At 66.4% G+C, this 56895-nt stretch carries 51 protein-coding genes and 1 pseudogene (2 of these 52 cut by a window edge); 41 read left to right on the top strand and 11 right to left on the bottom strand.

What is annotated here, in order from left to right; all coding sequences use genetic code 11:
* The 3 genes from ACW9UR_RS14175 to ACW9UR_RS14165 form a co-directional block, all read right to left on the bottom strand.
* Window positions 1-214, bottom strand: the beginning of a protein-coding gene (locus ACW9UR_RS14175; RefSeq protein WP_458917648.1) for a DUF302 domain-containing protein. Its footprint begins 230 nt before the window's first position; 214 of the gene's 444 nt are visible here — the first part of the coding sequence; its start codon is at window positions 212-214; its stop codon lies off the left edge, out of view.
* A 158-nt stretch (window positions 215-372) separates the two neighbouring features.
* Complete coding sequence (locus tag ACW9UR_RS14170; protein ID WP_458917647.1) at window positions 373-3501, bottom strand: efflux RND transporter permease subunit; 3129 nt, start codon at window positions 3499-3501, stop codon at window positions 373-375.
* Window positions 3502-3519: 18 nt separating this feature from the next.
* Window positions 3520-4707 (bottom strand): efflux RND transporter periplasmic adaptor subunit, encoded by a 1188-nt coding sequence (locus ACW9UR_RS14165; RefSeq protein ID WP_458917646.1) that lies wholly within the window; start codon window positions 4705-4707, stop codon window positions 3520-3522.
* Between the two features lie 160 nt (window positions 4708-4867).
* On the opposite strand from ACW9UR_RS14165, the gene ACW9UR_RS14160 reads away from it, so the two are divergent.
* Window positions 4868-5557, top strand: a complete 690-nt coding sequence (locus ACW9UR_RS14160) for a TetR/AcrR family transcriptional regulator (protein ID WP_458917645.1) — start codon at window positions 4868-4870, stop codon at window positions 5555-5557.
* A gap of 119 nt (window positions 5558-5676) precedes the next feature.
* Here the strand turns inward: ACW9UR_RS14160 and ACW9UR_RS14155 are convergent, their stop codons facing one another.
* From ACW9UR_RS14155 to iolG, 3 genes are all read right to left on the bottom strand, one after another.
* Window positions 5677-6684 carry an AraC family transcriptional regulator gene (locus ACW9UR_RS14155; protein ID WP_458917644.1) on the bottom strand — a complete coding sequence of 336 codons (1008 nt, stop codon included), beginning with the start codon at window positions 6682-6684 and terminating at the stop codon, window positions 5677-5679.
* 84 nt (window positions 6685-6768) lie between these two features.
* Entirely contained in the window at window positions 6769-7542 is a 774-nt protein-coding gene (locus ACW9UR_RS14150) for a TIM barrel protein (protein WP_458917643.1), read from the bottom strand.
* Window positions 7543-7545: 3 nt separating this feature from the next.
* Window positions 7546-8547, bottom strand: a complete 1002-nt coding sequence (gene iolG / locus ACW9UR_RS14145) for an inositol 2-dehydrogenase (protein WP_458917642.1) — start codon at window positions 8545-8547, stop codon at window positions 7546-7548.
* Between the two features lie 106 nt (window positions 8548-8653).
* Between iolG and ACW9UR_RS14140 the strand changes: the two genes are divergently transcribed.
* The 8 genes from ACW9UR_RS14140 to iolB all read left to right on the top strand — a co-directional run bounded on the left by ACW9UR_RS14140 (window position 8654) and on the right by iolB (window position 18040).
* Window positions 8654-9496, top strand: coding sequence for a MurR/RpiR family transcriptional regulator (locus tag ACW9UR_RS14140; RefSeq protein WP_458917640.1), 843 nt, complete (start codon window positions 8654-8656; stop codon window positions 9494-9496).
* A 131-nt stretch (window positions 9497-9627) separates the two neighbouring features.
* Window positions 9628-10548: a sugar ABC transporter substrate-binding protein gene (locus ACW9UR_RS14135; protein ID WP_458917639.1), complete on the top strand. Its 921-nt coding sequence runs from the start codon at window positions 9628-9630 to the stop codon at window positions 10546-10548.
* Between the two features lie 90 nt (window positions 10549-10638).
* Window positions 10639-11748: an ABC transporter permease gene (locus ACW9UR_RS14130; RefSeq protein ID WP_458917638.1), complete on the top strand. Its 1110-nt coding sequence runs from the start codon at window positions 10639-10641 to the stop codon at window positions 11746-11748.
* Window position 11749: 1 nt separating this feature from the next.
* A complete protein-coding gene (locus ACW9UR_RS14125) occupies window positions 11750-12568 on the top strand; it encodes an ATP-binding cassette domain-containing protein (RefSeq protein ID WP_458917637.1) in 819 nt (272 codons plus the stop codon).
* Window positions 12568-14481, top strand: coding sequence for a bifunctional 5-dehydro-2-deoxygluconokinase/5-dehydro-2-deoxyphosphogluconate aldolase (locus ACW9UR_RS14120; RefSeq protein ID WP_458917636.1), 1914 nt, complete (start codon window positions 12568-12570; stop codon window positions 14479-14481). The genes ACW9UR_RS14125 and ACW9UR_RS14120 overlap by 1 nt, the downstream gene beginning before the upstream one ends.
* Window positions 14478-16304 (top strand): 3D-(3,5/4)-trihydroxycyclohexane-1,2-dione acylhydrolase (decyclizing), encoded by a 1827-nt coding sequence (gene iolD, locus ACW9UR_RS14115; RefSeq protein ID WP_458917635.1) that lies wholly within the window; start codon window positions 14478-14480, stop codon window positions 16302-16304. Before ACW9UR_RS14120 ends, iolD begins: the two co-directional genes overlap by 4 nt.
* Before the next feature lie 11 nt (window positions 16305-16315).
* The gene (gene iolE, locus ACW9UR_RS14110) at window positions 16316-17221 is read left to right on the top strand and encodes a myo-inosose-2 dehydratase (RefSeq protein WP_458917634.1); all 906 of its coding nucleotides are present in this window, start codon (window positions 16316-16318) and stop codon (window positions 17219-17221) included.
* Window positions 17222-17233: 12 nt separating this feature from the next.
* Complete coding sequence (iolB, locus tag ACW9UR_RS14105) at window positions 17234-18040, top strand: 5-deoxy-glucuronate isomerase (RefSeq protein WP_458917633.1); 807 nt, start codon at window positions 17234-17236, stop codon at window positions 18038-18040.
* 458 nt (window positions 18041-18498) lie between these two features.
* Here iolB and ACW9UR_RS14100 read toward each other — a convergent pair whose 3' ends face one another.
* Window positions 18499-19875 carry an aminotransferase-like domain-containing protein gene (locus ACW9UR_RS14100; RefSeq protein WP_458917631.1) on the bottom strand — a complete coding sequence of 459 codons (1377 nt, stop codon included), beginning with the start codon at window positions 19873-19875 and terminating at the stop codon, window positions 18499-18501.
* 255 nt (window positions 19876-20130) lie between these two features.
* Here ACW9UR_RS14100 and ACW9UR_RS14095 point away from each other — a divergent pair, with 255 nt between their 5' ends.
* The 8 genes from ACW9UR_RS14095 to ACW9UR_RS14060 all read left to right on the top strand — a co-directional run bounded on the left by ACW9UR_RS14095 (window position 20131) and on the right by ACW9UR_RS14060 (window position 26641).
* On the top strand, window positions 20131-20613 hold the full coding sequence (locus ACW9UR_RS14095; protein WP_458917630.1) for an MSMEG_0572/Sll0783 family nitrogen starvation response protein: 483 nt from the start codon (window positions 20131-20133) through the stop codon (window positions 20611-20613).
* 75 nt (window positions 20614-20688) lie between these two features.
* Entirely contained in the window at window positions 20689-21687 is a 999-nt protein-coding gene (locus ACW9UR_RS14090) for a Nit6803 family nitrilase (protein WP_458917629.1), read from the top strand.
* Window positions 21680-22792, top strand: a complete 1113-nt coding sequence (locus ACW9UR_RS14085; protein ID WP_458917628.1) for an MSMEG_0568 family radical SAM protein — start codon at window positions 21680-21682, stop codon at window positions 22790-22792. Before ACW9UR_RS14090 ends, ACW9UR_RS14085 begins: the two co-directional genes overlap by 8 nt.
* Complete coding sequence (locus ACW9UR_RS14080; protein WP_458917627.1) at window positions 22789-23331, top strand: MSMEG_0567/Sll0786 family nitrogen starvation N-acetyltransferase; 543 nt, start codon at window positions 22789-22791, stop codon at window positions 23329-23331. The genes ACW9UR_RS14085 and ACW9UR_RS14080 overlap by 4 nt, the downstream gene beginning before the upstream one ends.
* Window positions 23328-24299, top strand: a complete 972-nt coding sequence (locus ACW9UR_RS14075) for a sll0787 family AIR synthase-like protein (RefSeq protein WP_458917626.1) — start codon at window positions 23328-23330, stop codon at window positions 24297-24299. Before ACW9UR_RS14080 ends, ACW9UR_RS14075 begins: the two co-directional genes overlap by 4 nt.
* A complete protein-coding gene (locus ACW9UR_RS14070) occupies window positions 24292-24579 on the top strand; it encodes an MSMEG_0570 family nitrogen starvation response protein (protein WP_458917625.1) in 288 nt (95 codons plus the stop codon). Before ACW9UR_RS14075 ends, ACW9UR_RS14070 begins: the two co-directional genes overlap by 8 nt.
* Window positions 24580-24590: 11 nt before the next feature.
* Entirely contained in the window at window positions 24591-25868 is a 1278-nt protein-coding gene (locus tag ACW9UR_RS14065) for an MSMEG_0569 family flavin-dependent oxidoreductase (RefSeq protein WP_458917624.1), read from the top strand.
* The gene (locus ACW9UR_RS14060; RefSeq protein WP_458917623.1) at window positions 25865-26641 is read left to right on the top strand and encodes a Pnap_2097 family protein; all 777 of its coding nucleotides are present in this window, start codon (window positions 25865-25867) and stop codon (window positions 26639-26641) included. Before ACW9UR_RS14065 ends, ACW9UR_RS14060 begins: the two co-directional genes overlap by 4 nt.
* 211 nt (window positions 26642-26852) lie before the next feature.
* Here ACW9UR_RS14060 and ACW9UR_RS14055 read toward each other — a convergent pair whose 3' ends face one another.
* Window positions 26853-27614, bottom strand: coding sequence for a hypothetical protein (locus ACW9UR_RS14055; protein ID WP_458917622.1), 762 nt, complete (start codon window positions 27612-27614; stop codon window positions 26853-26855).
* A 209-nt stretch (window positions 27615-27823) separates the two neighbouring features.
* Here ACW9UR_RS14055 and ACW9UR_RS14050 point away from each other — a divergent pair, with 209 nt between their 5' ends.
* From ACW9UR_RS14050 to cysG, 9 genes are all read left to right on the top strand, one after another.
* Complete coding sequence (locus ACW9UR_RS14050) at window positions 27824-28408, top strand: ANTAR domain-containing response regulator (protein WP_458917621.1); 585 nt, start codon at window positions 27824-27826, stop codon at window positions 28406-28408.
* The gene (locus ACW9UR_RS14045) at window positions 28405-29586 is read left to right on the top strand and encodes an ABC transporter substrate-binding protein (protein ID WP_458917620.1); all 1182 of its coding nucleotides are present in this window, start codon (window positions 28405-28407) and stop codon (window positions 29584-29586) included. The genes ACW9UR_RS14050 and ACW9UR_RS14045 overlap by 4 nt, the downstream gene beginning before the upstream one ends.
* A gap of 262 nt (window positions 29587-29848) precedes the next feature.
* On the top strand, window positions 29849-31216 hold the full coding sequence (locus tag ACW9UR_RS14040; RefSeq protein ID WP_458917619.1) for a CmpA/NrtA family ABC transporter substrate-binding protein: 1368 nt from the start codon (window positions 29849-29851) through the stop codon (window positions 31214-31216).
* A gap of 74 nt (window positions 31217-31290) precedes the next feature.
* On the top strand, window positions 31291-32373 hold the full coding sequence (locus ACW9UR_RS14035) for an ABC transporter permease (RefSeq protein ID WP_458917617.1): 1083 nt from the start codon (window positions 31291-31293) through the stop codon (window positions 32371-32373).
* 7 nt (window positions 32374-32380) lie between these two features.
* Entirely contained in the window at window positions 32381-34060 is a 1680-nt protein-coding gene (locus tag ACW9UR_RS14030) for an ABC transporter ATP-binding protein (protein ID WP_458917616.1), read from the top strand.
* Window position 34061: 1 nt separating this feature from the next.
* A complete protein-coding gene (nirB, locus tag ACW9UR_RS14025; RefSeq protein WP_458917797.1) occupies window positions 34062-36494 on the top strand; it encodes a nitrite reductase large subunit NirB in 2433 nt (810 codons plus the stop codon).
* Complete coding sequence (gene nirD, locus ACW9UR_RS14020; RefSeq protein ID WP_458917615.1) at window positions 36491-36820, top strand: nitrite reductase small subunit NirD; 330 nt, start codon at window positions 36491-36493, stop codon at window positions 36818-36820. The genes nirB and nirD overlap by 4 nt, the downstream gene beginning before the upstream one ends.
* Window positions 36820-39450 (top strand): molybdopterin-dependent oxidoreductase, encoded by a 2631-nt coding sequence (locus ACW9UR_RS14015; RefSeq protein WP_458917796.1) that lies wholly within the window; start codon window positions 36820-36822, stop codon window positions 39448-39450. The genes nirD and ACW9UR_RS14015 overlap by 1 nt, the downstream gene beginning before the upstream one ends.
* A gap of 12 nt (window positions 39451-39462) precedes the next feature.
* Complete coding sequence (cysG, locus tag ACW9UR_RS14010) at window positions 39463-40845, top strand: siroheme synthase CysG (protein WP_458917614.1); 1383 nt, start codon at window positions 39463-39465, stop codon at window positions 40843-40845.
* An 87-nt stretch (window positions 40846-40932) separates the two neighbouring features.
* On the opposite strand, the gene ACW9UR_RS14005 is transcribed toward cysG, so the two are convergent.
* On the bottom strand, window positions 40933-41652 hold the full coding sequence (locus ACW9UR_RS14005) for a response regulator (RefSeq protein ID WP_458917613.1): 720 nt from the start codon (window positions 41650-41652) through the stop codon (window positions 40933-40935).
* Window positions 41649-43883, bottom strand: coding sequence for a PAS-domain containing protein (locus ACW9UR_RS14000; RefSeq protein ID WP_458917612.1), 2235 nt, complete (start codon window positions 43881-43883; stop codon window positions 41649-41651). The genes ACW9UR_RS14005 and ACW9UR_RS14000 overlap by 4 nt, the downstream gene beginning before the upstream one ends.
* A 280-nt stretch (window positions 43884-44163) precedes the next feature.
* On the opposite strand from ACW9UR_RS14000, the gene ACW9UR_RS13995 reads away from it, so the two are divergent.
* From ACW9UR_RS13995 to ACW9UR_RS13945, 11 genes and pseudogenes are all read left to right on the top strand, one after another.
* On the top strand, window positions 44164-44295 hold the full coding sequence (locus ACW9UR_RS13995; protein WP_458917611.1) for a hypothetical protein: 132 nt from the start codon (window positions 44164-44166) through the stop codon (window positions 44293-44295).
* 11 nt (window positions 44296-44306) lie between these two features.
* Window positions 44307-45341 (top strand): annotated as a pseudogene (cysK, locus tag ACW9UR_RS13990) (cysteine synthase A); the annotation flags it as partial.
* A 66-nt stretch (window positions 45342-45407) separates the two neighbouring features.
* Window positions 45408-45773 (top strand): glutaredoxin, encoded by a 366-nt coding sequence (locus ACW9UR_RS13985; RefSeq protein WP_458917795.1) that lies wholly within the window; start codon window positions 45408-45410, stop codon window positions 45771-45773.
* A gap of 228 nt (window positions 45774-46001) precedes the next feature.
* Window positions 46002-46133, top strand: coding sequence for a hypothetical protein (locus ACW9UR_RS13980; RefSeq protein ID WP_458917610.1), 132 nt, complete (start codon window positions 46002-46004; stop codon window positions 46131-46133).
* 47 nt (window positions 46134-46180) lie between these two features.
* Window positions 46181-46759, top strand: coding sequence for an OsmC family protein (locus tag ACW9UR_RS13975; protein WP_458917608.1), 579 nt, complete (start codon window positions 46181-46183; stop codon window positions 46757-46759).
* Window positions 46760-46817: 58 nt separating this feature from the next.
* A complete protein-coding gene (locus tag ACW9UR_RS13970; protein ID WP_458917607.1) occupies window positions 46818-46952 on the top strand; it encodes a hypothetical protein in 135 nt (44 codons plus the stop codon).
* 26 nt (window positions 46953-46978) lie between these two features.
* Entirely contained in the window at window positions 46979-48220 is a 1242-nt protein-coding gene (locus tag ACW9UR_RS13965; RefSeq protein ID WP_458917606.1) for a flavin-containing monooxygenase, read from the top strand.
* Between the two features lie 15 nt (window positions 48221-48235).
* The gene (locus ACW9UR_RS13960; RefSeq protein ID WP_458917605.1) at window positions 48236-49390 is read left to right on the top strand and encodes an NAD(P)/FAD-dependent oxidoreductase; all 1155 of its coding nucleotides are present in this window, start codon (window positions 48236-48238) and stop codon (window positions 49388-49390) included.
* A gap of 181 nt (window positions 49391-49571) precedes the next feature.
* On the top strand, window positions 49572-49931 hold the full coding sequence (locus tag ACW9UR_RS13955) for a group I truncated hemoglobin (protein WP_458917604.1): 360 nt from the start codon (window positions 49572-49574) through the stop codon (window positions 49929-49931).
* A gap of 2 nt (window positions 49932-49933) precedes the next feature.
* Entirely contained in the window at window positions 49934-50983 is a 1050-nt protein-coding gene (locus ACW9UR_RS13950; RefSeq protein ID WP_458917603.1) for an adenylate/guanylate cyclase domain-containing protein, read from the top strand.
* A 2-nt stretch (window positions 50984-50985) separates the two neighbouring features.
* Window positions 50986-52434, top strand: a complete 1449-nt coding sequence (locus ACW9UR_RS13945; protein ID WP_458917794.1) for a sensor histidine kinase — start codon at window positions 50986-50988, stop codon at window positions 52432-52434.
* 20 nt (window positions 52435-52454) lie between these two features.
* Here the strand turns inward: ACW9UR_RS13945 and ACW9UR_RS13940 are convergent, their stop codons facing one another.
* Complete coding sequence (locus ACW9UR_RS13940) at window positions 52455-53471, bottom strand: LacI family DNA-binding transcriptional regulator (RefSeq protein ID WP_458917602.1); 1017 nt, start codon at window positions 53469-53471, stop codon at window positions 52455-52457.
* 144 nt (window positions 53472-53615) lie between these two features.
* On the opposite strand from ACW9UR_RS13940, the gene ACW9UR_RS13935 reads away from it, so the two are divergent.
* From ACW9UR_RS13935 to ACW9UR_RS13920, 4 genes are all read left to right on the top strand, one after another.
* Complete coding sequence (locus tag ACW9UR_RS13935; protein WP_458917601.1) at window positions 53616-53822, top strand: hypothetical protein; 207 nt, start codon at window positions 53616-53618, stop codon at window positions 53820-53822.
* On the top strand, window positions 53815-54966 hold the full coding sequence (locus ACW9UR_RS13930; RefSeq protein ID WP_458917600.1) for a TRAP transporter substrate-binding protein: 1152 nt from the start codon (window positions 53815-53817) through the stop codon (window positions 54964-54966). The genes ACW9UR_RS13935 and ACW9UR_RS13930 overlap by 8 nt, the downstream gene beginning before the upstream one ends.
* A gap of 143 nt (window positions 54967-55109) precedes the next feature.
* Complete coding sequence (locus ACW9UR_RS13925) at window positions 55110-55559, top strand: TRAP transporter small permease (RefSeq protein ID WP_458917793.1); 450 nt, start codon at window positions 55110-55112, stop codon at window positions 55557-55559.
* Between the two features lie 9 nt (window positions 55560-55568).
* Window positions 55569-56895 carry the 5' portion of a TRAP transporter large permease gene (locus tag ACW9UR_RS13920; protein ID WP_458917599.1) on the top strand. Its footprint extends 5 nt past the window's final position, so the window shows 1327 of its 1332 coding nt (coding positions 1-1327); the start codon lies at window positions 55569-55571; its stop codon lies off the right edge, out of view.

Genomic DNA, 56895 nt, shown 5'->3' with positions numbered 1-56895 from the left:
CCAGCACCGCGTCCTGCAGGTCCATATTCACCTTGGTCGCGCCCTCGGAATGACCGACGCGGACGAAGAAGGTTGCGCCCGCGTTCTCGACCGCGGCCACAAGCCGGTCGGCGGTCTCGGACACGCTGCCGGTGGCCTCGACGTCGATGTATTCGGCCAGCGCCGGGGCGGCGGACAGGGCCAGGGCGGCAAGCGCGGTGGTGATGGATTTCATCTGAAGTCTCCCCAGGTTGATTCCCGCGGATGGTAGGGCACCGGGCGCGGCGATATCGTCACGACAGCGTGAGAGCTTGTGCCCGGCGAAAGGCTGCGCAAACGAAAAGCGCCCCCGCAGGTCTCGGCGGGGGCGCTTTCTGGTCGGTTATGCGCGGATCACTCCGCCGGCGTGGCCTCGGCCTTTGGCTCCATAGCCTTGCGGCCGCCGAACAGGCGCACGACGACGAGGTAGAACAACGGCACCATCAGCACGCCGATGATCGTCGCCGACAGCGTTCCACCCAGCACGCCCGAGCCGATCGCCGTACGTCCGCCCGAACCCGCCCCGGTGCTCAGCACCAGCGGCAGCACGCCCAGCGAGAACGCCATCGAGGTCATGATGATCGGGCGGAAGCGCTGTTTCGCCGCCGTCCGGACCGCCTCGTACAGGTTGTCCCCGGCCTCCTGCCGCTCGCGTGCGAACTCGACGATTAGGATCGCGTTCTTCGACGTCAGGCCGACCACCGTCAGCAGCGCAACCTGGAAGAACACGCCGTTGTCGAACCCGCCCAGCCAGGCCGCCCCCAGGGCGCCGATGACGCCGATGGGCATCGCCAGCAACACCGCGAACGGGATGATCCAGCTTTCGTAGAGCGCGGCCAGCGACAGGAACACCGCCGCCAGCGACAGCGCATAGAGCAGCGGCGCCTGGCTGCCGGATTCGCGCTCCTCCAGCGAGAGGCCGGTCCATGCCACCTCGAAGCCCGGCGGAAGCTGTGCCGCCAGCCGCTCGATCTCGGCCATCGCATCCCCTGAGCTGACGCCGGGTGCGGGCGAGCCCTGGATCTGCATGGCCGGCACGCCGTTGTAGCGGTTCAGACCTTGCGGGCCCTGCGCCCAGTCGCCGGTCGAGAAGTTCGAGAACGGCACCAGCCCGCCCGACGAGTTGCGCACCCGCCATTGCGAGATGTCCGACGGCCCGGCACGGCTGTCAGGCGCGCCCTGAACGTAAACGCGCTTGATCCGGCCCTGGTCGACGAAGTCGTTCACGTAGCGGCCCGCCCAGGCGACGGTCAGCAGGTTGCCGACGTCCGTCGCGCTCAGCCCCATCGCGCCGGCCTTGCGCCAGTCGATGTCGAGGTTGTACTGCGCCGCGTCCTCAAGCCCGTTGGGCCGGGCCGAGGCGATCAGCGGGCTTTGCGCCGCCATGCCAAGCAGCTGGTTGCGCGCCTCGAGCAGTTGCTCGTGGCTCTGGCCGCTGCGGGCCTGCAGGTAGAAGTCGAAGCCCGAGACGTTGCCCAATTCGATCACCGCAGGCGGCACGATCGGGAACACCATCGCGTCGCGGATCTGGCTGAACGTGCCGAAGGCCCGGCCCGCGATCGCCTGCACCGACTGGTCGGGGCGCGTGCGCTCCTCCCAGTCCTTCAGCCGGACGAAGGCGAGGCCCATGTTCTGGCCCTGGCCCGCGAAGCTGAAACCGACGACGCCGAAGATCGACTCGACGTTCTCGCCCTCGGTCTCGAGGAAGTGCTGCTCGACCTGCTCCAGCACGTCCTGCGTGCGTTCGGCGGTGGCGCCTGTGGGCGCTTGGATCAGCGTCATCAGGATGCCCTGGTCCTCGTCCGGCAGGAAGCCGGTCGGGGTCTTCACGAACATCCAGCCCATGGCCAGCGCCATCATCAGGTAGAGGATCCCCAGCCGCACCGGGCGTTTGATGACCCAGCCCACGGTGCCCGCATAGCCACCCAGAACACCGTCGAAACCGCGGTTGAACAGGCCGAAAAAGCCGCGCTCCTTCTTGGGCGAATGCTTCAGCAACGAGGCCGTCAGGGCAGGGGTCAGCGTCAGCGCGACGATCACCGACAGTGTCATTGCCGAGACGATGGTGATCGAGAACTGCTGGTAGATCACCCCGGTCGAGCCGCCGAAAAAGGCCATCGGCACGAACACCGCCGACAGCACAAGGGCGATGCCGACCAGCGCGCCGGTGATCTGCCCCATGCTCTTGCGTGTCGCCTCGCGCGGCGAAAGACCGTCCTCCTCCATCACGCGCTCGACGTTCTCGACCACGACGATCGCATCGTCCACCAGCAGACCGATCGCCAGCACCATCGCCAGCATGGTCAGCGTGTTGATGGTGAAGCCGAACAGCGCCATGACGCCGAAAGTGCCCAGCAGCACGACCGGAACGGCCAGCGTCGGGATCAGCGTGGCGCGCAGGCTCTGCAGGAACAGGAACATCACCAGGAACACCAGCACGATGGCCTCGATCAGGGTCTTGATGACCTCCTCGATCGAGATCTCGACGAAGGGCGTGGTGTCATAGGGGATCTCGTAGCTGACGCCGTCCGGAAAGAACTGCTCGAACTCGTGCAGCCGCTCCTTGACCAGCTCCGCCGTGTCGAGCGCGTTCGCGCCCGGCGCCAGGCTGATCGCCATCCCAGAGGCACTGTCCCCGTTGTAGCGCGTCAGGAACTGGTAGTTCTCGGCGCCGATCTCGACCTCGGCCACGTCATCCAGCAGCACGAGGCCGCCGTCGGTGTCGGCACGCAGCACGATCTGCCGGAAATCCTCGGGCGTGCTCAGCAGCGACTGCGCGGTGATCGTGGCGTTCAGCTGCTGGCCCTCGGGCGCGGGACGCGAGCCGAACGAGCCGGCCGAGATCTGCGCGTTTTCCTCGGAAACCGCGGCCACCACATCCGACGGCGTCAGCTCATAGGCAGCCAGTTTCGCCGGATCCAGCCAGATCCGCATGGCGTATTCCGAGCCGAAGACCTGTACGCTGCCGACGCCCTCGGTGCGGCTCAGATCGTCGACCATGTTCGACAGCATGTAGTCGGCCAGGTCCACGTTTGTCATCGCCGGATCGTCCGAGACCAGCGCGATCACCATCAGGAACCCGGCCGAGGATTTCTGCACCGTCACACCCTGGCGCGTCACCGGCTCGGGCAGCAGCGGGGTCGCCTGCGCCAGCTTGTTCTGCACCTGCACCTGGGCAATGTCCGGGTCGGTACCGGTCTCGAAGGTCAGCGTCACGCTGGCCGTGCCTGACGAGGTCGAGCTGGAGCTGATGTACCGCAGCCCGTCTAGCCCGGTCATCTGCTGCTCGATGATCTGGGTCACGGTGTTCGATACCGTTTCCGCGGACGCGCCGGGATAGTTCGCCGAGACGCTGACCGAGGGCGGGGCGATCTCGGGATATTGTGCGACCGGAAGCGTCAGGATCGAGAGCGCACCGATCCCCATGATGAAGATCGAGATGACCCAGGCGAAGACCGGGCGGTCGATGAAGAAACGTGCCATTCAACCTGCTCCAGGCGTTCAGTCGACGACAGGGGCGGTCGAGCCCCCCTCGATCGCTGCGAGATCCGACGGGGCGCGTTCCTCGGGCATGACTGTCGCCCCCGGAGACGCTTTCTGTAGTCCCTCGACCACGACCCGTGCGCCGGGCTCCAGTCCGCCGGTGACGATCCACCGGTTGCCACGGTCGCTGGCGATCTCCAGCTGTTTCGCCTCGACGACATTGTCGGCGTTCACCACCATTGCCACCGGGCGGCCCCGGCGATCACGACTGACGCCCTCCTGCGGGACCATGTAGGCGTCGTCGATCGTGCCCGTGGGCATGTCGACCTGCACGTACATGCCGGGCAGAAGCAGCTTGTCGGGGTTCTCGAAATCCAGCCGCAGCGTGATCACGCCGGTCTGCTCGTCGACATTGTGCTCGGCCGCTATCAGCGTGCCGGTACGCTCGTAGGTCGAGCCGTCCGCCAGGATCAGCTTCACCTCGCGGCTGGCGCCTTCCAGCGCGGCATCGGTCTGCCCGCGCCGCCAAGCCAGCATGTCGGCGGCGGACTGGGTGACGTCCACGTGCACGGTGTCGATGCTGCGGATCACGGCAAGCGGTTCGGCCTGGCTGGCGGTGACCAGCGCGCCCTGGGTGGTCTGCGACAGGCCGATGTCCCCGCTCAGCGGGGCGCGGATCGTGGTCCGGTCCAGGTCGATCTGCGCCGACTGAAGTTGGGCACGGGCGACCTGCAGCCCGGCCGCTGCGGCATCGCGCGCTGCGACGGCACTGTCCACGACCTGCTGGCTGGTCACGTTGCGCTGCTTCAGTTCCTCGACCCGCTCGGCCTCGCGCTGGGTGTTGATATAGGTCGCCTCGGCCTGCGCCACGGCGGCCTCGGCCTGTGCCAGCGCGGCCTCGTAGGTGGCGGCATCGATCCGGTAGAGAATGTCGCCTTCGCGGACTTCACCGCCCTCTCGGAACAGCCGCTCGTTGATCAGCCCCGAGACCTGCGGGCGCACCTCGGCCACCGCCGAGGCAACGACGCGGCCCGGCAGACGCGAGGTCAGGGTCACCGTCTCGGGCTGCACGGTCACGACCGTCACCGCCGGGGGCGGGGGCGCGCCGCCGCCCTGCTGGGCGTTGACCGCTCCCGCCGAAAGCGCGGCGAGCATCACGGAAGCGAGGGCGACGGCGGCACTGGCCGTCCGGCCGAAATATGTCATGGTGTATTCCCGAGATCCTGATCGCTTGCAGCCGCCCGAGCGGCGGCTTAAGAAAACTCCAGCGTTCCATATTTGACCGGATCGCTGCGGCGCAACATGCCGCGCTTCACGCCTGCGTCATTACCGCTGGGTAAACTGAAACAATCACGAGGTCGCGTTCGTGAAATCCAGACCTGCCGATCCGGGCGACGACACAACCCTCACCGGCACGACGGGCTGCTGCACAGGTCCCGCGCGCCGTGGCCGTCCTGTTGCCATCGACCCCGAAACCCGGCGCAGGCTGGTCTTCGACGCAATGGACGCGGTCTTTGCCGACGCTGGCGAGAAGGCACTGACAATGGACCTGATCGCCCGGCAGGCGGGCATGTCCAAGCGTACGATCTACACGCTCTTCGGCGATCGCGAGAGCCTGTTCGCCGCCTATCTCGAACAGGATCTCGATAGTTTCCTGCCGCCACTACCGCCCGAGGCGCTGGACCTGCCGCTTGAAGACAGGCTCGGCGCGTTGCTGCGCCCGCAGATCGATTTCGGGGCGTGCCGCCTGCCGCTCGCGATCCTGCGGGTGCTGGTGCAGATGACCCCGGAGCGTCCGGGTCTCGCTCGCCGCGCGCTAGAGGCCGGGCACATGCGGATCGTGGACCGGATCCGGACCGAACTGGCCCGCGCCAACGCGCGGGGCGAGGCCCGGATCCGCGATCTCGACGCCGCCGCCGACCTGCTTTGCGACATGAGCTACCCGGCGCCGCTGATGGCAATCCTGGGTCCGGAGGCCACCCCCGATATCGAGGTCCGGAGGGCGCGGGTCGACCTTGCCGTGAAGGTGTTCATGGGCGGGCTCGACGCGCTGTGACCGAAGGCGATTTTCGGCGTTAGTTAAGTTTTAAGAATCTGAGCGATATCAGATTCAATGGCTTAAGGGGGTTTTCACGATGAAACGCCCGATTTTCACGCCCGTTTCAGCCTCGGCTTTCACGCTGAACTTCGCCGCTCGCGCCAGGCCGCCGGGGTCTGTCCGGTCCAGCGCCGGAACGCCCGCGTGAACGAGCTTTGTTCGGCGAAACCGGTCAGGAACGCGACCTCGGCAAGGCTCATCCCCGAGCGGCCCAGCAGCCCTTCGGCCAGACGCTTCCGCGCCTTCTCCAGAACCCGCGCATAGGACAGCCCGTCCTGCGCCAGTCGCCGGTTCAGGGTTCGCTCGCTCATGCCCATGCTGCGCGCCATCTCGGCGGCCTTTGGCGGCCCCTCGCTCAGCCGGTCCGAGATCCGTCGCAGCAGCACCTGTTCGATGGAACTGTCCTGCGCGACCGCGGCCATCTCCTGCTCGAGATGCGGCTCCAGGAATTGCGAGATCGCCGGATCGCCCAGCCGGTTCTGCCGCGCCAGGTCTGCCGACGCGATCAGGATGGCATCCATCCCGGCATCGAACACGGCGCGCCCGCCGAAGTAGTCCTCGTGCGCCGCGACCGAGCGCGGGGCAGGGTGCCGCAATCGGACTTCCCTCGCACTCAGTGGTCCGGTCGAGACCTCCCGCATGATCGCCATCGCGCTCGCCAGCGTCGCCTCGTTCGACAGCCGCAGCCCCAGCCGCCGGTCGCCGTCCCTGTGCAGCATGAAAAGCGCGCCCTCCGGGTGGTCCACCACCTCGTGACGGCTGACCGAGGTCAGCAGCCGCGCATAACGCTCCGCCCGTTCCAGCGAGCCGCGCAGCGTAGGTGCGGTCTTCCAGGCCAGTCCGAAGGCGCCGTAGTCGTCGCAGGCCATCGTCGCGCCGACCCGCAGCGGGAAGTCGGTTGCATCGTGCAAACCGGCGGCGATTTCCTCCAGCAGGGCGTAGTATTCCTCGTCCGGCACCATCCGTCGGACCTCGGGCGCATCATCTTCGGTCAACCCGACACGCGCGAGCAGCGCCGCGCGGTCCACGCCCGCCCCAGCCGCGTCGATCACCTTTCCGGCGAACAGCGCCGTGATCACTCCCATGCCCGGTCCCGAAGTCAGTTCCGGGGCGAGACTAGCGCCCAAAAGCCGTGCCCGCACCCGTTTTGGACGGGCACGGGCAGGGGATCACAGGGTGAACGCGCTGCGGAACGCGTCCAGCGCCGCCTCCGGCTCGCCCGAGGCGAAGGCCTCCATGCCGACCGGACCGTCATAGCCCATGCCGGACAGGGCCCGCGCGACGCCCGCGTAGTTGATCTCGCCGGTCCCCGGCTCGCAGCGGCCCGGCACGTCGGCGACCTGGATCTCGCCAATCCACGGCAGGCAGGCCTGGCACAGCTCGATCAGGTTCCCCTCGCCGATCTGCGCGTGATAGAGGTCGAGGTTCAGGCGCAGCTGCGGACGGTCGACCGAGGACACCAGCGCAAGAGTCTCTTGCGCGGTGGCGAAGGGAACGCCCGCGTGGTCGACCGGCAGGTTCAGGTTCTCCAGCGTGAATACCACGTCCAGTTCCTCGGCCAGGTCGCAGATCCGGTTCAGGGTATCCAGCGCCTTGACCCATTTCAGCGGCGTCGCCACCTCGGCCAGCACCGGACGGCCGCCGTCGCCCAGCCCGGTGCCGTGGAGGTTCAGCCGCGCGACGCCCAGCCGCTTTCCGACCAGCGCGGTCTCCCGCGCCGAGGCCAGCAGCATGTCCGCGCCCTCATCGTCCGCCAGCCGCCCCTGCAGGTAGCCGTTCATGATCGAGAAGGTCGCGCCAGAGGCCTCCAGCTTGGCCAGGTCGTGGTCCGGCCAGTTCCAGAGCCCAACCTGAAAGCCTATCTCGTTCAGCCTGGCGCAGCGCCACTCGATCGGTTTGTCCTGCCAGAGCATTTCCGCGCAGGCGGCGAGGGTGAACGCCATGGCTCAGGCACCCGTCATCGCGGAGGTTACCTCGACCGGGCGCCCCTCGGCCAGCGACCGGTTCGCGGCTTCGGCCAGGGCCAGGGCGTTTACGCCATCCTGGATCGTGGCGGGCACCGGCTTGCCCTCGACGCAAGCGTCGACGAAGGCCGACCATTCGATTGCGTAGGCGCGCATGTAACGCTCAAGGAAGAAGTAGACCGGCTTGGCCGAGGTGACGCCCGCGGTGGTCGATTTGACCACGGTGTTCTCAAGTTCGTTTTCGGCGGCCAGCGTGCCATCCGAGCCCAGCACCTCGACCCGCTGGTCGTAGCCATAGGGCGCACGGCGCGAGTTGCGGATCGTTGCGATCCGACCGTCGGCATAGGTCAGCACGACGACGGCGGTGTCCACGTCGCCGGCGGCGCCGATCTCGGGATCCACCAGGCAGGAGCCGTGCGCCATGACCGTCTTCGGCATGCCGAACAGGAACGAACACATGTCGAAATCGTGGATCATCATATCCCGGTAAAGCCCGCCCGAGACCTTGATGTAGCTGACCGGTGGCGGGGCAGGGTCGTAGGAGGTGACGGCCAGAAGCTCGCCCTTGCCGACCTCGCCCGCTTCGAGTGCGGCCTTCACCGCCGAGAAGTTCGGGTCGAACCGCCGGTTGAATCCCATCATCATCGGCTTGTCATGCGCCGCGGCGATCTCGCGGACCTTCAAGGCGCGCTCCAGCGACAGATCGATCGGCTTTTCGCAGAAGATCGCCTTGCCGGCCTTCACACCCGCTTCGATCAGGTCGGCGTGGGTGTTGGTCGACGAGGCGATAAGGATCGCGTCGATCGACGTGTCGGCCAGGATCTCGTCGGCGGAGCGGGCGGCGATGCCGTGTTCCTGCGCCAGCGCCTCGGCGGCCTCGGTCATCACGTCGGTGACGGCGACCAGTTCCGAGCGCGGGTCCATCTTGATCGAGGCGGCGTGGACCTTGCCGATGCGGCCGGCGCCGAAGAGAGCGACTTTCATGGCATTTCCTTCTCAGACTGCAGCGGCATGTTTGCCTGCGTTTGGAATTTTTATTCCATTCGGGTGATGATCGCTTATAGTGCTTCTGTCAAGACGGGAGGCGTGAATGGATGAGCGGGCTGTGGTGGACGTTGCGCCCGGAGATGCGCCCGGTAGCGTGTCGGAGCTACTGGAAAAACTGGACGGCATGGCGGCGACGCTGCCGAACCGACTGAAGCAGTGCGCCGAGTTCACGCGGCGGCACCTGCACCTGATAGCTGTCTCGACCGTATCGGACATGGCGAAGGCGAGCGGGGTCGCGCCATCGGTCTATATGCGTTTCTGCCAGGCGCTCGGGTTTACTGGCTATTCCGAGATGCAGGCGCTGTTCCGTGCCCGCTTCGCAGAGTTCCGGCCTGACTATGACGAGCGGCTGGCGAATCTCCAGCAGGAGGGCGCGGTAGGGACCGGACGGCTGTTGGCAGACTTCGCCGAATCTGGCCATAAATCTTTGATGTCGCTTGCCAATACTGTGACCAATGACCGGCTCGACAGGATTGCGAGGGGGCTTGCCTCGGCGCGTGTCGTACATTTGGTGGGTCTGCGCCGCGCTTTCGCAGTGGTCAGCAATATGGCGTATCTCTTCGACAAGCTGGGGGTTCCGGCGAGCCTGCATTCCGGTTCCGGGATGCTTGTGTCCGGGGGATCCATCATGCCTGGCGACGTTGTGTTCGCGGTGACGTTCTCACCCTTCTCAGAGGAGACGATTCGCCTTGCCGGAAGCGCGGCGAAGCGCGGGGTGACGGTCTACGGGCTGACCGACTCGGGGAGTTGTCCGATGGCGGAGTACGCTACCGAAATGCTTATCGCGCGCGAGGACGAGGTTGGCGGTTTCCGTGCCCTCACTGGGGCGATCACGTTGACCACGACGCTTGCGGTGGCGGTGCGGGCGCTGCGTCAACAGAGTTGACAGCAGGGCACGATTCGACCTAAACGGAATAAAAATTCCATTACCCCGCAAAGCAAAGCGGGCGCGGGTCTCGGGTCACACCGGGTTTCAACAGGGGGACACAACCCCCGCCACGGTCAAAGGGAGGTACCATGACCAAACTCTTCAGAACTGCAGCCGTCGTTGCGGCCATCGGCTTTGCGGCTCCGGCCTTTGCGCAGAGCATCATCGTTGTCAGCCATGGCCAGGCGAACGATCCGTTCTGGTCGGTGGTGAAGAACGGTGTGGATGAGGCCGCCCAGCACACCGGGGCCGACGTGGACTACCGCGCGCCGGAAACCTTCGACATGGTGGCGATGAGCCAGCTGATCGACGCCGCCGTGAACCAGGAGCCGGACGGGCTGGTGGTTTCGATCCCCGACGCGGATGCGCTTGGCCCGTCAATCGAGCGCGCGGTCCAGGCCGGCATTCCTGTGATCTCGATGAACTCCGGCTCGGACGTTGCGGCTGAACTGGGCGCCGAGCTTCACGTCGGCCAGTCCGAGTTCGACGCCGGCAAGGCCGCCGGCGAGCAGCTTGCCGAAATGGGCGGCACCAACGCGCTGTGCGTGAACCAGGAAGTCGGCAACGTGGCTCTGGACCTGCGCTGCTCGGGTTTCGAGGAAGGCTTCGGCGGCACCGTGACCGTCCTGCCCACCTCGAACGATCCCAGCGAGATCGAATCCAAGGTCGCCGCCGCGCTGGCCTCGGACGAGAGTATCGACACGATCATGGCGCTGGGTGCGAGCACCGCCGGTGAGCCCTCGGTGGCGGCTGCCAACAACTCGGGCCGCGACATCCTGGTCGCGTCGTTCGACCTTTCGGCCAGCTTCCTCGAGTCCATCGTGGCAGGCGACGCCGCCTTCGCCATCGACCAGCAGCAGTTCCTGCAGGGCTACCTGCCGGTCGTGTTCCTCGCGATGAACGCGAAATACGGTCTGGTGCCGGGCGGCGACGTGCCCTCGGGCCCGAACCTGGTGACCCAGGAAAAGGCCGCGCAGGTGATCGACCTGTCGGCGCAGGGCATCCGCTAAGCCGCGACGCCTGACAAGACTGCCAGTGGGGGCCGTGGTGTGTGACCGCGCCACGGCCCCTTTGCATCCGAAGGTCTGGGGAGACTGAACATGACGGACACCACGCCACAATCTGTCGCAGATGAACGCCTCAAGGCGGAGAGCTTCGGCGCCCGCCTGATGAAACGCCCTGAGCTGGGGGCGATCGCCGGGGTCATTCTCGTCACGATCTTCTTTCTGATCACCGCCGATCCGGCGATGTTCACCCTGTCGGGGATCATCAACTTCATGACCCCCGCCGCCCAGCTGGGCATCCTGGCGATCGGCGCCGCGATGCTGATGATCGGCGGCGAGTTCGACCTTTCGATCGGGTCTATGGTCGCCTTTTCGGGCCTGTTCTTCGCCGCCGCGACCGTGACCTTCGGCATGCCCCTGATCATCGCGATCCCGGCGACCTTCGTGTTCGCGGGGCTCGTGGGGTCACTCAACGGGTTCATCGTGATCCGCTCGGGCCTGCCGTCCTTCATCGTGACACTTGCCTTCCTGTTTATCCTGCGCGGCCTGTCGCTGGTCGGACTGAAACTGGCGACCGGCGGCTCGACGCAGTTGCGCGGCGTGCGCGACGCGGTCGAAGGCGACTGGCTGGCGCCGTTCTTCTCGGGCGATGCATTCGGCGGGCTGTTCCGCTGGCTGGCCGAGGCCGGGCTGGTCGAGACCTTCAACAATGGCGCGCCAAAGGTTCCGGGCCTGCCAATCGAGATCATCTGGTTCGTCATCATCGCGCTTCTTGCGACCTGGGTGCTGCTGCGCACGCCGGTCGGCAACTGGATCTTCGCTTCGGGCGGGGACGCCAATGCGGCGGTCAACTCGGGCGTTCCGGTGCGGCGGGTCAAGATCTCGCTGTTCATGGTTACCGCCTGCTGCGCGGCACTGGTCGCGATCATCACGGTGATGGACGCGGGCTCGACCGACGCGCGCCGGGGTTTCCAGAAGGAATTCGAGGCGATCATCGCGGCCGTGATCGGGGGCTGCCTGCTGACCGGCGGCTACGGCTCGGCCATCGGCGCCTTCTTCGGCGCGATCATTTTCGGCATGGTCGTGATCGGCCTGACCTATACGGACTTCGACCAGGATTGGTTCCAGGTGTTCCTGGGCGGCATGCTGCTGATCGCGGTCCTGTTCAACAACGCCATTCGCAAACGCGTCACGGGGGAGCGCTGAGATGACCGAGGACACCAAGTTCCACCATGGCGATGCGCCCGAGACCGCGCCTATCGTCGAGATGAAGAACATCGAGAAGCACTTCGGCAACATCATCGCGTTGGCCGGCGTCAGCTTCGACGTGAAGCCGGGCGAGTGCCACTGCCTGCTGGGCGACAACGGCGCCGGCAAGTCGACCTTCATCAAGACCATGTCCGGCGTGCACAAGCCGACCAAGGGCGAGATCTATTTCGAGGGCAAGCCGATGTCCTTCGACAGCCCGCGCGACGCGATGGAGGCCGGGATCGCCACGGTGTTCCAGGACCTTGCGATGATCCCGCTGATGAGCGTGACCCGGAACTTCTTCATGGGACGCGAGCCGACCAAGGGCTCGGGGCCGTTCAAGCGGATGGACGTGGACCGGATGAACCAGACCACGATGGACGAGATGCGCAGCATGGGCATCAACCTGCGCGCGCCCGACCAGGCCGTCGGCACGCTGTCGGGCGGCGAGCGCCAGACCGTCGCCATCGCCCGCGCCGTGCATTTCGGCGCGAAGATCCTGATCCTGGACGAGCCGACCTCGGCGCTTGGCGTGCGGCAGACATCGAACGTGCTGGCCACCATCGACAAGGTGCGGAAGCAGGGCGTCGGCGTGGTGTTCATCAGCCATAACGTGCGCCATGCGCTGGCGGTGGGCGACCGGTTCACCGTGCTCAACCGGGGCAAGACCCTTGGCACGGCGAAGCGCGGCGAGATCACGCCGGAACAGCTTCAGGACCTGATGGCCGGTGGCCAGGAACTGGCGCAACTGGAAGGCTCGCTCGGGGGGACCGTGTGATGAGCAAGCCGCTCGACCTGATCACCATCGGCCGCAGTTCCGTTGACCTCTACGGTGCGCAGATCGGCGGCCGGCTCGAGGACATGGGCTCGTTCGACAAGTACATCGGCGGCAGCCCGACCAATATAGCCTGCGGGACCGCGCGGCTGGGGCTCAAGTCGGCGGTCATCACCGGTGTCGGCGACGAGCACATGGGCCGCTTCATCCGCGAGCAGCTGGAGCGGGAGGGCGTCGACACGCGCGGCGTCAAGACCGACCCCGAGCGGCTGACCGCGCTGGTCCTGCTGGGCATCCGCGACCAGGAGCAGTTTCCGCTGATCTTCTATCGCGAGAACTGCGCGGACATGGGCCTGACCGTCGAGGACGTCGATCCGGAGTTCATCCGGCAGGCGCGCGCCGTCGTCGCGACCGGCACCCATCTGAGCCACCCGCAGGTCGAGGCCGCGACGATCAAGGCGTTGGAGCTGGCCCGCGAGGCGGGGATGCAGACGGCGCTGGATATCGACTATCGCCCTAACCTCTGGGGCGTGGCGGGGCACGGCGAAGGCGAAAGCCGTTTCGTCGAAAGCGAGCGGGTGACCGCCAAGCTGCAATCGACGCTGCACCTGTTCGACCTGATCGTCGGCACCGAGGAGGAGTTCCACATCGCAGGCGGCTCGACCGATACGCTGGAGGCGCTGCGGGCGGTGCGCAAGGTCTCCGGCGCGACGCTGGTCTGCAAGCGGGGCGCAAAGGGGGCGGTGGCCTTCACCGGCGAGATCCCCGGCAGCCTCGACGATGGGCAGGCCGGCCCCGGTTTCCCGATCGAGGTGTTCAACGTGCTGGGTGCGGGCGACGGCTTCATGTCGGGCCTGCTGAAGGGCTGGCTCGACGGGGAGGACTGGCCGACAGCGTTGAAGTACGCCAACGCGTGCGGGGCCTTCGCTGTCAGCCGCCATGGCTGTACCCCGGCCTATCCCAGCTGGGAGGAACTGCAGTTCTTCTTCGACCGGGGCATCAAGCGCCCCGACCTGCGCAACGACCTCGAACTCGAGCAAGTGCATTGGGCGACCAACCGCAGCGGCGACTGGTCCACGATGCGGGTGTTCGCCTTCGATCATCGCATCCAGATGGAGGAGATGGACGGCGCGACGCCCGAAAAGATCGGCCGCTTCAAGGAGCTCTGCCTCGACGCCGCCCTGCAGGTGAAGGGGGACGACACGGGCTTTGGCATCCTCTGCGACGGGCGGCTGGGGCGCGACGCGCTCTACAAGGCCGAGGGGCAGGGGCTTTGGATCGGCCGGCCCGTGGAATGGCCCGGCTCGCGGCCTCTGACACTGGAGCCGCAGCTTGGTCCGGATTATGGCGGGCTGAACGAATGGCCGCGCGATCAGGTGGTGAAATGCCTGTGTTTCTGCCACCCGGACGACGATGCCGCGATGTGGGCCGCGCAGGAGCAGACGGTTCTGCGCCTGTTCCACGCCGCGCGCCGCAACGGGCTGGAATTCCTGCTGGAGGTCATCCCCTCGAAATGCGGGCCGGTGGGCGATGACACCACCGCGCGGGTGATCCAGCGGTTCTATGATCTGGGCGTCTATCCCGATTGGTGGAAGCTGGAGCCGTTCAGGACCGACACCGCCTGGCAACAGGCCGTTGATGCTATCGAGCGGAACGATCCGCGCACCCGCGGGATCGTGGTGCTGGGGCTCGACGCGCCGGAGGATGAACTGGCCGCCAGCTTCGCGCTTGCCGCCCGGCAGAGGCTTGTGAAAGGTTTCGCCGTGGGTCGGACGATCTTCGGCCAGGCTGCCCGCGACTGGATGGGCGGTGCTATTTCAGATCAGGAGGCCGTCAGCGTGATGGCCGGAAATTACACGCGGCTCTGCCGCATCTGGGACAAGGCCCGTGCCGGGGCCGGGGAGCAAGCCGCATGAGCAAGACGATCCGACTGACCGCAGCTCAGGCCATGGTGAAGTGGCTGTCGGTACAGATGAACGAAGACGGCGCGCGTTTCATCGACGGTGTCTGGGCGATCTTCGGGCACGGCAATGTTGCCGGTCTGGGCGAGGCCTTGCACGGGATCGGGGATGACCTGCCGACCTGGCGCGGGCAGAACGAGCAGACCATGGCGCACACAGCGATCGCCTTTGCCAAGGCGTCCAAGCGCCGGCGGGCGATGGCGGTCACGTCCTCGATCGGGCCGGGCGCGACCAACATGGTGACTGCCGCCGCGCTGGCGCATGTGAACCGGCTGCCGCTGCTGCTGATCCCGGGCGACGTGTTCGCGAACCGCGCGCCGGACCCGGTACTGCAGCAGATCGAGGATTTCGACGACGGCGTCGTGAGTGCCAACGACTGCTTCCGCCCGGTCTCGCGCTATTTCGACAGGATCTCTCGGCCTGAGCACCTTCTGACAGCGCTGCCGCGCGCCATGCAGACGATGACCGATCCGGCGAAATGCGGGCCGGTCACGCTGTCCTTCTGCCAGGACGTCCAGGCCGAGGCGCATGACTGGCCCGAGAGCTTTTTCGAGCCGAAGACCTGGCGCATCCGCCGCCCCGAGCCGGATCAGGCGGAACTGGCCGAGGTCGTCGCGGCCCTGAAGGCCGCCGAGCGACCGGCGATCGTCGCGGGCGGCGGGGTAATCTACTCGGGCGCCGAGCAGGTGCTGCTGGACTTCGCCAAGGCGCACAACATCCCGCTGGCCGAGACGCAGGCGGGCAAGGGCGCGGTGGCCTGGGACGAGGGGATCAACCTCGGCTCTCCGGGTGTGACAGGGGGCGATGCTGCCAACGCCGCGCTGGCCGAGGCCGACCTCGTGCTGGGCGTGGGGACGCGCTTCCAGGACTTCACCACTGGCTCGTGGACAGTGTTCGCTAACCCCGCGCGGCGGCTCGTGTCGATCAACGTGACGGGATATGACGCCGCCAAGCATGGCGCGCTGCCGCTGCTTTCGGACGCGAAGGTTGCGCTGGAAAAGATCGGTGCTGCGTTGGGCGATCAGCGCTGGCCGGACCGGGATGCTTCCCGCCGGACCGAGTGGTACGAGGCCACCGATGCGGTGATGGCCGCACCGAACAAGCCGGGACTGCCGACCGATGCGCAGGTGATCGGCGCGGTGCAGCGGCAGGCGACGCCGCAAACCGTTGTGATGTGTGCTGCCGGGACCATGCCGGGGGCACTGCACACGCTCTGGCGCGCTGCGCAGGGCGGGTATCACATGGAGTACGGCTTCTCGTGCATGGGCTACGAGCTGGCCGGGGCCATGGGTATCAAGCTGGCGCGCCCCGAGGCGGAGGTGGTCTGCTTCGTCGGCGACGGCAGCTACATGATGGCCAACTCGGAACTGGCGACCGCCGTTATGCGCCGGGTGCCGTTCACCGTGGTGTTGACCGACAACCGGGGCTACGGCTGCATCAACCGGCTGCAGAAGGGCACCGGTGGGGCAGAGTTCAACAACCTCTATGCCAGCGCCAATGTCGAGGCGCAGCCCGAGATCGATTTCGTGGCGCATGCCGCGTCGATGGGCGCGCACGCGGTCAAGGCGTCGGATATTGCCGACCTCGAAGCCAAGATCGGCGAGGCGCGGGGCAGGGGCGTTCCCTCGGTCATCGTGATCGACACCGACCCCTATCCGGGCACCGGCGCCGGCGGGCACTGGTGGGACGTGGCCGTTCCCGAGGTCTCGACCCGGGCGGAAGTTCAGGAAGCCCGCGAGAATTACGTCAAGCAGACCGCCTTGCAGCGCGTCGACTGAGGACAGACAGAATGAGTGTGAAGATCGGCATTTCGCCCATCTCCTGGCAGAACGACGACCTGCCGGATCTGACGGCCGCTTACACGATGGAACAGGCGCTGAGCGAGGCGCGCGAGATCGGTTATACCGGTGTCGAGCGCGGCCGCCGCATGCCTCATGAGACCGAGGCGCTGCGGGAGTACCTGAACAAGTACGACATCGCGCTCTGTGGTGGCTGGTGTTCGGGCAACCTGCTGGTGGATGATCTGGAGACCGAGAAGGCCTCGGTCCGGCAGCAGGTCGAGCAGTTCGCTGCGCTTGGCTCGCCCTGCATCGTCTACGCGGAGTGTTCCAACACCGTGCAGGGCGATATCGGCACCCCGGTAAACAACCGTCCCAAGCTCAGCCGGGACGAGGTGAAGGCCTATGGCCAGAAGCTGGGCGAGCTGGCGAAGTGGATGGCCGACAAGGGGCAGCCGCTGGCCTATCACCATCACATGGGCTCGTTCGTCGAGGACCAGGAGGATGTCGACTGGCTGATGGAGTTCACCCCGCCCGAAGTGCACCTGCTCTACGACACCGGGCACCTTTGGTTCGGCGGCGGCGACGTTCTGGGCACGCTGCGCAAATGGCGCGAGCGGGTGCTGCACGTCCACTTCAAGGACGTGCGCCCCGAAGTGATCCGCGACGTGCGCGAGAACGGCCGCAGCTTCCTCGACGCGGTGATCGCTGGTGCGTTCACGGTGCCGGGCGACGGTGCGATCGATTTCCAGGCGGTCACGGATGAGCTGAAGGCGATGGACTATGCCGGCTGGATCGTCGTCGAGGCCGAGCAGGACCCGGCCAAGGCGCCGCCCTACGAGTATTCGAAGAAGGGCTACGAGCACATCGTCGAGATCTGCGGGCGCTCGGGTCTGACCATCGACAGCACCACCTGACGGAGCGATTTCATGCCCGATCTTCTGAGAAAGCCCTTTGGCACCCGTGGAAAGGTCCACCAGATCACGCCCGAAAGCGCCGGTTGGCGCTATGTCGGCTTCTCGCTCTACCGGTTGCGGGCGGGCGATGCCGCCGCCGAAGTGACCGGCGACCGCGAGGTGATCCTGGTGATGGTCGAGGGCAAGGCCCGGATATCGGGTGCGGGGCAGGACTGGGGCGTTCTGGGCGAGCGCATGGACGTGTTCGAGAAGACCCCGCCACATTGCCTCTACCTGCCGAACGGCTCCGAGTGGAACGCCGCCGCCGAGACCGACTGCGTACTGGCCGTCTGCTCGGCCCCCGGCATGGGCGGGCACGAAGCGCGGCGGATCGGCCCCGACGGGATCAGCCTGACCACGCGCGGCAAGGGCACCAATACGCGCCACATCAACAACATCGCGATGGAGAACGAGGACTACGCCGACAGCCTGCTGGTGACCGAGGTGTTCACTCCGGCCGGGCACTGGTCCTCCTACCCGAGCCATCGTCATGACGAGGACGACTATCCGCGCATCACCTACCTCGAAGAGACCTATTACCATCGTCTGAACCCTGCCGACGGGTTCGGGGTGCAGCGGGTCTACACCGATGATGGCCAACTGGACGAGACCATGGCGGTCTCGGATGGGGACGTCGTTCTGGTGCCGCGAGGGCATCATCCCTGCGGCGCGCCCTATGGGTTCGAGATGTACTATCTGAACGTGATGGCCGGGCCGCTGCGGAAATGGCGCTTCGTGCCCGCGCCGCCGGTCGAGTGGATCATGAAACGCGACGCCTGACCCTGCCGGTCCGGGTGCCGCGCCGGTTCTTGCCGACCGGGGCTCAGTCGATCAGCGTCGAGGCGACGGCCAGGTAAAGGCCCTCGCCCGAGACGACATAGACCTCGTCCGGCCCGGTCGGAGCAAGCCACGGCGATGCCAATCGTTCGCGACCACCACGTCGCGCTGGTCGAAGCGGTACCCAACCGCATGCCGGTGAGTATGGCGATGAGAGTTTTGCGCGTTCGCATGCGTTATCGCGTGACCATGCGTGTGGGCGCGCCCTCGAATGTCGCCGCGGTCGCGGTCGGGTCCGGCGGAGACCGGTCCTGCCAGCGTGGCGGCGGCGCAGGTCGCCATGATGCCGTATGCAATCTACCTCATGATCGTCTCCCGCATTCCCGCGCGCTGCCTGTCGCCCTTTTCATTGGACGGGAGAGGCGCGGTTTTCCGCCGGTCGCCCGCGCCGGGACGCGGTCTCAGCCCATGTAGGTTTGAGGCTGCGCGGCGTTCGACATGAAGAACAGGCCCTTTGCCAGATCGTCGCGCGAAACGCGGCCTCCGAGGCAGATGCGCACGTATTCGTCGGGCTCGCCTTCGACGGTGAATGTGTCCGAGGGCATCACCCCAACGTGCCGGCCGGCCATGCGTGCGATGATGTCCGCGCGCCCCGAGCCCTTGGGCAACTTGAGCCACAGGTTGAAGGCGTGCTCGGCGCTGTCGTAGTCGAAACCCTCCAATGCCTCGGCGGCGATGCGTTGCCGCACGGCGGTCTCGGAGCGGATGAACCGGCGGATGCTGTCGGCTGTGCCATCCTCGATCCATTGCGTGACCATCGCCATCGGCAGCGGCGAGGGCATTACCGAGATGTCACGCAGCGCCTGGCCCAACTGGTAGGTCGCCTTGCCGTCGGGCGTGACGACATAGGCCAGCCGCAGCCCCGCGCCGATACATTTCGCCAACCCGCCGATGTGCCACGTCAGATCCGGGGCCGAGACCGCCAGCGGGGCGGGGGCCTTGGGCGGGATGAACCCGTAGGCGTCGTCCTCGATCAACGGTAGGCCGTGACGGTTCAAAACTTCCGAGATCTCCAGCCGCCGGTCTGTCGGTATGGTGATCGTCGTCGGGTTGTGCAGCGTCGGGTTCAGATACAGCGCCTTGGGGCCGTGGGCCTCGATTGCCGCCTCCAGCGCGTCGGGCAGGATACCGTGGCGGTCCATCGCGATACCCTTGAGCTGAACCCGCATCCGCCGCGCGATGGAGCGGATGCCGGGATAGGTGATCCGCTCGCACAGGATGGTGTCGCCTGGGCGCGTCAGGATCGACAGGATCGCGGTCATCGTCGGGTGGGCGCCGGGGGTGACGGCGATGCGCTCGAGCTTGGGGACCATGCCGCGCAAGCTGAGCCAGGTCGAGGCGGCGGTCTTGTCCTGGTCCGTGCCGATAGAGGACTGGTAGCGCAGCAGCGAGACCATGTTCGACGCGACATATGTCAGCCCGGCGCGCATCTTATCCAGAAGCTCGGGGTCGGTGGGCTCGGGCGGCATGTTCATCGACAGGTCTTCCGAGGCCGTGCGCTCAGGGTCCGGGGCCCCGGCCGAAACGCCCCGAGGCGCGTCGCTGACGAAGGTACCGCGCCCGACATGGCTGTCGACGAGGCCACGCGCCTTCGCCTCCGCATAAGCGCGCGAGACGGTGGTGAAGTCTATGTGCAACCGCTCGGCCAGCTGCCGCTGCGGGGGCAGGCGGTCGCCGGGGGCCAGTATCCCGGCGCGGATGTCCTCGGCCAAAGCGTCGGCGATGGCGATATAGCGGGGCTTGCCACCAGCGAGGCTGTTCGGTGTCCAGTTGGTCATGAGACAGCTGTAGCGCAGTTGGGTGGAAAATTGAAGTCGATTGTATGGATTGTGTTGGCGATCGGTTCGAGGATTGCGATTCTTAGCTCGTTGGCGAAGTTTCTGCCTTCCTGGTGAGCGAAACTGAAGAGAGTGGCGCGATATTGAGCACGGGTTGAGCGATCGCGAACTTTTATTGTATGCATATTGAACTTATGATTGATTGAATCAATTTGGCGGGGATATCCGGGAATCGACCGAAACAAGGAGATCCCCATGCCCGAGGTTACCAAGGAAGCACACAAGGACGGAGACTTCTTCGTCAACTACGAGGAAAAGGTCTTCGAGGACGTGAAGGCCGATGAGGGCGAGAAGGCGCTCGTCACCTTTCACACCGTCGCCTTCGAGGGCTCCATCGGGCTGGTGAACATCCTCAACGCCATCCGCCTGAACCGGAAGGGCTACGAGACGTCGATCCTGCTCTACGGTCCCGGCGTGACGCTGGGCATCCAGCGCGGCTTCCCAACGCTGGGCGACGAGGCCTTCCCCGGCCACCAGAACTTCGCCGTGAACCTGAAAAAGTTCATGGCCGAGGGCGGCAAGGTCTTTGCCTGCCGCTTCGCGCTCCAGGCGCTCTATGGTCACGGTGAGCCCTCGCTGCTGCCCGGCATCACCCCGATCGCGCCGCAGGACGTGTTGGACTGCATCCTTCTGCACAAGAAGGCCGATGCTGTGATCCTCGACACCTGGACGGTCTGAGTTCTCGACCGTCCCCGGCCGGCGCGGCCTTCTCCCAGTCGCGCCGGCCCCCTTCCGCAGCACGAGGACGACACCTTGAGCACCGATCACGAAGACACATTGCGCACCGACACGATCCGCACCGCCGCTGTGCAGATCGCCCCCGACCTTTCGGGCCGGGAGGGCACGATCGAGCGGGTGCTGAACGCCATCGCCGAGGCTGCGGACAAGGGCGCCGAGTTCATCGTCTTTCCCGAGACCTTCGTGCCCTACTACCCCTATTTCTCGTTCGTCCTGCCGCCGGTGCAACAGGGCAAGCCGCACCTCGAACTCTACCGCGAGGCTGTCGTGGTGCCTTCGGCCGAGACGCAGGCCGTCGCCGACGCCGCAGCCCGTCGCGGTGTGGTGATCGTGCTGGGCGTGAACGAGCGCGATCATGGCTCGCTCTACAACACGCAGCTGATCTTCGACGCCGACGGCAGCCTCGCGCTGAAGCGGCGCAAGATCACGCCCACCTACCATGAACGCATGGTTTGGGGGCAGGGCGACGGTTCCGGGCTGAAGGTCGCGCAAACCCGTGTCGGCCGCGTCGGCGCGCTGGCCTGCTGGGAGCATTACAACCCGCTGGCCCGCTATGCGCTGATGACGCAGCACGAGGAGATCCACGCAAGTCATTTCCCCGGCAGCCTTGTCGGTCCGATCTTCGGCGAGCAGATCGAGGTGACCATGCGCCATCACGCACTGGAATCCGGTTGCTTCGTCGTTAACGCCACGGGCTGGCTGACCGAGGAACAGATCGCATCGCTGCATCCCGATCCCAAGTTGCAACGCGCGATGCGTGACGGCTGCATGACCTGCATCATCAGCCCCGAGGGGCGGCACCTGGCCGACCCGATCACCGAGGGCGAGGGCATCCTCATCGCCGATCTGGACATGTCCCTGATCGCCAAGCGCAAGCGGATGATGGACAGCGTCGGCCACTACGCCCGCCCCGAGTTGCTGCATCTCGTTCACGACGACCGCGTCACGCAGCCCCGCGTGAGCGCCCCCGCACTCGAACCGCAGCTTGCCACCGAAGGAGACCCCGATGCCTGAGATGCCCGCCAGCGCGCTGATCAACGATCTCCAGACCCGCGGGATGCGGCTGGTGGACCCCAAGGCCGGGCACGAGTCCCGGCGCGGCGGAGCCGGGCCCTCGGACCACAAGGCTGTGACGATTGGCGGGCTGACGGTCATGGTGCCGGTCCACACTGCGCCCGCGTTCGACAGTCCCTACCTGGTGGAAAGCCCTGATGCCTCGGGCGATGCCCGCGTGCTGCGGGACGGGGCCGAGGTCGCCCGCGTGCGTTTCCCCGCGCGCCCGCGCTTCTACGAGCTTTCGACCGCCGAGGGCGTCCCCTACAGCAATATCGCGACGCTGCACTCGAAGGACGTTCTGGCGACGACGGTGCTGCAGACCTGCATCCGCTACGAGAGCCGCAAAAAGACCTGCCAGTTCTGTTCGATCGGGCAGAGCCTCGCTGCCGGTCGCACCATTGCCCACAAGACGCCCGAACAACTGGCCGAGGTCGCCCTGGCCGCCGTGCAGCTGGACGGGGTGAAGCACATGGTGCTGACCACCGGCACGCCCGCGGGCAAGGATCGGGGGGCGCAGGTGCTTTGCGACTCGGCCCGAGCGATCCGCGCCGCCGTGGATCTGCCGCTTCAGGGTCAGTGCGAGCCGCCGGAGGACGACATCTGGCACCAGCGCATGCGCGATGCCGGGATCGACGCGCTGGGCATGCATCTGGAAGCCGTGACCCCCGAGGTGCGCCAGCGCATCATGCCCGGCAAGGCGCAGGTCCCGCTGGAGAAGTATTTCTCGAGCTTCGAGGCGGCGGTGAAGGTCTTCGGGCGGGGGCAGGTCTCGACCTATATCCTTGCCGGGCTGGGCGACACGCGCGACGCGATCCTCGACATGGGCGCGCGGCTGACCGCGATGGGCGTCTATCCGTTCGTCGTGCCCTTCGTGCCGATCTCCGGCACGCCGCTGGAAAGCCATCCGGCGCCGAGTTCCGAGTTCATGGCCTCGATCCTCGCACCCCTGGGCGAAATGATCGCGCGCGCCGGGATCCGGTCCGAGGACATCAAGGCCGGGTGCGGGCGCTGCGGGGCATGCTCGGCGCTGTCCACCTACGAGAAACTGAAGGTGCCCGCATGATCCCGCTGGAGCCGCGAGCGTTCGCCTGTCCGGGCTACTATGTCCGCGCCGCCTCGCGCCCGTTCGAGGCCTTGGGTGCGCAGGACCTGCGGCATCGGGTCTTCGTGGGCGAGCAGCGCATCTTCCCCGAACACGACCGCGACGAGGTTGATCTGATCGCAACTCATCTGGTGGCTTTGTCCACGTATGCGCACGAGGCCGATCAGGTCGTCGGCACCGTTCGCATTCACGAAGAGCGGCCCGGCATCTGGTGGGGCTCGCGGCTGGCGGTGGACGAAGGCTTCCGCAATGTCGGCAGGCTGGGGGCCGAACTGATCCGGCTGGCGGTCAGCACCGCCAACGCGCGCGGCTGCGAGCGCTTCCTGGCGCATGTGCAGATGCAGAATGTGATCCTGTTCCGGCGTCTGCGCTGGCGGATACTGGACGAGATCTCGATCCACGGCACGCCCCATGCGCGGATGGAGGCGGACCTGAGCAACTACCCGCGCTGCGAGAACCCCGAGACCGGCTGGTATCATCGTGCGAGGGCGCGCGCATGACCGATCCGCGCGCCCTTGCCGAGGCTTTGGCCGCACATCCGTCGATCCGCTCGAAATGCGCGATTGCGGCGGCAACCAGCGCGCTTGGCCTGACCGCGCACGCTCAGGGGAGGCCCGGCGATGACGCGGCGATCCTACCGCGCGCGGGGGGGGCAGACCTGCTGGCGGGCGAGGGGTTCATTCCCGGTTTCGTTGCCGACGATCCGTGGTTCGCGGGTTGGTGCGGGGTGATGGTGAACCTGTCGGACATCGCGGCGATGGGGGGGCGCACGGTCGCGCTGATCGACCAGGTCTGGGCGCCGGAAGCCGAGATCGCCGCGCCGCTGCTTCAGGGGCTGAAGGATGCCGCCGAAGCCTACGACGTGCCGCTGGTGGGCGGGCACACCAACCTGAGTGCGCCCGACCTGTCGCTGGCGGTGTCGGTCCTCGGGCGGGCCAGCGCACCGGTGACAAGTTTCGACGCGCGCCCCGGTGACGTGCTTCTCGCCGCCATCGATCATCGGGGCGCATACCGCAACTTCGACAATTTCTGCGCTGCGCTGGAGGCGCCGCATGCAAGGCTGCGCGGCGATCTGGAGCTGCTGCCCGAGCTGGCCGAGGCGGGCTTGCTGCACGCGGCAAAGGACATCAGCCAGGGCGGCATCGTCGGCACCGCGCTGATGCTGGCGGAGTGCTCGGATGTCGGGATCGACCTGGACCTATCGGCGATCCAGCCGCCCGAGGGCGTACCGCTCGAGCGCTGGATGCGCAGCTTCCCCAGCTTCGGTTTCCTGATGGCAGCCGCGCCCGGTGACGCAGGCGATATCGCCGCCCGGTTCCATGCCCGCGACATCACCTGCGCCGTCATTGGCAAAGTGACCGAAGGCAGCGCGGTGCGTCTGACATCGGGCGTAGAGGCCGCGATCTTCTGGGACCATTCCCGCACCCGCTACCTTGGCCTGACGTCGAAGGATACTGCCCATGCCTGAGACCTACTGGACCGTCCGCTGGCCCGACGGGGCCGAGGAACGCTGCTATTCCCCGTCCTCGGTCGTCGCCGAGCTGTTCCAGCCCGGTACCACCTATCCGCTGCCGGATTTCCTGGCCCGGTCCCGCGTCGCGATGGAGCGCGCCTCGGACCGGGTCGCGGCGAAATACGGCTATGCCTGCACCTCGGCGATGGCGCAGCTCGACCGGATCGAGGCGCAGGCCGCACGGTTCGAAGGCCATGACGGCGCCGAGGTCACCTGCCTCGCCATCACCCGATGAAGGACACTGCCATGAGTTCGCAAATCTCGCACACCCAGGTCGTGATCGTCGGCGGCGGTCAGGCAGGCCTGTCGGTCGCCTGGCAACTGCGGCAGAAGGGCATCGAGCATGTCGTGCTTGAGCGGCACGAGAAATTCCACTCCTGGCGCGTGAACCGCTGGGACAGTTTCTGCCTGGTCACGCCGAACTGGCAGTGCCGCCTGCCAGGGTTTCACTACGACCGCGACTATGGCGGCAAAGATCCTGACGGGTTCATGCTGCGGGACGAGATCACCGATTACCTGGACGCCTTCGCCGCCAGCTTTGCGCCGGATATCCGCGAGCATGTCGAGGTTACGCGTGTTGTGCCCGACGCGGACGGCTACGTCGTGCAGACCTCTGACGGCAACTGGCGCTGCGCGCAGGTGGTGATTGCGACCGGCGGCTACGACACGCCGATCGAGCCGGGGTTCGCCAAGACCCTGTCGCCCGAGATTTTCCAGATGCACTCGGTCGACTACCGCAACCCTGACCAGTTCCCCGAGGGCGGCGTTCTGATCGTCGGAACCGGCCAATCCGGCGTGCAGCTCATGGAGGATTTCGTCCGTGCCGGGCGGCCTGTCTCGCTGGCCGTCGGACCTGCGCCGCGCAGTCCGCGCAAGTATCGTGGAAGGGACGCAACCGACTGGCTCTATGAGGCGGGGCATTACGATGTGACGATCCGCGAGCATCCGGACCCGCTGAAGGCGCTGACCCAGACCAACCATTATATGTCCGGCCGGGACGGCGGGAAGGAGATCGACCTGCGCCGCTTCCATGTGGATCATGGCGTAGAGCTGTACGGCTCCGTCGCGGATATGGACGGACAGACGATCCGCTTTCTGCCGGATCTGACCGAGAACCTTGATGCGGCTGATCGCAGCTACCTGGGCATCTGCAAGCAGATCGACGCCTATATCGCGCGCAACGGGATCGACGCGCCGCCCGCACCGCCGTTCGAGAAGGTCTGCGAGCCGAAGGTGGAGCGAACCGAGATCAATGCCGCCGAAGCCGGGATCACCGCGATCCTCTGGGCCATCGGCTTCCGCCCGGACTATTCCTGGATCGAGGCGGATGTGTTCGACGCGCGCGGCAAGCCGGTGTTCGACCGGGGCGTCACCGCGCAACCGGGGTTGCATTTCATCGGTCTCGGCTGGCTCAACACCTGGGGCTCCGGGCGGTTCCTGGGGATCGAGGAGGACAGTGCCTACCTCGCAGACCAGATCGAAGCACAGCTGGCCGACGTCCGCACCGAAGTCGCCGCCGAATGAGCCAGCTTGCCCTTGCCGACCTGCCACGGCGGATCGAGGCGACTGCCTCAGTCACCGCCGCAATGGCACAGCTGTCGCCGTTCGGCCTGTCCGAGCAATGGGTGCTGCGGGATGCCGGAGACCGGCATTGGTCGCTGATCGCCGAGGCGATGGGGCAGGGGCAGGCGGTTTTTACCGACGCGAGCGGGCAACCGATCTATGCCGCATTCTGCACGACCTCGCTGGAACTGGGGCCGGCCCGCCCGCAACTTGGCGAACGGATCGAGATCAGTGCAACGCTTCATGCAGTCTCGGCGGCCCGGATCGGCTCCAGTCACACGCTGCGCCGGGGCGGGCAGGTGGTCGCGCGGCTGCTGATGATCTCGACCTTCGTGGGGCGCGACGAGAGCGGTTCGAACCGGCGTATCGTGCGCCGCGCGCCGCTGCGCGCACCCGACCTGCCGTCAGCGCCGGAGCCCTTGGCCGCGCTGGATGCTCGCAGCCGAAAGGTTGCGCGAGCGCTGCGTTACCAGACGCACAAGTCCTTCGATGGCTGCGTCACTCCGGTTCCGTCGCTCGACTTCAATGCCGCCGGGCTGCTCTACTTCCCGACCTTCTCGCGGCTGGCAGAGACTGCGCGGCCCTCAAGCGGGAGCCTGCGCGGACGCGAGATCGTCTACATGGGCAATATCGATCCGGGCGACGGCATCTGCCTGCGGCAGGCGGATGGCGCGACGCTGATGACCCGGACCGACGGCGCGCCATTGGCGCTGGTCCGGACAGCGAAGGGCTGACCTCTTTGTGTTCAGCAGAGAATCTCGCTGCTGTACGCCGCGCTCTTCACTCGGCAGGTGCCAGGCAAGGATTGATTGGTTGCCGTCCATCCCGACCGAAGCCTGCGTGCGGGCGTAAACTATCCCGTTGGCGTGCCAGAACGGGCTTCTTCGCCGGAGCACTCGGCAGGCGACGCGTTGGGGTCGGAGGAGACGGCTCTTCGCCCGCTATTCAAGCATAATCTTCCTCAACGCTTTCAGCGAAGCGGTCTTCGATGTCTCTGTCCTTGAGAAGAGCGATGCGCTTGCGGTTGTCGAAGCTCTCCAGCGGAGAAGTGGTGCCGGCCGACTGGCTGTAACTATATCCGAAGTAGGCGATTTCGTAGGCGCACAGTCGCGACACGCGAGCCCAGGTTTCGTCATCGTACATTGTGTCAAGGTCCTTCGACCAAGCCGGTCTCAGTCCTTCCTTGTCCCGGATCGAGGTAACATCCAGCGGCTCGGGAAGGCCAAGGGTGACACCGAGTTGAGAAACTCCTTCGGCCAAGCCTTCATACTTGATAACGAGATCGCAAATGATTTCGCCGCGCCAGATGGGCGACCCCAGGCTCATCATGGGAAGGGGTTTGCGTATGAAAGACCGGAAGGCTTCGACTCCCCGCTGTTCATCCATCTCAAGGATGCTGGTTCGATTGATCCAAGTGAATAGTGAGAGCGCTCGGTGCCAAGGGTTCCGGGCAACGCAAAAGTAGGTGTAATCGTGCTTTACTGTCTCGGGATAGAGGCGCATCAGTGTAATTGCATCTGCGTGCGACAACTTCCTAATTCGTAAATTAGTCGGTAGCGAGGATCCGAGCCTCTTCAGTCCTCCGCCTCCGATTGGAGCTATGACGTCTCCATCGGAGAGGCTTGGATACAGTGCCAGTTCAACGCTGCTGCCCGCGACCTTCATCGCCTTCACGAATACGAACTTGCGTGAGTGAGCAATGATCATAAGGTCCTCCGGTATCGGCCAATCGCGTGATCTGCTATACGCTGACTTCGGAGTGCGCAATCCGGTCACAGCGTTTTCGTATTGCAAGTGCCTAGTGTTTGATCAGCCAGCCATGCGACAGCCATTCGGGTGAGCAATCTGTCCGCGATGCCTGACCCAGCTGCCAACTGTGCTGGAAGCCCGGTAGCTGAGAAGTCTTCAATCGCCCCGTGCCAAACAAGCTTTCGATAATCGTCGTCGAGCCGGACCGCGATCGCGCCATGATGATCGTGGACAGCCTCATGGAGGCCGGTGACAACGACATCCAGGTGATCTCGGAGGTGTCGAGCCTCGCGCGCCGGATCTCGGAGCGGGATCCGGATATCGTGCTCGTCGATGTCACCAGCCCGTCCCGTGACATTATCGAGGAACTGACCCTTGCCGCCGCGCCGCTGGATCGTCCGGTGGCGATGTTCGTGGACCGCAGTGAGGACAGCCTGACCGAGGCGGCGATCGAGGCAGGAGTTTCAGCCTATGTCGTCGACGACCTGCGCCCCGAGCGGATCCGCCCGATCGTCACCGCTGCCATCGCCCGGTTCAACATGTTCCGCCGGGTGCGGGACGAACTGGCCGAAACCAAGCGCGCGCTCGAGGAGCGCAAGGTCATCGACCGTGCCAAGGGCCTGCTGATGAAAGCGCGCGGGATCAGCGAGGACGACGCCTACGGGCTGCTTCGCAAGACCGCGATGGACCAGGGGCGCAAGATCTCCGAAGTCGCCCAGGCCCTGGTCACGGCGGCGGACCTGCTGTCATGAATGCCGCGCCGCTTTCCGTCGCTTTCATTCCGCTGGTCGATGCCGCGCCGCTGATCGTCGCGCACGAGATGGGTTTTGCCCGCGAGGAGGGGCTGGAACTGAACCTGCTCCGCGCCCCGTCCTGGTCCTCGGTGCGGGACATGCTGGCTTTCGGGCGGGCCGAGGCGGCGCATATGCTCTCGCCGGTACCGGTAGCAATGGCGCTGGGGATCGGCGGTGTGGCCTCGTCGATCTCGGCGCTGATGGTGACCTCGCTGAACGGCACGGTGGTCGGTGTCAGCGCGCGGCTCGAGGCGGAGTTGCGGGCGGCGGGGCATGGCTTCGGGTTCTCGGATGCTGCCGTGGCTGGGGCTGCGCTGGTCGCGGCGGCGCACGGGCGTCCCTTGCGTATCGGTGTGCCGTTTCCGTTCTCGATGCATGCCGAACTGCTGTACTACTGGCTTTCGGCTTCGGGGCTTCCGGCGCCCCAGACTGTCGAGATCCGCACGGTGCCGCCGCCGCTGATGGCCGATGCCATCGCCGCCGAAGAGATCGACGCCTTCTGCGTGGGCGAGCCTTGGGGCTCCAAGGCGGTCGAGATGGGGGCCGGGGCGTTGCTGCTGCCCGGTCGCGCCATCTGGTCCGCCGCACCCGAGAAGGTCCTGGCGGTCCGCGCCGATTGGGCCGCCGCCGAGCCGGAGTTGACGGGGCGGCTGATGCGCGCCGTCTGGCGGGCCTGCCGATGGCTGGGCGAGGGCGGGGCGCAAACTACGGCGGCCGAGATGCTGGCGCGCCCCGGATATTTGAACCTGTCCTCCGAGATCATTGACCGGGCGCTGACTGGGCGGCTGACGGTCTCGGCACGGGGAGAGGTGCGCGACTGCAAGGGCTTCGTTGAGTTCCATGCCGGTGCCGCGACCTATCCTTGGCGCAGCCAGGCGGCCTGGATCGCCACCCGGATGGCGGCGCGGCTGGGTCTTGATCGTGCAGCAGCGGTCGAGCAGGCGCGAGCGGTGTTCCGTACCGACCTTTACCGCCAGCACCTGCGGGATGTCGGTGCGGTGCTGCCCGGTGCGTCGGACAAACTGGAAGGCGGGATCCTGCCTGGAACCGCCGCACCGTCCGAGACAGGTCGGCTGATTCTGACCGAGAACCGGTTCTTCGATGGTCAGATTTTTGACCTGAGCGGGGCAATATGAGCGAAATTTGTGCATCGCACACGGATTTCGCGCTGCGCTGCCGAAAATATCGGCGCGCCACCTCGGAAATTCTTGCTTCGGTCCCGGCAGCTGCCGCAACCTGACCCTCGAGGGCAATGGCGCTCTCACCGAATTCACCCACGACAGGGCGATCCGAGCAAAGCCGCTCGACCATGTTTCGCGATCCACGCGAGGCACGGTCTGGCGGCTTTTTCTGTTTCCAGACGTCCGGTGTGGGCGTCGATCCGAGGGGAGTAACCCTATGAAGACTACTCTGACCAGCGCCATGCTCGGCGCGCTGATGGCTTCCAGCGCTTCCGCCGAGATGCTCGATCTCGAGAAGGACGAGCTGACCTTCGGCTTCATCAAGCTGACCGACATGGCGCCGCTCGCCGTCGCCTACGAGCAGGGCTATTTCCTGGACGAGGGCCTGTTCGTCACGCTGGAAGCGCAGGCGAACTGGAAGGTCCTGCTGGACGGCGTGATCGACGGCACGCTCGACGGCGCACACATGCTGGCCGGGCAGCCGCTGGCCGCGACCATCGGTTTCGGCACCGAGGCGCACATCGTCACGCCCTTCTCGATGGACCTGAACGGGAACGGGATCACCGTTTCGAACGAGATCTGGGAGCAGATGAAGGCTCACATCCCGACGATGGACGACGGCCGCCCGCAGCACCCGATCAGCGCCGAGGCCTTGGCCCCGGTGGTCGAGGACTACAAGGCGCAGGGCAAGCCGTTCAACATGGGCATGGTCTTCCCCGTTTCGACCCACAATTACGAGCTTCGCTACTGGCTGGCCGCCGGTGGGCTTGAGCCGGGCTATTACTCGACCGAGAACATCACCGGCCAGATCGGCGCTGATGTGCTGCTGTCGGTGACCCCGCCGCCGCAGATGCCCGCGACGCTCGAGGCCGGCACGATCTACGGCTATTGCGTGGGTGAGCCTTGGAACCAGCAGGCGGTGTTCAAGGGCATCGGCGTGCCGGTGATCACCGACTACGAGCTGTGGAAGAACAACCCCGAGAAGGTCTTCGGCATCACCGCCGAGTTCGCCGAAGAATATCCGAACACCACTACCGCCATCACCAAGGCGCTGATCCGCGCCGCGATCTGGCTGGACGAGAACGACAACGCCAACCGGATGGAGGCGGTCGAGATCCTCAGCCGTCCTGAATACGTGGGTGCAGATGCCGAGGTGATCGCCAACTCGATGACCGGCACCTTCGAATACGAGAAGGGCGATGTGCGTGACGTGCCCGACTTCAACGTATTCTTCCGCTACAACGCGACCTATCCGTTTTACTCGGACGCCATCTGGTACCTGACCCAGATGCGCCGCTGGGGCCAGATCCCCGAGGCGAAATCCGACGAGTGGTACCACGAGACCGCCAAGTCCGTGTACCGGCCGGATCTCTACCTTGCTGCTGCGCGGCACCTGGTCGACGAGGGCCTGGCGAACGAGGCCGACTTCCCCTGGGACAGCGACGGCTACAAGGCCGCCACCCCGGCCGAGGACGTGATCGACGGCATCCCCTACGACGGTCGCCAGCCGAATGCCTATCTCGACAGCCTGCCCATCGGGCTGAAGGGCGACCAGCGCGTCGTCGGCAGCGAAGTGCAGGGCTGAGGCCCCCTCCGGCGCCCTTGCCCCATGCGGGGCGCCGGTACCAGGCAGATCGAACAGACGCGAGAGATCCACCGATGACCGCAATCGACCCGAGCATGACCGACGCCGCCGCCCGCGAGGCCCGCCGCGCCGTCTGGTTCACCCGCATCAACAAGGCCGACCGCTGGTTCAGCGTGCTGGGCCTGTCCTGGATGACCCCGGCGCTGAAGGCCGCCGCCGGAGACAACCCCCGCGCCCAGATGCGCGAGGTCTGGCGGCTGCTGGGTGTGCCGCTGCTTGCCATCGCCGGTTTCCTGCTGCTCTGGGCAGTGCTGGCGCCGAAGGTGCAGACATCGCTGGGGGCAATCCCCGGCCCGGCCCAAGTCTGGGAGGAAGCTGTCAACCTGCACCAGGACGCCGCTGCCAAGGCCGAAAAGGAAGCGCTGTTCAACGAGCGCGTGGAGCAGCGGAACCAGCGCCTGATCGAGGCCGGCAAGGCCGATCAGGTCAAGGAGATCGCCTTTACAGGCGCGCCGTCCTACTACGATCAGATCTGGACCTCGATCGTCACCGTGTTCTTCGGGTTTGCCGTCGCCACCGTGGTCGCGGTTCCGCTTGGCATCGTGGCAGGGCTGTCGCCGACGGCGAACGCGGCGCTGAACCCGCTGATCCAGATATTCAAGCCGGTCTCGCCGCTGGCGTGGCTGCCGATCGTGACGATGGTGGTCTCGGCGGTCTACGCGACCAATGACGGGTTCTTCGCGAAAAGCTTCCTGACCTCGGCGATCACGGTGACGCTGTGCTCGCTCTGGCCGACGCTGATCAACACCGCGCTGGGCGTGGCCTCGATCGACAAGGACCTGGTGAACGTCTCGAAGGTCCTGAAGATGAACACCTGGACTAAGATCACCAAGTTGGTGCTGCCTTCGGCGCTGCCGCTGATCTTCACCGGCCTGCGGCTGAGCCTGGGTGTCGGCTGGATGGTCCTGATCGCTGCCGAGATGCTGGCGCAGAACCCAGGTCTAGGCAAGTTCGTCTGGGACGAGTTTCAGAACGGCTCGTCCAGCTCGCTGGCCAAGATCATGGTGGCGGTGTTCACCATCGGCATCATCGGCTTCCTGCTGGACCGGCTGATGTACGCGATCCAGGCCGCCTTCACCTTCACCAACAACCGCTGAGGGCATCATGGGTATCCTGACCTTCAAATCCGTCAGCAAGGGCTTCGGCGAGGGGCTCGACCGCGCCGAAGTGCTGAAAGGCATCGACCTCGATGTGGCTGAAGGCGAGTTCGTGGCGATCCTGGGCTTCTCGGGCACCGGCAAGTCCACGCTGATGAACCTGATGGCGGGGCTGGAACGCCCCGACCGCGGCGAGCTTCTGTTCCGCGGCAAGTCCATCAACGGGCCGGGGCCCGAGCGCGGCCTCGTGTTCCAGAGCTACAGCCTGATGCCGTGGCTGACGGTACGCGGCAACGTCATGCTGGCGGTCGACGCAGTGTTCCCGAAGCTGAGCAGAGCTGAGCGCGAGAAGAAGGCCGACCACTACATCGCGATGGTGGGACTGTCCCATGCGGCAGGCCGGCGTCCGGCGGAACTGTCGGGCGGAATGCGCCAGCGCGTCTCGGTCGCACGGGCGCTGGCGATGAACCCCGAGGTGCTGCTGCTGGACGAGCCGCTTTCGGCGCTCGACGCGCTGACGCGCGCGAACCTGGCCGACGAGATCCTCCAGATCTGGGAGGCCGACCGGAAGACCTGCGTGCTGATCACCAATGACGTGGACGAGGCGATCCTGCTGGCCGACCGTATCGTGCCGCTGAACCCGGACGGCACATTGGGCGAGGCGTTCAAGGTTTCGCTGCCGCGGCCCCGAGACCGTTCGGCGATGAACCATGACGAGGCGTTCAAGGCGCTGCGGGCGAAGGTCACCGGTTACCTGATGGATGTCGGGATCGAGGCCAAGATCGAGGGCACGCGGCAACTGCCGGATGTGACCCCGATCCATGGCGTGCCCGCAGCCGTCGCCCGCGCGCAGGACAGCGTGCTGGACGAGCGCTACCTGGAGTTCTCGCAGCTTCACAAGATCTACCCGACGCCGAACGGCCCGCTGACCGTGGTCGAGGATTTCGACCTGAAACTGAAGAAGGGCGAGTTCGTCTCGCTGATCGGCCATTCGGGGTGCGGCAAGTCCACCGTGCTGACGATGGCGGCGGGGCTGAACGAGATTTCGCAGGGGGGCATCATCCTCGACGGGCGAGAGGTCGTCGGCGCCGATCCCGAGCGGGCCGTGGTCTTCCAGTCGCCTTCGCTGTTTCCCTGGCTCAGCGCCAAGGAGAACGTCGCCGTAGGCGTCGACCGGGTCTATCCCAAGGCCAGCCAGGCTGAGCGGGAGGACGTGGTCGAATACTACCTCGAGCGTGTGGGCTTGGGCGATGCGATGGACCGCCCGGCGGCGGACCTGTCGAACGGCATGCGGCAGCGGGTGGGGATCGCTCGGGCCTTCGCGCTCAGCCCCAAGCTGCTGTTGTTGGACGAGCCCTTCGGGATGCTCGACAGCCTGACCCGCTGGGAGCTTCAGGAGGTTCTGATGGAGGTCTGGTCGCGCACCAAGGTGACCGCGATCTGCGTCACCCACGATGTCGACGAGGCGATCCTGCTGGCCGACCGCGTGGTGATGATGACCAACGGACCGCGCGCCACCATCGGCAAGATCACCGATGTGAACCTGCCGCGCCCGCGTACCCGCAAGGCGCTGCTGGAGCATCCGGACTACTACACCTATCGCCAGGAAGTGCTCGATTTCCTTGAAGAATACGAGCACGGCCACAAGCCGAAACCCAAGGCCCCTGCGGCCATAGCGGCGGAGTGATATCATGCAGAGATTGGTAATCGTCGGCGCCGGCATGGCCGCCGGTCGGCTGGTGGAGCATGTGACCGAAGCGGGCGGCTGGGACGTGACCCTGTTCAACGCCGAGCCGCGCGGCACTTACAACCGCATCATGCTTTCGCCGGTGCTGTCGGGCGAGAAAACCTACGACGAGATCGTCACCCACGACGCCGCGTTCTACGAGGCGCAGGGCGTGACCTGCCGCTTTGGTGAGCGGGTGACCGCCATCGACCGCGCGGCCAGGACCGTGACGGGCGAGGATGGCGCGCCGGTACCCTACGACAAGCTGGTGCTGGCGACGGGGTCGAACCCGTTCATCATCCCGCTGCCGGGGCATGACCTGGACGGCGTGATCGCCTATCGCGACCTTGAGGACACCGAGCGGATGATGGCGCTGGGCGAGGGCGCGCGCGCCGTGGTCATCGGCGGCGGCCTGCTGGGGCTCGAAGCAGCGGCTGGCATGCACGCCCGCGGCGTCGATGTGACCGTGGTGCACCTGATGGGCCACCTGATGGAGCGGCAGCTGGACGAGGCCGCCGGTTACCTGCTGCGCAAGGAGCTGGTGGGGCGGGGCATCAAGGTACTCTGTTCGTCGAACTCGAAGGAAATCAGAGGGAAAGACGGTAAAGTTCAGGCGCTGGTGCTAGAAAATGGCACCGAACTGCCCTGCGATCTGCTGGTCATGGCTGTAGGCATCCGCCCCTCGGTCGCGCTGGCGAAAGAGGCGGGGCTGGCCACTGGCAGGGGCATCCATGTCGATGACCAGATGGTGACCTCGGACGAGAACGTTCTGGCCATCGGCGAGTGCATCGAGCACGCGGGCCAGATCTTCGGCCTTGTCGCGCCGCTATACGATCAGGCCAAGGTCGCCGCCGCCACGCTGGCAGGCGAGGCCGCCGCCTTCGTCAACCGCGAGACCGCGACCAAGCTGAAGGTCACGGGCTGCGACCTGTTCTCGGCCGGCGATTTCGCGGAAGGCGAGGACCGCGAGGACATCGTCTTCCGCGACCCGGCGCGCGGCGTCTACAAGCGGCTGGTGTTGCGGGACAACCGACTGATCGGCGCGGTGATGTACGGCGACACAGCCGACGGCGGCTGGTTCCATGGCCTGATCAAGGACGGCACCGATGTTGCCGAGATGCGCGACACGCTCATCTTCGGACCTGCCTTCCAGGGAGGAGCCGCCCTGGACCCTATGGCGGCCGTTGCAGCCTTACCGGCTGACGCAGAAATCTGCGGCTGCAACGGCGTGTGCAAGGGTCGGATCACTCAGGCGATCGGGGGCGGAGCGGAGACGCTGGACGACGTGCGGGCGCAGACCAAGGCGTCCTCGTCCTGCGGCACCTGCACCGGCCTTGTCGAGCAGCTTCTGGCGGTTACGCTGGGCGATGCGTTCGACATGGACAAGCCCAAGCCGATCTGCGCCTGCACCGATCTGACCCACGAGGACGTCCGCCGCCTGATCAAGGCGCAGGAGCTGAAATCGCAGCCCGCCGTCTGGCAGGAACTGGGCTGGAAAACGCCTAACGGCTGTCATGTCTGCCGCCCGGCGATCAACTATTACCTGCTGGCCGACTGGCCGGTCGAGTACCAGGACGACCCGCAATCCCGCTTCGTCAACGAGCGTAAGCACGCCAACATCCAGAAGGACGGCACCTTCAGCGTCGTGCCTCGGATGTGGGGCGGGATCACCACGGCGGGCGAGCTGCGCGCCATCGCAGACGCTGCCGAGAAATACAACGTGCCGACCGTCAAGGTCACCGGCGGCCAGCGCATCGACCTGCTGGGCGTGCGGGGCGAGGATCTGCCCGCGATGTGGGCCGACCTCGGCAAGGCGGGTTTGGTCTCGGGCCATGCCTACTCCAAGGGCCTGCGCACGGTGAAGACTTGTGTCGGAACCGACCACTGCCGGTTTGGTACGCAGGATTCCACCGGCCTGGGCGTGAAGCTGGAAAAGCGGCTTTGGGGCTCGTGGACGCCGCACAAGGTGAAGATGGCGGTCTCGGGCTGTCCCCGAAACTGTGCCGAGGCGACCTGCAAGGATGTCGGTATCGTCTGCGTGGACAGCGGCTACGAGATCGGTGTCGGCGGCGCGGCGGGGATGGACCTGCGCGAGACCGAGCCGCTGGTGAAGGTCGCGACCGAAGCCGAAGCGATGGAATACACCGTCGCCTTCGTCCAGCTCTACCGCGAGAACGCCAAGTACCTCGATCGGCCCTACAAGTGGATCGCCAAGGTCGGGCTGGACTGGGTGCGCGACAAGCTGGCCGACGCGGCCGAGCGCCAGCGCCTGGTCGCGGCGTTCGACCTGAGCCAGACGATCTATCAGAAGGACCCTTGGGCCGAGCGGGCCGACGAGGACGCCGCCCGCGCCTTCGCCCCGCTGGCCGATCTCACGCTGGAGGCCGCGGAATGAGCTGGATCGACATTGGCGCGCTAAACGACATCCCCCTGCGCGGCGCGCGCCGGGTGAAAACTCCGGTTGGCTGCATCGCCGTGTTTCGCACTGACGCTGCCGAGGTTTTCGCTACCTCTGCCGTCTGCCCGCACAAGGCCGGGCCGCTGGAAGAGGGTATCGTGCACGGCCGCAAGGTGACCTGCCCGCTGCACAACTGGGTGTTCGACCTCGAAACCGGCGAGGCGCAGGGCGCGGACGAGGGCCGCATCGCGACCTACCCGGTGCGGATCGAGGATGGACGCCTGTTGCTCGACCCATCCGTGCTTGGTCGGCGGGCCGCATGATGGACGGCGGCGGCGTGCCTGCGATCCGCTCCACCTGTCCCTATTGCGGTGTCGGCTGCGGCGTGCGGCTGATGCCCGAAGGGGCAGGGGGCGTGCGGGTCGAGGGCGATCCCGAGCATCCGGCGAACCGGGGCAAGCTCTGCTCCAAGGGGTTGGCGCTGGGCGAGACGCTGGGCATGGAGGGCCGCCTGCTGGCCCCGCGCGTCGATGGGCGCACGGTGGACTCGGATACGGCACTCGGGACTGTCGCCTCGCGCTTTCTTGACACGATCGCGCAGCACGGACCCGATGCGGTCGGTTTCTATGTCTCGGGGCAGCTGCTGACCGAGGATTACTACGTCGCCAACAAGCTGATGAAAGGGTTCATCGGCTCGGGTAATATCGACACCAATTCGCGCCTGTGCATGGCCTCAACTGTGGCGGGGCAGAAACGGGCCTTCGGCACAGACACGGTCCCCGGCACCTACGAAGATCTGGAGCAGGCGGATCTTGTCGTGCTGGTCGGCTCCAACATGGCGTGGTGCCACCCGGTCCTGTTCCGCCGCCTGGCCGAGGCGCGGCAGGCGCGCGGCACGAAGGTCGTCGTCGTGGACCCGCGCCGCACCGCGACCTGCGATATCGCCGACCTGCACCTGAAGATCGAGCCGGGCAGCGACGTTGCGCTGTTCAACGGCCTGCTGGCGCACCTTGGGTCCGCCGGAGCGTTGGACCGGGCGTTTCTTGCCGTGCATGTTGAGGGATTTGACGCCGCGCTGGCCGAGGCACAGGCGGCGGACCTCGCGGCTACGGGGCTGGCGCAGGCCGATCTTGACGCGTTCTTCAAACTCTTCGCCGAAACTCCGCGCACCGTCACCGCCTTCAGCCAGGGCGTGAACCAGTCGACCAGCGGCACCGACAAGGTCAATGCGATCCTGAATTGCCACCTTGCCACCGGGCGGATCGGCAAACCGGGCATGGGCCCGCTCAGCCTGACCGGCCAGCCGAACGCGATGGGCGGGCGCGAGACCGGGGGAATGGCCAACACGCTCGCCGCACACCTGGACATCGAGAATCCCGACCACCGTGACGCTGTGCAGGCATTCTGGGCCAGCCCCCGCATCGCGCAGGGGCCGGGTCTGAAGGCCGTCGAGATGTTCGAGGCCGCCGCCGACGGCCGGATCAAGGCGCTTTGGATCGCTGGAACCAATCCCGTCGTCTCCATGCCCGAGGCCGATGGCGTGGCCGAGGCGATCCGCGCCTGCGAGTTCGTCGTGGTCAGCGATATCGTCGCGGAGACCGACACCGTCGCGCTGGCCGACGTTGTCCTGCCGGCGCTGGGTTGGGCCGAGAAGGACGGCACCGTCACAAACTCGGATCGCACCATCAGCCGCCAGCGCGCCGCGCTGAACGCACCGGGGCAGGCCCGCGCCGACTGGGCGATCTTCGCCGAGGTTGGGCGGCGCATGGGCTGGTCGGAGGCCTTCGACTTTGCCAGCCCCGCGCAGATCTTCCGCGAACATGCTGCGCTTTCGGGCGTCGGCGGGGCGCTGGGCCGGGACTTCGACATATCGGGCCTCGCGAGGCTGGACGATTCCGCATATGACGCGCTTGAGCCTGTTCGCTGGCCGGTCACGGCCACCCGCAGCGGGGGTCGCTTCTTCGGCGACGGGCGCTTCTTCACGCCCACGGGCAAGGGCCGGATGATCGCTGTCCGGCAGACCCCGCCGGCGGCGAAGCGCGCGCCGCGCTATCCGTTCCGCCTGAACACGGGCCGGGTCCGCGATCAGTGGCACACGATGACCCGCACGGGCCGCGCCGCGCGCTTGTCGCGGCACTTGGCCGAGCCTTTCCTTCAGATCCACCCGGCCGATGCCGAAAGGCTGGGCGTCGGCCCCGCCGAGATCGCCCGCGTCTCCAGCCCGACGGGCAGCGCGCTGCTGCGGGCGCTGATCACGACCGACGTCGCGTCGGGCACGCCCTTCGCGCCGATGCACTGGTCCGGGCAAACCGCGCCCTCGGCCCGGATCGGGACGCTGATCGCCGCCGCGACAGACCCGGTCTCCGGGCAGCCCGAAGCGAAGGCTTCGGTCATTGCGGTCGAGCGTTTCGCCGCGCGCTGGTACGGGTTTGCCGTTTGCCGCCGGGACTTCCGCCCCACCTGCGCCTACTGGGCCAAGACAAGAACCGAGGCCGGGTGGCGTGCGGAACTTGCCTGCGACCGCGCGCTCGGCGATTGGCAGGACTTCGCCCGGCACCTGTTCGGGATCGACGCCGAACCTGTTTGCGTGACGGATCCGGGCCGGGGACTCACGCGCCTCGCTTTCACGGACGAGGCCGGGCTGCTAGCGGCGCTTTTCGTCTCGCCCACTCCGGTCGAGGTTGCGCGCGATTACGTCGCCAGCGCCCTTGGAACCCCTGCGCCAGACTTGCTGGCCGCGCGTCCCGGTGCCGACCGACCAGATCCGGGACCGACGGTCTGCGCCTGCATGAATGTCGGGCGCAACACGCTGCTACAGGCGATCCACGCCAATCCCGGCGCGGACCCTGCCGCGATCTGCGCGCTGACCGGGGCCGGAACCAACTGCGGCTCCTGCCGACCCGAGGTGGCGGACCTCGTCGCCCGCGCCGCGATCCCTCAGGCCGCCGAGTAGAAGGAGAGAGCCATGCAGTCCTTCCCGATGTTCCTGCGCACCACCGGTCGCCGCATTGTCATCGCTGGCGGCGGCGAGCAGGCGGCGCAGAAGGCGCGCCTGGTAGTCAAGACCGACGCGCAGATCTTGCTGGCCGCGCCGGAGCTTTGCGCGGAATTGCGTGCGCTGGTTGCCGGGGGCAGGGCCGAGCATCACGCCGGTCCGGTGACCCCTGCGCTCTTCTCTGAGACCGCGCTGGTCTTTATTGCCACCGGCTGCGCTGCGGCGGACGTGGCGCTGCATGTGCTGGCCAAGCAGGCAGGCGCTGTCGTCAATGTGGTCGATCGGCCCGAGCTTTGCGACGCCACCACGCCCGCCATCGTTGACCGCGACCCGGTCGTTGTCGCCATTGGCACCGAGGGCACCGCGCCGGTTCTCGCACGCGCGCTCAAGACCCGGATCGAGGAGATGATGTCGCCCCGTCTCGGCGCGTGGGCCGCGCACGCGGGCGCACTACGCGAGTCCGTTGCCCGGGCAATCCCGCCGGCAGCACGCCGCGCCTTCTGGGCCTGGGTCGTTCACGGCAGCCCCGCGAGGCTGCACCGGCAGGGCCAGGAGGCCGAGGCCGAGGCGCTTGTGTCCCGCGCTCTGGCGGAACGGCGCGTGCCCGACGGCGCGGGTCAGGGCCATGTCGCCCTTGTCGGGGCCGGTCCCGGCGCACGCGATCTGCTGACGCTGCGCGCGGTCGAACGTCTGCAGGAAGCGGACGTGATCTTCCACGACCGCCTCGTCGGGGACGACGTGCTGGAATTGGCCCGCCGCGATGCCGAACGCGTCTATGTCGGCAAGGATGTCGGCGCCAACGCATGGCCGCAGGAACGGATCACCGAAGCCGTGCTGGCCGAGGCGCGGAAGGGCCTCCGCGTCGTGCGGCTGAAGTCCGGCGATCCCTCGATCTTCGGCCGCGCCGATGAAGAGATCGAGGCCGCGCGAGCCGCCGGGCTGCCGATCGAGATTGTGCCCGGCATAACCGCCGCCTCTGCCGCCGCGACCAGCATGCAGACCAGCCTGACCCGGCGCGGCGAGACCGACACCGTGGTGCTGACGACCGGCATGTGTCGCCCCGGTGACCCGCCGCCAGACTGGGCCGCCTACGCCCGGCCCGGCACGACGTTGGTTGTGTACATGGGCGTGCGGGCGGCCGGCAGCATTGCCGCCTCGCTGATCGGCGGCGGCGCGGACCCGTCGACCGTCGTCGAGATCGCCGCCGAGGTCTCAACTCCGCAGGAGCGGACAATCGAAACCACGCTGGCCGCACTTGCGTCGGACCTGGCTCGGCACGGGATTACCGGTGTCGCGCTGATTGTGGTGCGGTTCCGCAAGCGGCCGGTCTACAGTCTGGTGGCGGCCGAGTAGCGTCAAGGCACCGCCACCCAGCTTGCCGTTAACAGGCCCCACAGCCGGTCCCGAGCCAGTCGTCCGGCTTATTCCTTTGCGGCCAGATCACTCCTCGGGATCGAAGACATACCCAATGCCGCGAACGGTGCGGATGATGCTTGGCTTTTGCGGGTTGCGCTCGATTTTCTTGCGGAGCCGCGAGATCCGGATGTCGATGCTTCGGTCGTAGGGATCCCACGACCGGTCGTGCGCCTGTTCGAGGATTTGGTCGCGGTTCAGCACTCGGCGGCGGTTCTCGGCGAAGAGCTTCAAAAGGCGGAACTCCATCGCGGTCAGCGGAACGTCCTCACCTGCCGACGAGACCAGGCGCGTGGACTCGAGGTCCAGAGTGAAGTCCCCGAAGCGCACTGTCGCGGAATCCTGTCCGGTGGTGGCGGGGGCGGCTGGCTCGGTCCGGCGCCGCAGCACCGCCTTGATCCGGGCTTCGAGCTCACGCAGGTCCACCGGCTTGCCGAGGTAATCGTCGGCGCCCATCTCGAGCCCCAGGATTCGGTCCACGGTCTCGCCTGCGGCGGTCAGCATCACCACCGGCAGATCGGAATCGTTTCGCAGCCGCCTCAGCGCCGACAGCCCATCCTCTCCCGGCATGTTGATGTCGAGCAGCACCAGGTCCGGCATCCGCGCTTCGATCCGTGCCCGCAGCTCATCGGCGGTGCCGGCGAGGGCGACCTCGAAGCCGCGCTTCTGAAGATATTCCCGGAGCATCTCGCGCAGGTCGGGCTCGTCGTCGCAGATCAGCACCAGGGGCGCGGCCATCGTGTTCATCCGGGCGTTCCTTCCAGGGCCAGCCGCGAGACGAAGCTGCGCAGCTCGGCGGGCGACAGGGGTTTCTCAAGGTAGGGCCGCCCGCTTTCCTGCAGGAAGCCCTGGGATGCACGGCCCATCGTATCACCAGTTATGAAGCCGGTGCGCGGCGCAAGATCCGGGAACTCGGCTACGATCACCTCGTAGAGGCCACGACCGTCTAGCCCGGGCATGTTGAGATCGCTCACCACAACGTCGAAATGGTCCTCGCGCAGCATCCCCAGAGCGTCTTCGGCGCGATAGGCGGTGCGCGTCCGATAGCCGCCACGCTCCAGCACCTCGGCATTGAGGTCTGCGACTTCCTTCTCGTCGTCGACCACAAGAACGCGGGTCGCGGCCGGCTCGGTCCGCGCGTCCTCCAGCGCCGCACGCGGTGTTTTTTGCGCGGCGTCGACAGGCAGCGTCACGGTGAAACGCGCGCCATGCGGCGCGACCGGGTCCAGTTCGATACGACCGTCGTGCGCGGTCACGATGCGGTGGCACATGGCGAGGCCAATCCCGGTTCCCATGCCGACGCCTTTCGTGGTGAAGAAAGGCTCGAACACGCGGGCGCGAAGCTCGGGGCTCACGCCCGGCCCGTCGTCCTCGACGATGATCCGGACCTCGTCCGCTGTCTCGCCCGGTCGGGTCCGAACCCGGATCACTCCGCCGGCGACGTTGCTCGACCCGAGCCCTTGGATCGCCTGCTCTGCGTTCACGATCATGTTGATGACGACCTGCGTGATCTGGTCTGCATCCGCGCAGATCGCAGGCAGATCCGGCGCGCAATCGGTCTCGATCCGCGCGGCGTGTGCGGAGTCGCCATAGCGCGCGACCTCGACCGCCGTCTCGACGATCTGATCCAGCCGGGCCTCGCCGGTCTGGCTCGGCTCCTGCCGGGCCATGGCAAGAAAGGTCTTCACGATCCGGGCGCAGCGATCGGCGGCTTCGCTGATCTTGCCGATCTGGCGAAGCACATCCGGGTCCCGCGCCTCGTCCTGGAGCATCATCGCGTGGCCGACCACCACCGAAAGGGGGTTGTTCAGCTCATGTGCGACCCCCGCCAGCAGGCCGCCGAGCGCGGTCATCTTTTCGTTCTGGAACAGCTGTTCGCGCTGGCGAGACAGCTCGGCCTCGATGGCGAGCTGTCCGGTCAGATCGCGCGCGTGCGAGACGATCACCTCCTCGCCTTCCCACTTGATCAGACGCGCCGAGACAGCCCCCCAGAATGGCTCACCCTTGGCGTTGCGAAAGCGCGAACGGTGTTCGAAGACTTGCCCGTGGTCGCGAAGTGCCTGCACGAAGCCAGCGCGGTCTTCGGGGTCGATGTAGAACTCTGAGGCATCGTCGCCGGCGCCGTAGAGCTCGATGATCTTCGGGCTCTTGAACAGGATCTCACCGGTCGCTGCTCGGTTCATCAGGATCGGCGCCGGGCAGGCCTCGACCACCATGCGGATCAGCGCCTCGCGCTCCAGCTGCTCGGTCAGGTCGGTAAGAGAGGAGACCACGCAGGTCTCCCCTTCATATTCGGTCAGCGCACCGTTGATCGAAACGGTGTGCACCGATCCCTCGGCGCCGCGCAGAGCGAGGTGATAGTCCCGCACCTGTCCCTCGGCTTTCAGGCGCGCGACGAAGGCGTCGCGATCGGCGGGGGACATGTAGGTCGAGACGGTATGCGTCGCGTCGCCGTAGATCCGGTAGGCTGCGGGCGAGCGGTAGATGATCCGGCTGTCCGACAGCCGCGCCATGAAGACCGGGGTGGGGTTGGTCTCGATGATCGTGCGCAGCAGTTCTTCGTGCTCGCGAACCTGTTGCTCGGCGCGCAGCCGTTCGGTTACCTCGGCCCGGGTCACGACGAAACCGCCCGATGAGATCGGGTTGTAGGAAACCCGATAGGCCCGGCCGTCGGAATGCTCGATCAGTGGTTTGGCCGCCCCGCTTGCGGGATCCCTTGCGATGCGCGCCGCCCAGGCGTCGACGTCATCGATCTCCATGGCATAGACGTTCCGCTCGGCGCAGGCTTTGAGCAGTTTTTCGAAGTCTGCGCCCGGTTTTATCAGATCACTGATCTGGTGCAGCATTTCGATGTATCTGCGGTTGCAGGTGACCAGCCGATTTTCGGCGTCGTAGATCGCCAGTCCCTCCGAGAGCGCCTCGATGGCGTCGGCGAGAAGGTCGGGCGAGGCCTGCGGAGCGTGCGCGAAGATCGACATGTGAAATCCCTAGCCCGCGCGTGTTTCAGTCGGTTGTCCGCCTGTCCCGCGATTGTTTCAAATGTAACAGCCACGGCGCCGGGCTTGGACGGCGGATTCTCCGCAAGCCACTGAAAACGCTGCAGGGCAGGCGTCACTGCATCCTCGTGCACAGCGTGACCGAACTGAAACAAGAAACGCGCGGCGCGAAAACACGCTGCAACACGGCAGATGCATCACCCTCACATCGCAACGGGCCGACTGTCTCACGGCGAGCCCGGCAAACCAGAAGGAGAGACCCATGCCAGTCATAGGCAAGCGCAATCGACTGAGAAAACCGCCCCGTCTGAGGTACAATGCTCTGGACGATCATCTGCGGCAGGACATCGGCCTGCCGCCCGCGCGGCGCCGGCCGCACATGCCCTACGTCTGAAGGAGGCAAGGATGGCGATCAGGAACTCGATCCTCGACACCATCGGCAACACGCCGATCATCCGGGTCAACAAGCTGGCGCCAGAGGGCGTCGAGATGTTCGTGAAGCTCGAAGCCGCGAACCCGGGCGGGTCGGTCAAGGACCGCCTGGCGCTCAGCATCATCGAGGCGGCCGAGCGTGACGGGAGCCTCAAGCCAGGCCAGACCGTGGTCGAGGCGACCAGCGGCAACACCGGCATCGGCCTCGCCATCGTCTGCGCGCAGAAGGGCTATCCGCTGGTCGTCACCATGGCCGAAAGCTTCAGCGTCGAGCGCCGCAAGCTGATGCGGTTTCTGGGCGCGAGGGTTGTGCTGACCCCGGCGGCCGAAAAGGGCACCGGCATGGTCGCCAAGGCGCGCGAACTGGCCGAGACGCACGGTTGGTTCCTGGCCCGCCAGTTCGAGAACCCGGCCAATGCCGAGGTGCACGAACGCACCACGGCGCGCGAGATCCTAGAGGATTTCGGCGCGGACGGTCTGGACTACTGGGTAACCGGCTTTGGCACAGGCGGTACCATCACCGGCGTCAGCCGCGCGCTGAAGGCGAAAAGCCCGAAGACCCGTGTAATCGCCGCCGAGCCTGACAATGCCCAACTGCTGACAAGCGGGCACGTCCAAGCCTATCGCGACGACGGCTCCGCCGCCGAGAGCCACCCCGGCTTCCGCCCTCACCTGATGCAGGGCTGGTCCCCGGATTTCATCTCGGCGATCGCCAATGAGGCCCTGAACTCCGGCGCGATCGACGGGTTCCAGCCTGTGAGCGGCGATGACGCCATGCGGTGCGCGCGCGAACTGGCGCAAAAGGAGGGAATCTTCGTCGGCATCAGCGCAGGTGCGACCTTCGCCGCCGCGCTGGAAGTTGCCCGGACCGCGCCACCGGGATCGAAGATCCTGGCGATGCTGCCCGATACTGGAGAGCGCTACCTGTCGACGCCGCTGTTCGCGGAGATCTCCGAAGAGATGACCGACGAGGAAATGGCGCTGTCGCGGTCGACTCCCACGATCCGTTTCGACGTATCGGCCCCGACGGCCGCCACCTCGGCACCCGCCGCGCCCCCCGAGGCGCTTCAGGAGGTGCAGGATACCATCGGCGCGAACACTGTCGTGCTCTATGCGCTGGAGTGGTGCGAATTCTGCTGGTCGGTGCGACGCATGTTCCGCGACGCGGGCATCGACTACCTGTCGGTAGATCTCGACTCGGTGGCCTACCAGGCCGGAAATCGCGGCGGGAAGCTTCGCGCGGCGCTGCGCGAGATCTGCGGCACGCCGACGATCCCGCAGATATTCATCGGCGGACAGCACATAGGTGGCGCGACCGAGACCTTCGATGCTTACAACTCTGGCCGGCTCGAGAAGCTGCTTGCCGAGAGGGACGTCGAAATGACCGCGAGCGCGCCCGACGCCTACGCGTACCTGCCAAAGTGGTTGCACCCGCGGTGAACTGAGCACTCCTGACGCGCTTGCCACTGGCCCGCCATCCGGCGGGCCTTTTTCGTTTTGAAACCGTGAATTACGTCGCGGACATCAAGTTGAAACACAAGAAACCAAACCGCGTCTCCCAGGACCGACGACTGAAACAGGCGGTCTCTAGAACTCTTGGTCATGGAAGGGCGCAACGCCCCGCCAGGACCAGCGGACAAGGCCGCACAGCAACCAAGGAGACGACAGATGATGAAGCGCAACACCGCCCGCCGCCCGAGCTACGGAACGGGCTTCGATGACCACCGCCGCGGATCCGACCCGATGGCCTTCCGCCGCTGGTGGGACGCCAGCATCCGCATGATGGACGTCCGCGGCTGAGCACGCTCCCAACCCAAGTCCGAAAGACTTCAACAAAGGATATCACCATGACCACCACCACTCTCGAGAAGCCCGCCAAGGTCGCCATCAACGGCGTCGACGTTCCCCAGCTTCTGGGCACCATCGGCGTCGTGGGCGAGCAGCCCGAGCTGGCGAAATTTCAGTTCCGCGCCCAGGGCGAATGGGTGAACGGCACCCACTCCCGCGCCACGGTAAATGGCTTCTTCGGCGCCGGTCAGGAGCACCAGCGCGAGAAGGATTTCGTGATCGAGGCCGATCACCCGGCCGTGCTCTGCGGCGCGGACAACGGCCCGACCCCGGTCGAGTACCTGCTGACGGCGCTGGCCGCCTGCATCACCGCGGGGATCGGCAACATCGCTTCGGCCCGCCAGATCCGGCTGCACCGCGTGAGGACCACGGTCGAGGGCAACGCCGACCTTCGCGGCATCCTCGGCCTCAGCGACGAGGTGCGCAACGGCTTCAGCGCGATCAACGCCCGCTTCGAGATCGAGGGCGATGCCCCGGCCGAGCAACTGCGCAAGGTCGTCGAGCAGTCCGTGGCTCGCTCGGCCGTGTTCGACATGTTGAAGAACGGCACCGACGTCACCGTCGAAGCTGTTGCCTGAAAACGAATAAAACGGCGGCGCCCCTGTGCGTCGCCGTCTGCTGAACAGGAGACCGACCATGCTTCCCGATCCGAACCGCAACCGAGTGCCGCGTAGCCGCCACGGCCTGTCGCGGACGCCCACCTTCGGCGCTCGCCGCCGCAGCCTCTTCCCCCGTGTCCTGCCTGAAAAGACCCAGGGCTGGTACCTCTGACAACCTTCCTTCCGGAGCCTGGAGCCATGCAGCACCATGATGTCATTGTGATCGGCGCCGGCCAGGCTGGGCTCGCCATGAGCCGCTGCCTGACGGAACGCGGGATCGACCACCTCGTGCTGGACCGCGGTGCGGTCGGTGAGCGTTGGCGGTCCGAGCGCTGGGCTTCGTTGCGCCTGTTGACGCCGAACTGGATGACGCGCCTGCCGGGTCATGCCTACACCGGGAACGATCCGGACGGGTTCATGCACAAGGATGCGGTGGTCGCGATGCTGTCGCGCTATGCCCGCGGCTTCGACGCGCCGGTGCAGGAGTACAAGCAGGTTCACTCCGTGACGCATGATGGTGCTCGATACAGGATCCAGACCGGCGACCAGCTTCTCTCGGCGCACGCGGTGGTACTTGCGACCGGCGCTTGCGACCGCCCGCACGTACCGGGCTGGGCCGCGCGATTGCCGCGCTCTCTCAACCAGATCACCACGACCGACTATGTCAGCCCGGACCAGTTGGACGAAGGCGGCGTGCTGGTGGTCGGCGCCTCGGCGACCGGCGTTCAGCTGGCCGAGGAGATCCGCATTTCTGGCCGCCAGGTGACACTGGCCGTCGGCAGCCATGTCTGGCTGCCGCGCCGCTATCGGGGCCGGGACATCATGCACTGGATGGACCGCGCCGGCCTTCTGGCCGAGCGGCGGGATCCGTCGGTGCCTGCCAAGCGCGCGCTGCGCCAGCCGTCGCTGCAACTCGTGGGTAGCCAGCCCGCGCGAGACGTGCGGCTCGACACGTTGGACCGGCAGGGCGTGCGCTGCGTGGGACGGGTGCTGGACGCCGACGGCGATCGCTTGTCGCTGGCGCCGACACTGCGGGCCGAGATCGCGGCCGCGCGGACCCGGACCGAGCGGGTGCTGGACCGCATCAACGAGCATGTCGGCAGCCGCGGCGCGGACAGCACTGCCGGTACGCGGCCAACTCTCGACCGCCTACCGGAGTCTCCGTCCGAGCTGCACCTGGGCCGCGAGGGCATCCGAACTGTGCTCTGGGCCACCGGATTCCGCCGCAGCTACGACTGGCTTCATCTGCCGGTCCTCGGCGCAGACGGAGAGTTGATCCACACAGGCGGCGTGACCGGGATGCCGGGGCTCTACGCTCTCGGACTGCCGTTCATGCGCCGCCGCAATTCGACCTTCATCGACGGCGTGGGCGCGGATGCCCGCGACCTGATCCAACTCATCGCCCGTCAACTGGGCCTCCGGCCGCAAGCGGCCGCCTGACACGGAGTAGGGACCATGACCAAGCAATACGATGCCATCGTCGTCGGCGCGCGGTGTGCCGGTGCGGCAACCGCGATGCTGCTGGCGCGCGGCGGGATGAAGGTCCTGCTGGCGGACTGGGCGGAGCCGCGCTCGGACACCATGTCGACGCATGCGCTGATGCGCGGCGCGGTGATGCAACTATCGCGCTGGGACTTGCTCGATCAGGTCCTCGCCAGCGGCGCGCCGGTGATCGACCGAACCGTCTTTCACTACGGCGACGAGGCCGTTCCGGTCGATATCCGCCCGGCCTTCGGCACTCCGGGGCTGGTGGCCCCGCGCCGCTACGTGCTCGATGCCATCCTCGTCGATGCGGCGCGCCGCGCGGGCGTGGACGTCCGCTTCGGAACCGCGTTTCGCAACGTGATCCGCGGGAAGAAGGGGCAGGTAACCGGCGCCTGGCTGGACAGCCGGTCGGGGCAGAGGGCGGTAAGCGCGCCGCTGCTGATCGGTGCCGATGGGCGGCGCTCTACGGTGGTCCGGCGTGTTGACGCCCCGGTCGAGCGTACCGCGCAGAACAGCGTCGCCTGTGTCTATGCCTATGCTCAGGGCCTGCCGAACCATGGCTACGAGTGGTTTTATGCGCCGGGCATTGGAACGGGGGCGATCCCGACCAACGACGGAATGCACTGCGTGTTCGCCGCCGCCAAGCCCGACCGGTTGCGCGAGGAGGTTGCGCGCCGCGGTGCCGCGGGGGCGCTGCATGCGCTCGTGCAAGCGTCCAACGAAGGGCTCGCCCGCCGTCTCTCCGGTGCACGCGGCTGGACGCCGCCGGTTGTCTTCGGCGGCGCGCCGGGGTTCCTGAGGCAGGCGACGGGCGACGGCTGGGCTCTGGTCGGAGACGCAGGTTACTTCAAGGACCCGCTGACAGCGCACGGGATCACCGACGCATTCCGCGACGCCGAGATCCTGGCCCGTGCGGTCCTCGACGGCGACGCGGACGCCTATCAGCCCACCCGCGACGCCCTGTCGGCCGAGCTTTTCGCGATCACCGACCGCGTTGCCTCGCTCGACTGGAGCCTGGACGAGTTGAAAAAGCTCCATGTCGGTCTCAACGGCGCGATGAAGGCGGAACAGGCCTGGATGGCCGAGACCTTCGCCGCGCCGGCCAGCTCCACGCGTGCCGCCTGATACGATTGAAACATTGGCGGACACCGCGTTGAAACGGGGGCCGCTTAGGTAAGCGGGGCATGAAGTTCGGAATTCTTGTGCCATGCGGGTACGGGTGGCACACTAATTGGAGAGTATCCGCCGGCCGGGGCACTCCGGCCGGTGAAGTAATCGTGGTTTCGCGCAAGGCGCAGAGGTGGTCGTGGAAAAGTCCCTGTACGAAAAATACGGCGGGTTCTCGACCGTCAGCCGCATCGTGATGAGTCTCTACGATCGTCTGCTGGATGATGACGACGTCGGACCGTTCTTCGATGACGTCGATATGCCGAAGCTGATAGACCATCAGACCAAGTTCGTCGCCTCGCTGATGGGAGGCCCGGCGTCCTTCACGGATACTCATATCCAGATGGCGCACCGGAACCTCGAGATCGACGATGCTCATTTCGATCGCCTGAAGGCGCTGGTGCAGGAAACGTTGTCCGATTTCTCGGTCGAGCAGCCCGATATCGACGTGGTGCTCGCCGCGTTCGAGGCGCGCCGTCCCCTGCTGACCGGGCACTGACCATGTCCATCGAAGCCATCAACGAACAATTGCTCCGCGCCATCGGCGTCGGTGTCGCCCTGGTCGACATGAAGACCTACGCACTACGCTTCGCCAACGACAGTTTTTCCGAGTGGTTCGGCGCCCCAGAGGAGGGCGCTCGCCTGCCGGACATCCTGCCCAGCCTCGACATGGCCGAGCTCGTCGAGAAACTGGCCGCAGACGGTCGCCACACCGCCGAGGTGAGCTTCAAGCTGCGCCGCCGGTCAATGACCGTGTCGATCGAGTTCAACCGGGCGCTCGAGGACGACGAGGACGTGGCCATCCTCGTCTGCCAGAACATCACGCGGATCAAGGAACTGGAGTCGATGATCGACTCCTACTCGATGATGGTCGAGCGCAATACGCACGAGATCAAGCGCGAGAAGGAACAGGTCGAGAAACTGCTGCTGAACATGATGCCGCGCTCTGCTTACGAGGAATACAAGTCCTTCGGGGTCGTCGCGCCCCGACTGTTTGACTCGGTCTCTGTGCTGACGCTCGATTTTGCCGGGTTCGACGCGATCCTGGCCCAGCAGGACCCGGCGGTGATCGTCAGCGAGTTGAACGACATCTACACCGCTTTCGACCGCATCGGCGAGCAGTTCGGCTGCGAGCGGGTGCGGACCACCGGCGACAGCTACATCGCGGTTTCTGGCGTGCCGACGCCGGTGCGCGATCACGCGGCCTCGGTCGCGAACGCGGCGGTACGCTTCCTGCGTTATCTTGCGCGTCGCAACGAGTCGCACCCGATCCGCTGGACGGCGCGGGTCGGCATCGCCTCGGGGCCGGTGATCGGGTCGGTCGTCGGCGTCCAGAAGTACATCTACGACGTGTTCGGCCCCGCGGTGGCCGAGGCCGACAAGATCCGCGCCACCGCCGCGCCCATGTCCATCGCCGCGCATCCCTCCATCGCCGACATGTTGGACACCCGCTTCACCGTCGAGCAGGTCGATGTCGAGGCTGACGGCGCACCGGCCGGAGTCGGCCTGCGCCTTGTCGAGACCGTGAGCGACACCGAGACTCTGCGGTGACCATGACCGAGGGGGAGGGGATCCCGGCGGGCGATCTGCTCGACCTTTTCGCGGATCCCGCAGCCCTGTTCGACGCGGATGGGGTGTTGACCGCTCGCAACGACGCCTTCGCCCGGACCTTCGCCCAGATCGCCGAATTTACCCGCCCCGGCACGGCCTGGTCCATGTTCCTCGCCGAGGCGGAACGTCATCAGCTGCTTCCCACGTCAACGGTCCAGGCCCTGCGTCTGATCGAGGAGCAGGCGTTCGACGAGGCATCCGGTATCGGCCACACGGTCGAGGCGCGTCTGCCGTCGGGCGAGATGCTGGCGCTCGACCTGCGCCCCATCGGCCGAAACGGTTTCGCTCTGATCGGGCATGCCGCCCCGGACACCGAGGCGCGGCAACGCACCGAGAGCGAGGTCGAGGAACTGATGGCGAAAGTGCTTCAGGCCTGTCCGACGAGCCTGACCATGTCGCGGATCGGGGACGGGCGCATTCTCTACCGCTCGCCCGCCGCGACCGAGTTGCTGGGCAAAGGCCGCAACAGCAGCGAGCACTTCGCCCGGCGCGAGGAACGGGCTGACTTCATCACGACGCTGCTGCCGGATGCGCGTGTGGACGACATGCGGATCACCGGGCGCCGCCCGGACGGCAGCGAGTTCCCCGCCTCTATCTCGGCGCGGCTGATCGACTACCGGGGCGAGGACGTGCTGGTCTCAAGCATGGTCGACCTGACCGAGGAGATCTCGCTGCAACGGCAGCTTGCCCGCCAGAAAGAAGAGGTGTTCCGCGCGGAAAAGCTCGCAGCCTTGGGCGAGCTGCTGGCCGGCGTGGCGCACGAGTTGAACAATCCGCTCTCCATCGTCGTCGGCAATGCGGTCATGCTGCGCGAGGAGGAGAACCTGTCGCCGGATGTGATGCGGCGGCTCGAGCGCCTTGGGGATGCGGCCGAGCGTTGTGTGCGCATCGTCCGAACCTTCCTGTCGATGGCCCGCGAACGCCCACTCGAGATCGAGGCTTTGGCGATCGACGATGTGATCGAGACCGCCATGGATGCCCTGCGCGCCAGCGAGACCGGAACGGAAGCCGAGATGCATGCCCGGATCGCGCCACGTCTGCCGCCTGTCCGGGCGGACGAAGTGCAGATCGTGCAGGTGTTGACGAACCTGCTGTCGAATGCGCAGCAGGCGATCGGGGCCGAGGGGCGAGGCGGCGGGATCGGTATCAGCGCGCGGTGCGGCCGGCCGGGCTTCGTCGAGGTCCGGATTGAAGACAGCGGTCCAGGCATTCCCGCGGAGATCGCCGGCCGTATCTTCGATCCGCTGTTTACAACCAAGGCCGCGGGCGGCGGGACCGGTGTCGGGCTGGCCCTCTGCCATCGGATCATGGTGGCCCACGGCGGCTCGATTTCGCTCGCGGACGGGCAGGGCACCGGGGCCTGTTTCGTTCTGGAACTGCCGACCGCCTAGAGTACGTCGTCGGTCCCGCGTCAGGAGGGCGGCACAGCCAGCGATCCGCGATGCGCGATGTGCGTTTCCAGTGGGATCGCCGCGGGGCCCGGCTCTACGCCGCTCAGCCTGAGCAGCAGCTCTCCGGCAGCGTCTCCCATGCGTCGATGCGGAACGTGCACCGTCGTGAGGGGCGGGGACAACACCAGCGCCAGGTCGATGTCGTCGAACCCGGTGATCGAGATGTCGCCCGGGATCGAAAGGCCGGCCTCGTGGATCGCGCTATAGGCGCCGGCCGCGAGGACGTCGTTGCCACAGAAGAGGGCAGTCGGGCGCGGAGAGAGCGACAGCAGCTGCCGGGCGGCATTGGCCCCGGCCTCGAGAGTGTATTCGCTTTCGATCAGCCGCTCTGGGGGCAGCGACAGCCCGCGACGCTGCATTGCCCGCTTTAGCCCGGCGACGCGCGAGGCTGCGCGGTCGTTGCCAGCGGTGATACCCGCGATCATTGCGATTTCCCGGTGCCCCAGGTCGAGCACCGCGTCCGCCATTTCCTCGGCCGCCGCCGCGTTGTCGAAGCCGACGCAGGGGTAGGGGCAGTCCTCGCGCCACGTCCATACCAGCACGAAGGGGACGTTCCGGCGGTTCAGCAGGTCGTAGACCGACGTATCGCGCGCCTCGCCGATCAGCACCATGCCGTCGACGCTGCGGGCGAGCAGGGCCTGCACCTGGGCGGCCTCCTTGTCCGGGTCGTAGTCCGAGGTGGCAACCAGCAGGGTGATCCCAGCGGCGGAGAGATGTTCCTGCAGGGCTTGCAGGCCGCGGGCGAAGATTGCGTTTTCCATGGTCGGGATCACCGCGCCAACGGTGAATGTCCGGTTGGACGCCAGCGCGCGCCCGCCGAAATGTGGCGTGTAGCCCAGTTTTGCAACGGCATCCTGCACCTTGCGCAGCGTTTCGGGTCGGACGCGGGTCGGCGCGTTCAGCGCGCGCGAGACGGTCGCCGTTGACACGTTGCAGGCGCGGGCGACGTCCTCGAGCGTAGGAAGGGCTTCAGGCATGGGCGACGTCCGGTGGCAATTCGAGAAGTCTGTTCCGAAATCTACTCTACTAGCAATGTAAGCGCTTGCATAGGGCCTGTGTAAGCGCTTACATTTGACGTTAGGGAATGATTCGGACGACCAAGTCCGGCAGTGGAGGAAATGATGGCGCGCGTGACGCTCTGGGGCGCACTTGTCCTGTTTCTTTTGTTCTTCGCCAATGTCGCAAGCGGCGGTGCCGGGCGCGGCGTGGTGCTGGGCGACGTTGCCGAGATGCTGGTGCTGTTCGCAGCCTCGTTCCTGTTCGTCATCGGCGTGCTCGCGAAAGAGGCCGAGACCAAGACATCCACAGGGAGGGAAACGGATGAGTGATGCCAAGTTGCGCGCGGAGATCGCGTCGGAGGAGCGTCGGAACTTTCTGAAACTGGCCGGAAGCGGCAGCCTCACCGCGGCGGTCGTCGCAGCCGGTGCGGGGACGCTCTGGTCGTCCGAGGCGGTGGCCCAGACGCGGCAGGAGGAATCCGAGCGCGAGCGTGCCGCCGAACACGTCATGACGATCGCGACCGCCTATGCGCTGACGGCGGACCGCAGCTATCCGATCATGCAGCTGGACTTCAAAGAGAACATCCAGAACGCGACCAACGGCAAGGTCTACGTCAAGCTGGCCGCGGGCGGACAGTTGGGTGCTGGCGGCGCGCTGGTCCAGGCGGTGCAGGGCGGCACGATCCAGGCGGCGCAGCACTCTCTGTCGAACTTCGCGCCCTTCGCGCCGGTGGTCGACCTCATCAACCTTCCGTATCTTTGCGGTTCGAACCAGCGCTTCGTGAACCTGGTGACCTCGGACCACTGGCAGAGCACGGTCACACCCTTGGTCGAAGCGAAGGGATTCAAGCCGCTCTACTATGTCGTCATCGACCCGCGCGTCGTCGCGGTGCGCAAGGGCGGCAATGCGGTGATCACGCCGGCCGACCTTTCGGGCGTGAAGTTCCGCGTGCCGGGCAGCCAGATGCTTCAGCAGTACTACCGCATGGTCGGCGCCAACCCGACGCCCGTTGCCTGGGGCGAGACCCCGTCGGCGATCAAGCAAGGCGTGGCCGACGCGCTCGATCCGTCGGTCGGCGCGCTCTATGTCTTCGGCTTCAAGGACATTCTGAGCCATGTGACCTTCACCCAGGCGGTGCCGGACAGCCAGGTGTTTTCTTGCAACCTCGAATGGTTCAACAGCCTGCCTGGCGACGTGCAGGAAGGCATCGACTTCGCCTCCGAGATCACCTTCGCGCAAAACCTCGCCAAGGTGCCTGCGGCGCGCAACTTCGCCATGGCCGAGTTGCGCAAGACCGGGGTCGAGTTCCACTCGCTCAGCGACGACCAACTGGCCGAATGGCAAGAGGCCGGCGGCTTCCAGCGCTCGGAGTGGGACAGCTTCAAGACCGAGCTCGCCGGGTCGATGGAGGCCTTCGAAAAGCTGGCCGAAGCGGCCGGGACCGACGCCCGTCACTACGTCCACGACGCGTGATGCAATCCGGGCCGGGCATCTGACCCGGCCCGCCACTTCCACATCTGAAGTCCGCGAACGCCGGCATCGCTGGCGAAGGAGGGCGTGTGCTCGACACACTGAACCGCAATGCCGAACGATGGGCGCTCCTGGTGTTCTACACCATGCTCGTCGTCACCATGGCCGTGGAGGTCATCCGCCGCGAGGTCTTTGCCTATTCCTCGATCTGGGGCGAAGAGATCGTTCGCTACTCGTTTATCTACCTGGCGTGGATCGGTGCCGCCGCCGCCGTGCGCGAACGCGCCCACATCCGGATCGACGTGATCTTCAACTACGTCGGCCAGCGAACGAAGGCAGCGCTCTACATCTTCGGTGACCTGGTGATGCTCGCGATCGCGCTCATCGCGGTCTACTGGTCGTTCGAGACCGCCGCGGTTTCGTGGAAATTCGGCTCCGTGAGCCACGGCCTGCGGATCTCGATGGTCTGGTTCCTCGCCGCCGTCCCGCTCGGCTTCGCGCTGATGGTCTTCCGCCTGGTCCAGTCGCTGATCCGGGACTTCAAAGATTTCGCCTCCGGCCGCGCCCCGTTCGAGGGCGAGCGCCTGTTCGACTGAGGAAACGCCATGCTCTGGAACCAAATGGAGCAGGAAGCCGTCGCAATCGGCTGGGACTTCTACGGGCCCGTCATCCTGTTCGTCATCCTGATCGCACTCGGCGTCCCGGTCTGGGCCGCCATCGGGGCCGGCGCCGTGACCATGCTGGTCGTGTCCGAGGTGCTGCCCCTGTCGCTTCTGGGCGAGAGCCTGTTTCACGGCATCGACCACTTCGCGCTGACCGCCGTGCCACTGTTCATTCTCACCGGAGACGTGCTGGTGCGGACCGGGCTCAGTCGCAAGTTCCTCGACGTTGCCGAGGCGCTGACCAACTGGGCGCGGGGCGGCTTCGGCTCGGCCACGGTTCTGGTCTGCGGCATGTTCTCGGCAATCTCGGGTTCGGATGCCGCCGGGGCCGCCGCTGTGGGCCGCATGACCATCGACCGGCTGGTCGAAAGCGGCTACCCGCGCCCCTACGCCTGCGCGCTTGTCGCCTCGGGCGCCTGTACCGGCATCCTGATCCCGCCGTCGATCGCGTACATCGTCATCGGACTCGTTCTGGGGATTTCCGCCTCGACCCTGTTCCAGGCGGCGCTGATCCCGGGCATCCTGATCCTGACCTCGATCCTGGTCACCAATATCGTCGTCAACCGCCGCCACGCCTACGAGGGCGGCGGGCTGATCACCTGGGGCGAATGGGCGGGCAATCTCGGCCGGGCGCTGGCCCGCGGCTGGTACGCGTTCCTGGTGCCCGGCGTGATCTTCTGGGGCATCTTTTCGGGGCGGTTGACGCCAACCGAGGCCGGGGCCACTGCCGTCGTCATCACCATCATCCTCGGCTTCATCCTGGGCACCCTGAAACTGTCGGATTTCCCGGCGATGATGGTCAGCTCGGCCAAGGTCAACGGGGTGATCCTGCCGATCATCGCCATGTCCCTGCCGCTGGCGCAGACCATGGCCGCGCTCGGCGTGCCGCAGGGCTTCGTCTTCGCCGTCACCTCGTTGACCGAGAACCCCTATGTGCTGATCCTGCTGATGATCGGCATCCTGATCGCTGCCGGCTGCGTGATGGAGACGACGCCCAACATCGTGATCCTGGCGCCGATCCTGAAGCCGCTCGCGGACGAGATTGGAATGAACGAGATCCAGTTCTGCGTGATGATGATCACCGCGCTCGGGGTCGGGTTCATCACGCCGCCTCTGGGGCTGAACCTGTTCGTTGTGTCCGGGCTCACTGGCGAGTCGATCCTGAAGATCGCCGCGCGGGCCATTCCCTTCGTCTTCTTCATGCTGTTGGTGGTCCTGATGATCGCCTACCTGCCGGTGATCTCCACCGCGCTTCTTCCAGACATCTACA

Source organism: Halovulum sp. GXIMD14794 (assembly GCF_054457455.1).
This window is presented reverse-complemented; position numbering and strand designations above follow the sequence as displayed.

Bases quoted from the DNA above. Each gene is read 5' to 3' on its own strand.
- ACW9UR_RS14165 (WP_458917646.1), bottom strand. From the start codon at position 4,707: ATGACATATTTCGGCCGGACGGCCAGTGCCGCCGTCGCCCTCGCTTCC.
- ACW9UR_RS13995 (WP_458917611.1), top strand. From the start codon at position 44,164: ATGCCAGTCATAGGCAAGCGCAATCGACTGAGAAAACCGCCCCGTCTG.
- iolD (WP_458917635.1), top strand. From the start codon at position 14,478: ATGAGCAAGACGATCCGACTGACCGCAGCTCAGGCCATGGTGAAGTGG.
- ACW9UR_RS14070 (WP_458917625.1), top strand. From the start codon at position 24,292: ATGCCTGAGACCTACTGGACCGTCCGCTGGCCCGACGGGGCCGAGGAA.
- ACW9UR_RS14055 (WP_458917622.1), bottom strand. From the start codon at position 27,614: ATGATCATTGCTCACTCACGCAAGTTCGTATTCGTGAAGGCGATGAAG.
- ACW9UR_RS13960 (WP_458917605.1), top strand. From the start codon at position 48,236: ATGACCAAGCAATACGATGCCATCGTCGTCGGCGCGCGGTGTGCCGGT.
- ACW9UR_RS14015 (WP_458917796.1), top strand. From the start codon at position 36,820: ATGGACGGCGGCGGCGTGCCTGCGATCCGCTCCACCTGTCCCTATTGC.
- ACW9UR_RS14065 (WP_458917624.1), top strand. From the start codon at position 24,591: ATGAGTTCGCAAATCTCGCACACCCAGGTCGTGATCGTCGGCGGCGGT.
- ACW9UR_RS13965 (WP_458917606.1), top strand. From the start codon at position 46,979: ATGCAGCACCATGATGTCATTGTGATCGGCGCCGGCCAGGCTGGGCTC.
- ACW9UR_RS14005 (WP_458917613.1), bottom strand. From the start codon at position 41,652: ATGAACACGATGGCCGCGCCCCTGGTGCTGATCTGCGACGACGAGCCC.
- iolB (WP_458917633.1), top strand. From the start codon at position 17,234: ATGCCCGATCTTCTGAGAAAGCCCTTTGGCACCCGTGGAAAGGTCCAC.
- ACW9UR_RS13935 (WP_458917601.1), top strand. From the start codon at position 53,616: ATGGCGCGCGTGACGCTCTGGGGCGCACTTGTCCTGTTTCTTTTGTTC.
- ACW9UR_RS14135 (WP_458917639.1), top strand. From the start codon at position 9,628: ATGACCAAACTCTTCAGAACTGCAGCCGTCGTTGCGGCCATCGGCTTT.
- ACW9UR_RS14035 (WP_458917617.1), top strand. From the start codon at position 31,291: ATGACCGCAATCGACCCGAGCATGACCGACGCCGCCGCCCGCGAGGCC.
- ACW9UR_RS14095 (WP_458917630.1), top strand. From the start codon at position 20,131: ATGCCCGAGGTTACCAAGGAAGCACACAAGGACGGAGACTTCTTCGTC.
- ACW9UR_RS13940 (WP_458917602.1), bottom strand. From the start codon at position 53,471: ATGCCTGAAGCCCTTCCTACGCTCGAGGACGTCGCCCGCGCCTGCAAC.
- nirD (WP_458917615.1), top strand. From the start codon at position 36,491: ATGAGCTGGATCGACATTGGCGCGCTAAACGACATCCCCCTGCGCGGC.
- ACW9UR_RS14060 (WP_458917623.1), top strand. From the start codon at position 25,865: ATGAGCCAGCTTGCCCTTGCCGACCTGCCACGGCGGATCGAGGCGACT.
- ACW9UR_RS13970 (WP_458917607.1), top strand. From the start codon at position 46,818: ATGCTTCCCGATCCGAACCGCAACCGAGTGCCGCGTAGCCGCCACGGC.
- ACW9UR_RS14155 (WP_458917644.1), bottom strand. From the start codon at position 6,684: ATGGGAGTGATCACGGCGCTGTTCGCCGGAAAGGTGATCGACGCGGCT.
- ACW9UR_RS14120 (WP_458917636.1), top strand. From the start codon at position 12,568: ATGAGCAAGCCGCTCGACCTGATCACCATCGGCCGCAGTTCCGTTGAC.
- ACW9UR_RS14170 (WP_458917647.1), bottom strand. From the start codon at position 3,501: ATGGCACGTTTCTTCATCGACCGCCCGGTCTTCGCCTGGGTCATCTCG.
- ACW9UR_RS14040 (WP_458917619.1), top strand. From the start codon at position 29,849: ATGAAGACTACTCTGACCAGCGCCATGCTCGGCGCGCTGATGGCTTCC.
- ACW9UR_RS13925 (WP_458917793.1), top strand. From the start codon at position 55,110: ATGCTCGTCGTCACCATGGCCGTGGAGGTCATCCGCCGCGAGGTCTTT.
- ACW9UR_RS13975 (WP_458917608.1), top strand. From the start codon at position 46,181: ATGACCACCACCACTCTCGAGAAGCCCGCCAAGGTCGCCATCAACGGC.
- ACW9UR_RS14045 (WP_458917620.1), top strand. From the start codon at position 28,405: ATGAATGCCGCGCCGCTTTCCGTCGCTTTCATTCCGCTGGTCGATGCC.
- ACW9UR_RS14140 (WP_458917640.1), top strand. From the start codon at position 8,654: ATGGATGAGCGGGCTGTGGTGGACGTTGCGCCCGGAGATGCGCCCGGT.
- ACW9UR_RS13945 (WP_458917794.1), top strand. From the start codon at position 50,986: ATGACCGAGGGGGAGGGGATCCCGGCGGGCGATCTGCTCGACCTTTTC.
- ACW9UR_RS14150 (WP_458917643.1), bottom strand. From the start codon at position 7,542: ATGGCGTTCACCCTCGCCGCCTGCGCGGAAATGCTCTGGCAGGACAAA.
- cysG (WP_458917614.1), top strand. From the start codon at position 39,463: ATGCAGTCCTTCCCGATGTTCCTGCGCACCACCGGTCGCCGCATTGTC.
- ACW9UR_RS14080 (WP_458917627.1), top strand. From the start codon at position 22,789: ATGATCCCGCTGGAGCCGCGAGCGTTCGCCTGTCCGGGCTACTATGTC.
- ACW9UR_RS14000 (WP_458917612.1), bottom strand. From the start codon at position 43,883: ATGTCGATCTTCGCGCACGCTCCGCAGGCCTCGCCCGACCTTCTCGCC.
- ACW9UR_RS14100 (WP_458917631.1), bottom strand. From the start codon at position 19,875: ATGACCAACTGGACACCGAACAGCCTCGCTGGTGGCAAGCCCCGCTAT.
- ACW9UR_RS14030 (WP_458917616.1), top strand. From the start codon at position 32,381: ATGGGTATCCTGACCTTCAAATCCGTCAGCAAGGGCTTCGGCGAGGGG.
- ACW9UR_RS14075 (WP_458917626.1), top strand. From the start codon at position 23,328: ATGACCGATCCGCGCGCCCTTGCCGAGGCTTTGGCCGCACATCCGTCG.
- iolE (WP_458917634.1), top strand. From the start codon at position 16,316: ATGAGTGTGAAGATCGGCATTTCGCCCATCTCCTGGCAGAACGACGAC.
- iolG (WP_458917642.1), bottom strand. From the start codon at position 8,547: ATGAAAGTCGCTCTCTTCGGCGCCGGCCGCATCGGCAAGGTCCACGCC.
- ACW9UR_RS14125 (WP_458917637.1), top strand. From the start codon at position 11,750: ATGACCGAGGACACCAAGTTCCACCATGGCGATGCGCCCGAGACCGCG.
- ACW9UR_RS14130 (WP_458917638.1), top strand. From the start codon at position 10,639: ATGACGGACACCACGCCACAATCTGTCGCAGATGAACGCCTCAAGGCG.
- ACW9UR_RS14085 (WP_458917628.1), top strand. From the start codon at position 21,680: ATGCCTGAGATGCCCGCCAGCGCGCTGATCAACGATCTCCAGACCCGC.
- ACW9UR_RS13980 (WP_458917610.1), top strand. From the start codon at position 46,002: ATGATGAAGCGCAACACCGCCCGCCGCCCGAGCTACGGAACGGGCTTC.
- ACW9UR_RS13950 (WP_458917603.1), top strand. From the start codon at position 49,934: ATGTCCATCGAAGCCATCAACGAACAATTGCTCCGCGCCATCGGCGTC.
- ACW9UR_RS13930 (WP_458917600.1), top strand. From the start codon at position 53,815: ATGAGTGATGCCAAGTTGCGCGCGGAGATCGCGTCGGAGGAGCGTCGG.